Here is a 56460-nt window from a genome sequence, read left to right as displayed (position 1 = left end):
TGGCCACGTCGCGCTTGGCGGGCGGCAGCGCGTTGACGATGCGGCCGTCGATCTCGATCTCGCCGTCGCTCGCGTCTTCCAGCCCGGCGATGAGCCGCAGCAGCGTGGACTTGCCGCAGCCCGAAGGGCCGATGAAGACCACGAACTCGCCCGGCTCAATGCTCAGGTCGATGGCATGAAAGATGGAGACAGCGCCAAATCGCTTGGCGACGTTTCGGAGTTCGATGCGAGACATGAGGACGCGCTCCTTGCCAACTGGCTTTGTGAGACCAAGTGGCCGAAAAAGGTGGTGCGGTGGCAGCAGGATGACTTGCGGCTCGTGCCTGCCGATGGAGCCGTGGCCGTCGACGGGGATCTCCGCGGAACCGGCGGGCAGCTTGTAGCGGGCGGGCAGTGGCGAGAGAGTGGGTGGGTGGGTCGGGGGAAGTGTTTTCAGCCCTTGACCGCGCCTGCGGTAAGGCCGGCGACGATGAGCCGCTGGAAGTACATGACGAGCAGGATCAGCGGGAGCGTGACCATCACCGAGGCGGCCATGATTGGGCCCCAGGGCAGCTCGTGGCCGCCGGCGCCGCTGATGAAGGCGATGGCCACCGGCACGGTGCGCTGCTCGGTGGAAATGGTGAAGGTGAGCGCGAACAGGAACTCGTTCCAGGCCGCGATGAAGGCCAGCAGCCCAGTGGAAACCAGCGCCGGCCAGAGCACCGGCAGGAAGATGCGGAAGATGGTGCCGATGGGGCCCACGCCGTCCATGATGGCGGCCTCTTCCAGCTCCTTGGGCAGCTGTTTCATGAAGGTCACCAGCACCCAGACGGTGAAGGGCAGCGTGAGCATCAGGTCGGCAAACAGCAGCGCGCCCAGGCTGTCGTACAGGCCGAACCAGCGCACCAGCTCGAACATGCCCGAGAGCACCGCGACCTGCGGGAACATCGAGGCCGACAGGATGCTCAGCAGCAAAAGCCCGCGGCCGCGGAATTCCACCCGGCCAAGCGCCCATGCCGCCGGCAGGCTGACCAGCATGGACAGCAGCACCACGCCGCCGGCCACCAGCAGCGAGTTCAGCAGGTTGTGGGCAAACGGCTGGTCGCGGAAGACGGTGACGTAGTTGAACAGCGTGGGCGCCAGCGGCACCAGCCGCGGCTCGAACATCTCGCTGCCGCGCTTGAGCGAGGTGGAGATGGCGTACAGGAACGGAAACACCGAATACACGGTGAACACCGCCGCCAGCAGCCAGTAGCCGACGGTGCCCAGGCTGATCTTGCCGAAGGGTCGCCGAGGCGTTTGCAATGCAGCGGTGTTCATCCCGAAACCTTTTCGACGCGGCTGCGCATGGCCACCGCATAGGTGATGGTGACGACCGCAATGGTGAAGAACAGCAGCATCGCGGCGGCCGAGCCGACGCCAACCTGCTGGAAGTCGATCAGCTGCTCGCGCACATAGACCGACATGCTCTTGGTCTCGCGGGCGTTGGAGGTCATCACGTAGATCACGTCGAACACGCGCAGCGCGTCCAGCATGCGGAAGATCATCGCCACGGCCAAGCCGGGCAGGATCAGCGGCAGCGTGATGTGCCAGAACACTGCCAGCGGCTTCACGCCGTCCACGCGCGCCGCCTCGTAGCAGTCGGACGGCACCATCTGCAGCGCGGCCAGCGTGAGCAGCGCCATGAACGGCGTGGTCTTCCACACGTCCACCAGCACGATGGCGAACAGCGAGAGGTTCGGGTCGGCCGTCCAGGCCAGCGGCACACTGAGAATGCCCAGCGCCACCATGTAGTGGTTCAGGATGCCGAACTGGTCGTGCAGCATCCAGCTCCACATCTTGGCCGAGACCACGGTGGGAATGGCCCAGGGCAGCAGCATCGCGGCGCGCAGCCCCGTGCGCAAGCGCGACGGGTGGTTGATCAGCAGCGCCACGCCGAGGCCCAGCACGGTCTCGATGGAGACCGACAGCAGCGCGAAGCGCAGCGTGGTCCAGACCGACTGCCACCAGCCAGCGTCGACCAGCACGCCGTATTCGCCGACGTAGTTGTCCAGCCCGATGAAGTGCCAGTCGCCCAGCTGCGAGAGCTGCGCGTCGGTCAGGCTGAACCACAGCGTGCGCGCCAGCGGCCAGCCGGCGATCACCAGCAGCAGCAAGAGCATGGGCGCCAGCAGCGCCCAGGCCCAGCGGCTGCGGTGGCGGGCGATGCCGCCGCCGCGCACGGCGGGCCGGGCGGCCGGCGCCGCAGTGGCGGCAGCTTGGGCTTTCACCGCGAGCTCCGTCACAGCATCAATTCCACTTGCCGCCGCGACTGGTGCGGCCCAGGCTGGTCTCCAGTTGCGGCAGCGCAGCCGTGGCCTTGGCTTGGCCGGCCAGCACCTCGTGCGCGCTGTTCCAGAAGGCGTTGCTGACCTGGTTGTAGTGCGAGGCGGTGACGGTGGCCGGGCGTGCGGCGGCGCTGGCGAAGGTGCCGTACAGCTCGCCCATGAAGGGGTTGGCCTTCAGCACCTCGGGGTCCTTGTAGAGCGCCGGCATGGTCGGGTTGAACGAGCCCTTGATGGCGCGTTCCTTCTGCACCTCGGCACTGGTCATGTACATCACCAGGTCCGCGGCAATCGCCGGGTTCTTGCTGTACTTCGAGACGGCGAGCTGGTGCCCGCCCAGCGTCGCGGCGCTGCGGCCGTTGGCGCCATTTCCCTTGGGCAGCACGGTGATGCCGACCTTGCCCTTGATCGTGCTGTCGGCCGCCTGCGAGAGCGCCCAGGCATACGGCCAGTTGCGCATGTAGACCGAGTTGCCGGCCTGGAACACACCGCGCGATTCTTCCTCGGCGTAGTTCAGCACGGCCGACGGCGAGATGGTGCCGACCCAGCTGGCGGCGGTCTGCAGCGCTTCGGCGGCCCGCGGGTTGTTGACGCTGATCTTGCCGCTGGGCTCGACCACGCTGCCGCCGCCGAAGCTGACCAGCCATTCCAGCGCATTGCAGCTCAGGCCTTCGTAGGCGCGGCCCTGGAACACGTAGCCCCACATCCGGTCGTTGCCGGCCTTGCGCTCGCCTTCCTGGATCAGCTTGGCGGATTTGGCCAGGTCGTCCCAGGTGGCGGGCAGCGGCTGCTTGTATTTCTCCAGCAGGTCCTTGCGGTAGTACAGCAGGCCGGCGTCGGTGAACCAGGGCATGGCGACCAGCTTGCCGCCCACGGTGTTGTTGGCGACGATGCTCTCGAAGTGCTGCGACTGCGTGCCCTTGGCATACGGCGTCAGGTCGATCATGTGCGTGCCCAGCAGGCCGGGCCAGACCACGTCGATCTGGAAGATGTCGATCTTGTCGGACTGCGAGCCGAGGATCTGCTGGTACAGCGCCAGGCGCTCGTTCGAGTCGGCCGGCGTGGCGACCACCTGCACCTCGTTGCCGGTCTTCTTGGCCCAGGCGTCGGCCGCGCTCTTGCAAAGCTCCAGCTCGTAGCCGATGGCACCGCAAGAAATCTTGACCGACGCGGCCTGTGCTTGCGCGGCGGCGAGGCTGGCGACGAGGGCGAAGGCGGCCAGGGCGGCCGCGCGGGGGATGGTGTTCATGTCAAGTCTCCTGTCGATGTGCGTCCTGCCGTGAAGGCAGTCGGGGCCGTGATCCGGCTCGGAGCGCATCAGACTCGCCGGACGTGACCGGCGAATTGCATTTGTTTCAGTGCAGCGCCGACGCGGTGTCGACAAGTAACGCGGCCAGCGCGCCGCGCTCGAACGGCTTGGGCGACAGGCCCACTTCCTCGGGTGCGTCGAGGCGCGGCAGCACGGCTTCGAAGGCCAGGCCGGACATCAGGCACAGGCGCAGCGCGGGGTGGCGGCGGCGCAGTGCGTTGGCGACCTGCACGCCGTCCATGCTGCCGCCCAGGCAGACGTCGGTCAGCACCACGTCGGGCAACGCTGACTCATCCGCGGCGCGCAGCGCGGCCGGCCCGTCGGCCACGGCCTGCACCCGCGCGCCGGCGCTGCGCAGCAGGTCAACCACGGTTTCGCGGAAGGCCGCGTCGTCGTCCACCACCAGCACCGAAAGGCCTTGCAGTTCGCCGCCGCCGGGCGCATCGCCCGCCTGCGCGGCGCCTGGCAACAGCGCCTGGCCATGGCCGGCGGCGCACGGGAAGCGCAGCGTGAAGCAGGTGCCCTCGCCTGCCCGGCTGCTGACCTCGACCTCGCCGCCGGACTGGCGCACAAAACCGTAGACGATGCTCAGGCCGAGCCCACTGCCCTCGCCCGGCGCCTTGGTCGTGAAAAACGGCTCGAAGACCTTGCCCAGCAGGTGCTCGGCAATGCCGGTTCCGGTGTCGGTGACGCGGATCTGCAGCGTCTCGCTGCCACCTTCCTGGCCGGCCGGCAGGCGTTGCGTGGCAATCCACAGCTCGCCGCCCTCGGGCATGGCCGCGGCGCTGTTGAGCACCAGGTTCAGCATCGCGTTTTCGAGGTGGCCGCGGTCGACGAAGAGCTGCGCCTCCGGGGCCTGCAGGTCCAGCCGCAGCCGGGTCTGCGGGCCGGCGCTGAACTCGATCAGGTCGCGCATCTCGTCGACCATCGCGTCGATGGGCACCCATTCCGCGGCCAGCGGCTGGCGGCGCGCAAAGGCCAGCAGGCGGCGGGTCAAGCCGGCCGCACTGGCGGCTGCGCGCAGGGCCCGCTGCAGGCGCGGCCTGGCTTCGGCCGACAGCGTGGCCTCGGCCTCCAGCAGGTCCAGGTTGCCGATGATGGTGCCGAGGTAGTTGTTGAAGTCGTGCGCCACGCCGCCGGTCAGCTGGCCCAGCACTTCCAGGCGCTGGGTGTGCTGTTCCTGGCGTTGGATGGCGCAGCGCAGCGTCAGGTCGGTCACCAGCGTGACGGTGCCGCCGTCGGGCATGGCCTGGCTGCGCAGGTCGAACAGCCGGCCGTCGGGCAGCTGCAGTTCGATGTGGTGGGCCTGCAGCAGCCCGGAGGCCTCGCCGGGGTTGCCAGGCTGGCCGGGCACGCGCCAGACGGCGTCCGCCGGCAGTGCCTGCATCAGTTCGTGCGCGCGCTGGCCGGGGTGCAGCGTCACGCCGAAGGCGCTGAACAGCTCGGCCAGGCCGGCGTTCCACAGGCGCAGCTCGCCGCCGCGGCCAAAGACGGCCAGCGCGTCCGTCATGCTCTGGTGCACGGCGGCCAGCAGTGCGCTCTGCGCCCGCAGGTCGCGCACCAGCGTCTGCTTGGCCAGCAAGGCGTCGCGGAAGACCTCGAAACTGCGGGCCAGCGCGCCGAGTTCGTCGCGCCGCAAGGTGATGGCCGCGGTGCGCTTGGCCAGCGGCGCGGTGTCGCCGCCGACCAGGCGGGTCATGGCCTGGGTGATGGTTTCGACCTGCGAGACAAAGCGGCGCACGTGGCGCATTGCAAACGCGGCGATCAGCACGCTGCCCAGGGCCAGCAGCAGCAGCGCGGCCTCGCCGGAGCGGATGGCCTGCTGCACCTGGCCGCGGCGCTCGGCGGCCTGGCTGCGCAGGCTGTCCACGTAGTCGTCCACCTTGCTGCTGAGCTGGTCCGCGTTGCCACGCGTGAGCACCACCAGGTAGGCGATGCGACCTTCCAGCATCAGCTGGTAGCGGCGCAGCGCCAGCAGGTTCTGCGGGCCGAAGACCAGGTCCAGCAGGCTGCGTTCCAGCGCGGGCGGCAGCGGCTTCGCAAGGCCCGCGGCCTGCTCGCGGCGCGCGGCGATCCACAGCGCCTCAGCATCGGCCTGCAGCTTGCCGATCTTCGCGGCGTCGCCGCCACCGGCGCTGGTCACCATCGTGGCCCACAGCGCGATCACCGCGTTGGCACCCGCGGCGCCGGGGCCGTTGCCGGCCGCGGGCAGTTGCTCGCCCAGCCGGTCCAGCTCGGCCACCCGCAGCTTCAGCTGCGCCTCGACCTGCTGCCGCTGGCCGGTCAGCTCGGTGAGCTGGCCCATGTCGCGCGTCAGATCGGTCAACACGGTGCGCAGCGCGGGCCCCAGCGCGCCTTCGTTGCCCAGCGTGTCGACGCCGCGGCGCACCTCGGCCAGCAAGGCGTCCACCGCGGCGGAGTTTTCGGCGAGATTGGCCGCCGTGCGGGACTCGCCAACGTTCGGCGCGATCGCCGCCAGCCGGGCGGTGCGCTGGGCCAGTTCCAGCGCCTGTGTCACATTGGGCAGCAGTTCGCCCTGGAAGCCGACCAGCGCACGCTGCGCGCTGCGCATGCCGTACCAGCCCAGCGAGGCCAGCACGATGGCCGCGGCCAGCAGCGCGACCAGCGCCGCCAGCAGGCGGGTGCGCACCCGCTCGCCCAGCCGCGGCACCGCTTCGCTCACAGCAGCGTCACCGGCGCTTGAAAGAGGTAGCCCAATCCACGCTCGGTGCAGATGAACTGAGGGTGGCGCGGGTTGGGTTCGATCTTGCGGCGCAGGCGCAGGATCAGCACGTCGATGCTGCGGTCGTAGACCTCGGTGTCGGCGCTGCGGGTCTGCTCCAGCAGTTCATCGCGCGACCACAGGCGCTGCGGCTGGCGGGCCAGGGTTTCGAGCAGGCGGTATTCACCTTGCGTGAGCGCACACAGCACACCGGCGCGGCTGCGCAGCTCGCGCCGGCCCAGGTCCAGCACCCAGTCGCCAAAGGCCAGGCGCGGGCTGCTGGACGGCGCTTGAACCTGTGCCGGTGCTGCAACGGCCGGCGCGCCGGCCTGCTCGTAGCGGCGCAGCACCGCGCGTACCCGCGCCACCAGCTCGCGCATGCCAAAGGGCTTGATCAGGAAGTCGTCGGCCGCGAGTTCGAGCAGCAGCACGCGGTCGGTCTCGTCGCTGCTGCCGCTGATCATCACGATGGGCACACGCGAGACCTGGCGCAGCCGGTGCGCCAGCACCAGGCCGTCTTCGTTGCGCAGGCGCAGGTCCATCAGCACCAGGTCATGGCGATGGCGGGCCATGGCTTCGCGCATCTGCGCGGCCCCGTCCACGCAGTCGACCTCGAAGCCGCTGCGGTGCAACGCGTCGTCCAGCATCTGGCGCATGTCGGCGTCGTCGTCGACGACGAGCACGCGCGGCGGCGGCGTGGCGCCGAGCGACAGCGCGCCCGCGGGGAACTCGGCCAGCGCCGCAGTGGGCGGACTTGCCATCATCGTGTCGTCTCCTGCCGCGCACGGCGGGATGTCGTGCATGTCGATTCTGCATTCGCAAACGAAACATGCGAAGGACGGCAAAACACCCCGAAGCGGGCGCGGTGACCGGGTCCGCGGGTTTTCCACAACTCAGATGCGCCCAAGCTGATGGAAAGTGGGCGTACAGCGCACACTCATTCCTCGCCCAGACCGTCGCCGGTCCAGACTGCGGCGCATGGGACTCACCCTGCCGAACCGCCTCGCCGAACCTGCGCTGCTGCCCGCCCCTGGGCTGGCCAGCGTTCGGCCGTTGACGGAGCCCGGCATGACATTGCCTCCCACCGAATCTCGCGGCGCTGCCGACATCGTCACCAGCCTGCAGCAGGGCCTGCGCGTGATCGAGGTGTTCGACCAGGACCGGCCGCAGCTGACGATTGCCGAGGTCGCGCGCCGGGCCGGCCTGAGCCGCGCCGCCGCCCGCCGCTACCTGCTGACGCTGGCCGAGATGGGCTATGTGAAGCACGACGGCAAGACCTTCGCGCTGAGCGTCAAGGTGCTGCGCCTGGCACAGTCGTTCATGCACTCGTCGCGTCTGCCACGGCTGCTGCAGCCGCAGCTGCAGGCGATTGCCGCAGCGCTGCAGGAGTCTTCTTCGGCGGGCGTGCTGGACGGCGACGATGTGATCTCGGTCGCCGCCGCCAGTTCGGGCCGGCTGACCTCCAGCACGCTGCAGCCCGGCACCCGTGTGCCGGCCTATTGCACGGCCAACGGCAGGGTGCTGCTGGCGGCGCTGTCGCCCGAGGCGCTGGACGCCTGGCTGCGCCGCCAGACGCTGCCGGCGCGCACGCCGCACACCCTCGTGGACCACGACGCGCTGCGCGCCGAGGTGCAGCGGGTGCGGGCGCGCGGACACGCGCTGGTGGACCAGGAATTCGAGCTGGGGCTGCGCACCGTGGCGGTGCCGCTGCGCAACTTCAAGGGCGAGGTGGTCGCCTCGGCCAACCTCAGCGCGCATGCCTCGCGCATGCGCATGGACGAACTGGCCGAACGTGGCCTGCCCTTGCTGCTGCAACTGCAGGCGCAGCTCCAGTCACTGATGTGAGCCGACGACGGGCGCGGCGGGCGCTGTCGAACGCACGGCTTCTGTTGTCCCCGCCCACCTTGCCAGGAGCCTTGCCATGCCTTCCACCGCCCTCCCCACGCGCACCCAGGTCGCCATCATCGGCGCCGGCCCGGCCGGGCTGCTGCTGGGCCAGCTCCTGCACAAGGCCGGCATTGACGCGGTGATCCTGGAGCAGCGCAGCGGCGAGTACGTGCTGGGCCGCATCCGCGCCGGCGTGATCGAGCAGACCACGGTGGACTTGCTGGAGCGCGCCGGCGTGTCGGCCCGCATGCATGCTGAAGGGCTGCCGCACGACGGCTTCGAGCTGTGCATCGACGGCCAGCGCTCGCGCATCGACCTGCATGCGCGCACCGGCGGCAAGCGTGTGACGGTGTATGGCCAGACCGAGATCACGCGCGACCTGATGGTGGCGCGTGCCGAGGAAGGACTGACCACGGTCTACGAGGCCAACAACGTCGAGGTGCTGGACTTCGCCGGCGACACGCCGCGCGTGCGCTTCCAGCACCAGGGCCGGAACCATGAGCTGCGCTGCGACTTCATCGCCGGCTGCGACGGCTTCCACGGCGTGTGCCGCGCCAGCGTGCCGCAGGCTTCGCTGCGCACGTTCGAAAAGGTGTACCCCTTTGGCTGGCTGGGCATCCTGGCGGACGTGCCACCGGTGGCGCACGAGCTGATCTATGTGCGGCACGAGCGCGGCTTCGCGCTGTGCAGCATGCGCTCGGCCACGCGCAGCCGCTACTACCTGCAGTGTTCGCTGGACGACAAGGTTGCGCAGTGGAGCGACCAGGCGTTCTGGGATGAGCTGAAGCGGCGGGTGGACCCGGCAGCGGCGGCCGCGCTGGTCACCGGACCGTCGATCGAGAAGAGCATTGCGCCGCTGCGCAGCTTCGTCACCGAGCCGATGCGTTTCGGCCGGCTGTTCCTGGCCGGCGACGCGGCGCACATCGTACCGCCCACCGGGGCCAAGGGCCTGAACCTGGCCGCGTCAGACGTGCAGTTCCTCGCCGAGGCGCTGACCGAGCACTACCAGGAGAAAAGCGCCGCGGGACTGGACGGCTACTCGGCCCGCGCGCTGGCGCGCATCTGGAAGGCAGAGCGCTTCTCGTGGTGGTTCACGTCCTTGATGCACAAGTTCCCGGACAACGCCGGCTTTGGTGACCGCATGCAGCAGGCCGAGCTGGATTACCTGCTGCAGTCGGAGGCAGCGCAGACGGCAATGGCGGAAAACTACGTGGGGTTGCAGATGGTGCGTTGACCCGGCGAGGCGGGGGCCGAAGCCCCGGACATCATTGACTGCACGTGTCGGAGGCCGTGGCCAGCGAGAATTGATAGCTCTTCAGCCGCTCCAACACCGAGGTTCCGCTGGTGTAGTCCTCGTATTGCTGCAACACGGTGACCGGGGAAGACAGCGCAATGGACGGCGCCTCCAGACGGGGAAAGCCGAAGTTGTACTGGCCGCCGGTGTCGGCCGTCTTGACGTGCTGCAGCAGGTAAGTGCAGGCAAAAGAGGTCGAACCGGAGGACGTGGTACCACCCCGGTCGGCAGACTGGTAGACGCGGGCCATTTCGCCGAAGTTGGCCGTGAGCGCCACGTTCTTGTTGCCCAGCCAGGACATCTGCATGTAGGTGACGTTCTTGCCCGCCGCCACCGGTACCAGGTTCTGAGAAAGCTCCCAGACCTGCTTGCTGGCGTCGAACCGCTGGTACCAGAGACCACCGTTGTCGGTGAAGGCCAGGTGCAGGTAACCCTTGCCGTCGGCCACCACACTGAAGTGGCTGGACGCCGGCTCGTCATCCTCTGGGTACGGACTGCTGTACATCAGGCCCAGCTGCCACGGCACCGTGGCGTCGCCCTTGGTCGGCCGCGAAGCCCAGGTCATGTCGCCATGCACGGTGTAGATCATGCCGATGCCCGAGGGTGTCAGCACCAAGCGCGCGCTGCGCTTGATCTTTGGGGCGGACTTGGCATCCTTGTCACCGAAGGTCAGGCCGGTGTCGACCCACTTGGTGGTGCCAACTTTGCGCCGGTACAGACCAATCACGGCTTCCTGTGAGGTGTCGACCACTTTCACCATGGCGACCCAGGTGTTGCCCAGCGTGTCCGTCACGAAGGTCGGGTTCACGCCGCTGATGCCGGCGGTCTTCGGCAAGGTCTGCACCTTGGGACCGACACCAAAGGTGCGGGTCCCCGGGTCGTACGGGTAGGTGACGAAATTGATGTTGCCGTCACTGGTGTCATAGACCAGGGACAGGCTGCTGGTGGCGGTGTCGAAGTAGCCGTCCGACACGCTGGTCGGACCGGACTTGGACAGCACGATCTGGCTGGTCCAGTTGAGACCGCCATCGAAGCTGGAGTACAGCGACAGCGTGCCGCCAGACCTGGTGGCACCGCGGTTGGTCACCAGATGCAAGCCGCCATCGGCGGTCTGCCACATGTGTTCCTGGTGCCGATAGGAGACCATGTATGCCGTGGCGCTCTTGAGGTTGGTGTCCTTCGCCGGGACGCTCACCGCCATCGTCGGCGCGGCGACCACAAGGCACAGCGCGCCGACGGCAACACCGCGGGACACCGCCTGCGCCACGCGGCTCAATACGAAACGCGAACCGGAAACGGCCCGCAAAGACTTTGCACCACTGGGCATCACAAAAGCACCTTTGCCGACTTCATTGAGCTTAGATCGTGACACGATCTTAAGCAGCGCGCCAACCATTACCGTGAGGAGTTCTCACTTCGTGAGTGGATGCAAAGCAAGAGATACGCCCAGTGCGGTGGCGGACGATCTTGGCTGCTTTTGTCGAGCCGGAAATGCAAAAGGCCAGCGCGAATGCGCTGGCCTTTTTGTGTTGGTGCCCAGGAGAGGACTCGAACCTCCACGGAGTTACCCGCTAGTACCTGAAACTAGTGCGTCTACCAATTCCGCCACCTGGGCTTTGTCGAAAAGCATTTCTGCGTCTCGGCAAGCCTTGCACTATAGCATGTTTCAGCCAAAGTGAGAAAAATCCTGGTGCGGGACGATTTCACGGACCATGCTCGAATCGAACCCTGTCCCTGCCCGCATTGCGAGCACTGCACTTCAGAGGCCCAATGCCATGACCCCGTTGCATCCGCTCGCCGAAGCCCTGGTTGCCGCCCATCGCCACCACGCGCTGCTGTCACCCGCCGAATGGACAGCCCAGCCGGCAGGCCCCGAGGCGGCTTACGTCCTCCAGCAGCAGGTGGGCGACACGCTGGGCTGGTGGCCGGCGGGCAGCCTGCCGCGCTGCTGGAAAAGCGGCGGCCCGCGGCCGAATGCCTTGCGCCACGCGCCGCTGGGCGAGACCGGCGTGCTGCAGGCCGATGGCCCCACGCTGGATTGGCGCGCCCGCCCCTGGCCCGGCGCTGCACTGGAAGCCGAGATCGCATTGCGGCTGGGCGGGCCTGTCACGCCGGCCATGGCCGCCGAACTCGACGAGGCAAGCGCCTGGGACTTGCTGGACGGCCTGGCCGTGGCGGTGGAATTCGCAGCATCGCGCTGGGCCGGCGCTGCCAGCGCCGATCAGCAACTGGCCGACGGTCTGTCCCATGGCGGGCTGGGCCTGGGACCGTGGCAGCACCCCACACCGCGCGACTGGGCCGGACAAGCCTTGACTTTGACCCGCGCCGGCGAGCCCGCACAGTTGTTCACCGGCACGCATCCACTGGGCCATCCAGGCGCGGTGCTGCCGGGCCTGCTGCGCCACCTGACACGCCATGGCGCCAGCGTGCCCGCCGGCACGCTGGTCACGACAGGCAGCTGGAACGGCGCGCTGCAGGTGGCCCGCGGTCAGCAGGTCACGATTGCCTTTGGCGGCTTGCCACCGCTGACCGTGTTGCTCTGAGCCACCGCTGCTCGGCTCAAGGCTTGATGTAGGCGTAACCCTGGATCTGGAGTTTCGCCAGCCGCACCACGCCTGAGGGCGTGAAGTCGACTTCCTGGAGGAATTTGTCCTTGGACAGGCCGCGGTTCTTCAGCGTGATTTCGCAGACCTCGAAGCGCACGCCACGGTTGTGCAGTGCGGCCACCAGGCCCTCATAGCCCGCGCCAGTCTTGTCCTTGGCGCCTTCCATCAGGAAGTCGACGCCGGTGGCCAGCGTGACCACGGTGATTTGCGCCGTCGGGTCGGCGTCCAGGTGGTTGCGCACATTGCGCAGGGCCTGCAGCGCCTGGGCGTCACTGTCGCCCACGTGGTAGACGACCTTGTCGCCCGCCGGCACTGCCGCCGCCGCGGTGGCCGCAGGCGTGGCCGCCTCTGCCGCGCCCGATGGCAGCGGCATGCCTGCCGCGACGGCGAGCAGCAACGTGCTCAACCAGCGCGCGCGCCTGGACATGCCGCGCGCGGCAGACGGCTCATCGTCATGCAATTCGTGACCGATCGCTCGTGCAGACAGCTGTCGCATGGTGTCTCTGGAAGAAGTGGATCGAAAAGCCTAGGCGCTTGCCGAAATGACGTCAAGCCTGCGCGGCGGCTTCGCTGCCGCCACCCAGCAGCAAGCGCAGAACCGGCCGGCGCATCCCGGCAACGCCATGACCCAGGCCGCCCGGACCGTTTTGCTTGCCGCGGGGCAGCGGTAGGATGCTTGCAACTGGTGACGCGCTGTTGGCCGCCCGCCCCCCGGCCTGCCGGCTGTTTACGGAGCTTCGATTTGTTCCGCGTCCTGCGACTGCTGCTCCGCCCTTCGCACGACCTGCAAGACCTGCTGGCTTGGCGCACCCGCGTGCTGGACACGCTGCTGACCGTGCTGCTGCTGCTCGGCACCTTGATCGCGCTGCCCAGCGCCTGGCTGGCCTGGCGAGACGGGCTGTGGCCGGTGCCGGTGATGGACGCAAGCTTGCTGGGCCTGCTCGCGCTGCTGCGTTGGCGCAGCAACTGGCCACTGACAGGCCGGGCCTACTTGTTGATGGGCCTGGTGTTCGTGTTGGGCATGGGCCTGGTCGCCCTGGTCGGGCCGGTCAACCTGATCTACCTGATGGTGGTGCCAGCGCTGGCGGTGCTCTTGTGCGGCCTCCGCACGGCGGTGCTGGCCTTGCTGTTGAACGTGCTGGGCCTGGTGACGTTGGGCGTACTGGCCCAATGGCTGCCGCTGCCGGGCCTGAGCACGCTGGACTTCGTCACCTGGCTGGTGATGATCGCCAACTTCTGCCTGGCAGACGGCACCCTGGTGCTGGCGATCGCCGCACTGCTGGCCGGGCTGGAGTCGGCGCTGGCAAGCCAACTCGACGCGCTGCGCGCGACGCGCGACAGCCAGGCACAGCTCAAGGCTGCCGCCGAGGCGCACCGCGTCAACGAAGAGAGCTTCCGGCGCGTGGCTGCGCAGATGCCGGGCGTGGTCTACCAGCTGCGGATTCGGTCCGATGGCAGCTACCGCTTCCTCTATGTCAGCCCGGGCGTGCGCGAGCTGTACGGCATCGAGCCTGAGGAGGCAATGCTCGACAGCCAGGCCCTGGCCCGCTTTCGCCACCCGGACGACCGGGACAGGGTCCAGGCGCAGATTCAAGCCTCACAGTCGGCTGGGCAGGACGTCGAACTGGAGTACCGCATCGTGCTGGCCGACGGGACCGAGAAGTGGATCCACCTCCAGACCTCCAGCGCCCAGCAGGACGTGCACGGCATGATGCGCTACGGCCTGATCGTCGACATCACCGAGCGCAAGCGCGCCGAGGCGCGCCTGCGCGAGAACGAAGAGCGCTGGAAGCTGGCCCTGGAAAGCACCGGCGACGGCGTCTGGGACTGGTACCTGCACAGTGGCGTGGAGATCTTCTCGCGGCGCTTTCGCGAAATGTATGGCTACAGCGAAGCCGAGCTGCCCAACCTGGCCAACGCGATGGACGGCCGCACCCACCCGGATGACCTGGCCTCGATGGAGCGCGCCCGCGCGGACCATTTTGCGGGCCGCACAGCGAGCTATGTGCACGAGCACCGGGTGCGCTGCAAGGATGGCAGCTGGAAGTGGGTGATGAGCCGCGGCATGGTGATCGCCCGCGATGAACAAGGCCAGCCGCTGCGCATGATTGGCACGCACACGGACATCACGCGCTGGAAGGCCTCGGAGGCGCTGATCTGGCAGCAAGCCCACTTCGATGCACTGACCGGGCTGCCGAACCGCCGCATGCTGCGCGACCGACTCGAGCAGGCGCTGGATCGCGCCGCCGAGGGCGGCCACACGCTGGCCCTGATGTTCATCGACCTGGACCACTTCAAGGAAGTCAACGACACGCTGGGCCATGCACAGGGCGACCAGTTGCTGCTGGAAGCCGCACGCCGCATCGGTGCCTGCCTGGGGCCGGAGGACACGGTGGCCCGCATGGGGGGCGACGAATTCACCGTCGTGCTGCCCGCCATGCTGGACGATGCCCGCGCCGAGCAGGTGGCGCAAGCCCTGATCCACAGCCTGAGCATGCCCTTCCAGCTGGGGCATGAACGCGCCTTCGTTTCGGCCAGCATCGGCATTGCCTGCTACCCGGCCGACGCCCAGGTCATCGACGAGTTGCTCAAGCATGCCGACCAGGCTCTCTACGCCGCCAAGGACGGCGGGCGCAACCGCTTCAGCCACTTCACGCCGGCGCTGCACGAAGCGGCGCAGACCCGCATGCGGCTGGCGACCGACTTGCGCAGCGCGCTGGCCGAAGCGCAGTTCCGGGTGCATTACCAGCCCATCGTCGACCTGGCCACTGGCGAGGTGCACAAGGCCGAGGCACTGGTGCGCTGGCAGCATCCGCAGCGCGGGCTGGTCAGCCCTGGCCTGTTCGTGCCCATCGCCGAGGCCAGCGGCGTGATCGTGGAGCTGGGCGACTGGGTGTTCCGCCAGGCCGTGCAGCAGGTGGCCGCCTGGCGCGCGTCACACGACCCGCGGTTCCAGATCAGCGTCAACAAGTCGCCAGTGCAGTTCCGCAGCGCCGCCGGCACCGCGCAAGCCTGGGCCCGGCACCTGGCCAGCCAGGGCTTGCCGGGCGAGTGTGTGGTGGTGGAGATCACCGAAGGCCTGCTGCTGGAGGCCGACAGCCATGTCTCGGAGCAACTGGCCCACCTGAAGCAGGCCGGCATGCCGGTGTCGCTGGACGACTTTGGCACCGGCTACTCGTCGCTGTCCTACCTGCAGAAATTCGACATCGACTTCCTGAAGATCGACCAGGTGTTTGTGCGCGGGCTGTCGGCCACGTCCAAGAACATCGCGCTGTGCAAGGCCATCATCGGCATGGCCCACGAGCTGGGCATGAAGGTGGTGGCCGAAGGCGTGGAGACCGAAGCCCAGCGGCAGCTGCTGCAGGCCGCCGGCTGCGACTACGGCCAGGGCTACCTCTTCGCCAGGCCGATGGACGGCGAGGCATTGTCGTGCTGGCTGGCCGACCTGAAACGCGCCTGCTCGGCCAAGTGAAGGCAGGCACTCACTTCAACGTCACGTTGTCGCAACTACGCGGCCAGGTCCGGGCAGGTCCAGCGCAACAGCTCGGCCAGGCGCTGCACCACCCAGGCGCCCTCGCCTGGCTGCAAGCCCGAAGCCGGCTGCTGCAGCGCCTGCAGGCAGCGAAGCAGCACGTCTTCTTCGGCCAAGCCGTCGTCATGATGAAGGGCTTGCGCACTGCCAACCAGGTGGCCCGCCAAGTCCTCGCAGAGTTCGTAGCGAGCACGCACTTCGTCCATGGGCTGCATCAGCCGACGTGCACGGTGCGAGGACGCGCCACCATAGAGGGCAAGAAAGCTGTCTGGCAGCGGGGTCAGTTGATCTTCGGACACGGTGGCGTGATGGGCAGCAAAAGCAGGGGCCACTGTCGCACGAGATGCCCCGGGGCAGGCCACCGCCCTGCCGCATTCCTGGGCACCGGAACAAAGTACCAATGAAATCAAGGGCTTGGCGCCGCCCTCCCGGGTTTGTCCACAGGCTTGCGCACGTCAGACGGGGACAAAGCCCCCGCGGGCCGGCAGCGCGGCGCTTCAGCCGGCGTCGCCCAACTCGGCCGCCACCTGCAGCAGTTGCTGCGGTGTCGGCTGGTCCCAGTTGTCACCCAGGCTGCCTTGGGCGAAATAGCGCAACATTTCCGGCAAGACCAGCGGATGCTGCCAGCCGCTGGTCTGCAGTCGCTTGCGAATGGACGGATGCACCTGGCGTGCCTCCATGTCGACCAGCAGGTCTGCCGCCAACTCGGCCTGGGCTTCGGCGGACAGCGCGGCAATGTCGGCCGCCACCTGTTCGCGCCGGCGGCGTATCCATTCTTCGGCCCAGCGCGACTGCCGCCTGGCCTGCAGTTCACGGCCTTCGCTGCCGCGCGGCTCGGCGCGCGACGCGCCCTCCCCTTCACGGTTTGCCTCGCGCGCAGGTTCGCGAAGCACCGCCTGTCCCGCCACCAGCCTGGCCTTGCCCTCTTCCTGGGCTTTTTGCGCCTCGGCGACGGCAGTGGCCCGCGCCACTTCGCTGGGCATCAAGGACCGCAGGTAGCGGTAAGGGTCGCGCAGGGGCCCGGGGAATTCCGAGCCTGCACGCTGGGCCAGCAGGCCCAGGCCGCCGCGCATGGCCTCCGCACCGTGCTGGAGCAGCAACTCCTCGGCCTTGTCCTCGTCCACCCCCAGCTCGCGCGCACGAACCACCAGGCTGAGGTCGACGGCATCCGGTGGATGGCGCAGCGGCAAGGCCGACTGCAGCTTCTGGCGGATCAGGAACTGGATCTCGCTGATGAAGCGCCCTTCCTTGTGCTCGACCAGCTCGACCTCCAGGTCGGTGATGCTGCTGACTTCGGCAATCGCCAGCTTCAAGGTGTCGCGCTTGAAGATGCGGTATTCCAGCTTGGCCGTGCGCTCTGACTCAGGCTGGCCGCTCAGCACCGGTCGCCACCAGCGCCAGTGCTGGCGCGAGGTCCGGCCCACGTCCTTGTAGCGGGTGCAGATCTCGTACAGCGCAATGCCGGCGTGAGAGCGCAACTGGCTGATCACTTCCAGCTTCAGCCTGGCAAAGACAGTGGGCTCCAGCAGTTCCTGCTTCAGGTTCACCGCATACGACCATTCCACCCAGACCTGGCCGCGCTCCTTGGCCAGGCGCGCATGCGCCAGCAAGCCCGAAACATTCCAGGCGGTGCCTTCGCCGGTGGTGGGTGACTGCCACTCCACGGTGGTCGAGACCATGGCGCGCAGGTGCTTCTTGATCAGCGCATGATCGTTGGAATCGAAATCCACGCCGCGCACCACACGTTCGAGCGGGATGCGGAACACGTCCTTGTCCAGGCCCTGCTCCTGCGCTTCGTACAGCAGCACGTTGTAGGCCTTGCGGCCCAGCGAGGTGATGCGGGCAGACTTGGGCACGATGGCCAGCGTGTTGACCGGCTTGCGAAGCGGCGGAGCACCGACCACCTCGGCTGCCACCCCGCGCATGGCCAACCCCTGACCCACGGTCGCCCGCCGACGCGCCGGCTTCGGCACAGGTGCATGGGCCGTTTCCGGATCCGGCGGAGGGGCAGGGCGGTCGCGCGCACTCATGTGGGCACTGTACCGTAGATGTTAGTCGCACTTTCACATGAGCAATTGCCACGTTTCGCGGCTCCAACATCCCGGGTTGCGGGAGGTGAGGCGGGCATTCACATCAATCCTGAAAACCCTCACCTCGGCGACACAAGTGCAAACATCGGGCGCGGCGAACGCAGGCCGGCACCATGCCAGTTCGGCCTGCGACAGCGCCGCTGCATCAACGCTGCCGCGGTGCCGGGATGGAGGATTTTCAGGACCGGAGGCGGAAAACCGACTCCCGAAAAATCTCACCTCAATGCCGCAAACTCACCTGCACCGGGTGGGGCGCAGTGCTGGCGCCGATTTGAGCCCACTTTCAAGCCCGGAACACCGCCAGACAGCCCATGAAGCCGCGGTTCACGGGGGCCGCAGCGCCAACCGCAAGGTGCCCGGAACACCCGAACGCTTGGTGAGAGCCAAATCTCCCGAAAACCTGCACCTGGGATCGCCTGCTTCGACCCGGCGGCAGTGCACGTCAAACCCTTTCAGGGCTCAAACCGGCCGAGACCCAAGCCGTTCAGCGAGGTGCAAGGCTTTCCCGCATGCACGCATGCTGGTTCCCGATGTATCTCCGCCAAGTCCCGTGCACACTCCATTTGCCCCCGAAAACCCGCCGACCCATCCCGTATCCACACACCTGAAGTTGGCTAAGTCTTTGATCCTAAAAGATAATTCTGCCCCTAAAGGTATTGAAGAGCATAAAGGATCTGAACTTCCTTAAAGAACCCGGGAGCTCAGAAAGACCCACAGAAGGTGTTGAACGGTTCAACAGCGGCGTCCGGACAGGCTGCGGAAAGAGAAAGCTTTCCCAGAAGGCGATAAATTGACAAAATGCGGGCCATTCAACGATTCAGCGTCAAGGCTTCGAATCGTCAACCGTTGGGAGCCCTACGTTGGACAGAATCACATTCAAAGCACCGCGCAGCATTTCGCTGGCAGACATCGCGGACCAAGCGGAACGCGCGGTTGCCATGATGGTGCAGATCCGCTCGGCCATGCTGGCGCCGACGGCACGCAAGTCACCGCCAATCTTCAACCTCAGCCAGTTGGCCGCGCAATGCGGCATTGAGAAGGGCTCGCTGAGCCATCGCCTGAGCAAGGGCGATCTGCCAGCAGGGCAGTTGAATGCTTCGGGCAGCCGACGCGAGTTCAGCTTGGCCGAGGCTCGCACCTGGATTCGCGAATACCGGAAGGACGGGCTCAGGCCGGAAGGTGCAGAAGCTGTCACGCTGAGCATCGGTAACTTCAAGGGTGGTGTCAGCAAGACCACCACGGCGGTTACCTTGGCGCAGGGCCTGTCGCTGCTCGGGCACAAGGTCTTGGTCATCGACACCGACCCGCAAGGCTCACTGACGACCTTGTTTGGCATCCTGCCAGACACCGAGGTCGAAGAAGAAGACACCATCCTGCCGCTGGCCATGGGTTCCGAGACCTCCATCCGCTATGCCATCCGGCCCACCTACTGGGACGGCATTGACCTGGTCGCGGCGGCGCCCGTGCTGTTCGGCGCCGAATTTGCGCTGCCGGCCCGCCAGACACAGGAGCCCGGCTTCGAGTTCTGGCGAGTGCTGGACCTCGGCATTGACGATGTGCGTGACGAGTACGACGTGATCATCATCGACACGCCGCCCGCACTGTCGTACACCACCATCAATGCGTTCATGGCGTCCAACGGCATCATCATGCCGCTGCCGCCCAATGCGCTCGACTTTGCCTCTGCCTCGCAGTTCTGGAGCCTGTTCTCGGACCTCACCAGTGAGTTGTTGACCAAGCGTGGTCTGACGAAGGAATTCGATTTCATCCACATCTTGCTGTCGCGTGTGGACTCGACCGACTCGGCCAGCAACATCGTCCGGCAGTGGATTGGCCAGACCTATGCCGAGAAGGTCTTGCCGGTCGAGATTCCGAAGACCGCGGTGATTGGCGTGACGGCGGCGGAGTTTGGAACGGTCTACGACGTGGCCAGGTACGACGGTTCGGCGCGCACCTTCAAGCGAGCCAGGGATGCCTATGACTCTTTTGTCGGCTACATCAATGGTTCGGTCCATTCCGTTTGGCAGAAACAGTTGGAGGCCAGGGTGCCGCAAAAGACACCAGCAGGGCAGGGCACTGGCGGGGTGTTGAACCGTTCAACGGCGGCTGCGGCGACTGCTGCGAAACAAGGAGCTAAGCGATGAGCAAGAAGCTCGCGGCCAAGGCCGGGCTGATCCAGACCCTGGATCTGCCAGCAGCCGGCACACCTCGCCCGGAGCTTGTGCAGGACGCCAATCGGCCCAAGACAGCGCCCGGCTCGATGCTACATTTCATGTCCAGCCAAAGCGCCGCCATCAAGGAAGCCGATGATTTGCGCGAGCGGCTGAAGTCGTTCGATGGTGCCTCTCCGGTGCGGCTGATCGATCCCGCGCTGATTCGTGCGTCACGTTGGGCCAATCGACACGATGCTTCGTTTGCCTCGGCCGACTTTGCGGAGCTGCGTGACGAGATCGAATCAGCTGGCGGCAACGTACAGCCGATTCGTGTGCGACCGCTTGCAGCCAGTGAGCTGTTGAACGGTTCAACAGAAGCCGGGGCAGGGCAGGGTGCTTTGTACGAACTGGTGTTTGGTCACCGAAGGCACCGGGCCTGTCTCGAACTGGGTCTGCCTGTTCGCGCAATGGTGGAGCCCGCGACCGATCAGGAGCTGTTCGAAGCCATGGAGCGTGAGAACCGTGGCCGCAAGAACCTCAGCGCCTGGGAGCAGGGTTGCATGTACCGCAAGGCGCTGGACGAAGGGCTCTACCCATCGCTCCGCAAACTGGCCGAAGCCGTGAGGGTCGATGTCTCGCTGGTCTCGAAGAGCGTGTCTCTTGCCCGCCTGCCGGACGCAGTGGTCGCCGCCTTCCCGTCGCCACTGGACATCCAGTTCCGCTGGGCCCAGCCTTTGTCCGAGGCCTTGCAAAAGGATCCCGATGGCACCTTGGCCCGTGCGCGTGCCTTGCGCGAAGAGGGGGCGGTGGCTGGGTCAGCTGTGCAGGTCTTCGAGACGTTGATCAAACCGGCCGCTGCGGTCGCAGTGGCAGCGGACGAGCCCTACCGCATTCTGCGAAGAGGCAAGGCGTTGGCGACCGTCAGTCGTGACGCCAAAGGCCGGGTGACAGTCAAGCTGGAGGCCGGTGCTGTGCCGGCAGCTAGGCAAGCGGAACTGATGGCCTTGTTGGAGAACTTCCTCAAGGCTTGAGCCAGCTGTTGAACGGTTCAACGGCTCGCCGGGTGCGGCAACTCGGCAGGTGCACCGCCAGCATCGGCTTGGCCCAGATCACCTTGACCAGGCAGGCGACCAGTCGGCTCACGTGCCGCCAAAGGCCTCATCCATTTCGGCTTGCAGGCGCTCCAACTGGGCCTTGGCGTAACGCATTGTCGTGCGCGGGTCTGCATGGCCAAGCTGCCGCTGCACGACTTCCAGCGGCGCCTCGCGCTCTAACGCACGCGTGCCGAATGTGTGTCGCAGCCAGTGCGGTGACGCCTTCGTCGCGACCGCCAGTTCCGACGGTGGCAGCGAGCTCTGGCGCAGCGCCAAGGCCAGCCAGCGTTTGACGGTCTGGTACAGCGCCTGGTAACCGATGGGCGCGAGCGGATCGCCTGTGCTGGCCAGCACAGGCAGTTCTGGTGAAGCAAGCAAAACCGAAGGCAAGCCGCGCTGCGCGAGGTAGGTCTGAAGCGCCTGCTCGGCCTGCCCGGGTACCGCAATCACTCGATTGCGTGCACCTTTGCCTTGCACCTGCAACGCCAGGCGGCCCTTGTGTGAGCGGAAGGCGCCCAGTTTTGCACTCAGCAATTCAGCTGCGCGAAGGCCGGTGGCCTCAACGAAGTTCAGCACGAACAACATGCGGTCCCGGGAAGGGGAGGGCGCTTGAGCCTGGATGCATTGCAGGATGGATGCCCATGCCTCGGGCGTGAAGGCACGGGAGTCGAGTTCATGCCGCGACGCATCGTCGCCCGTGCGGCGGTTCACCAGCATCCACGGGTTGCGCGCGGCGAGGTAACCGACATCGACTAACCAGCGGAAAAAACTGCCCAGCACGACCACCGCCTGCCGCCTGCTCGCAACGCTGAGTGGCCCGCGGAAGGGCGCCCACCCTTCGCCCATCACGCCACTGTGTCGGCGCGAGATCCAGTCGGGCGGCAGGTTTTCGAGGAAGGCCATGTAGGCCAGGCAATCCTCCACGCCGGCTTCGCGGAAGCCTTTCCGCCGCACGTCGTTGAGCCACAACAACAACCGCAAGGCTTCGCGCCGGTAGCTGGTAGCGGTGGCGGTCGCACCGGCACGCGCGGCAACCCAGGCCTGTATGGCCTCAAGATCGTTGCGGGCGGTGATCAACGCGCCGGGCACCGAAGGCGCCGAGCTTTCAGGGGCACCCAAAACGCTCGAAAAACCCAAAGGCTCAGCAAGGCCGCCAGAACCCGCCATAGGCAAAAAAACAGGTATCAAGCCACCGGAGGGCTGGGGTGGTCGGAAAAGCGGCCCCTGCGGCGTTCTGTCAGCTCTCTTTTCCTCGGTAGAGCGTCCGGCAAACGGCGCAAAAGGCGCTTGGGGCGCCGCAAATCCGGCTGCCGAGTGCATCCCTGTGCCGACGCCATCGGCGGCGGCTGCGGGCTGTACATTCAGTCCGAGTCCAAATCTGCGGTTCGCGACGCCGAGGGCAGTGGAGGGCGGTAGCAGGCTGCTCAGATGCTGAGCCAGCCGCTGAGCCTTGAGTTCGCCGATCGAGGGCAGGCCGCGCCACCAACGGCCGCCTTGGGCGATTCGCGTTGCCAGGTCGCCCAGCGTCATCAGGCCGACGCCGCGCAGGCGCTTGGCCATCTGCGGCTCCAGCCAGGCATCTAGGGGATCTGCCGGAAGAGGAGTTTCGCCAGCCGCCAACTCCAGCTCGCGCAGCAGTTGCAACTGACGTTCGCGCAGGCGCTGCCGCCGATCCGCGCGGCTGTCCTCCGGATATGCCTCGGCGTATAGCAGCAGCACCTCGGCCTCGGACCAATCGTCCAGGTCGCGCTCAGCGACAAAGTCCTCCAGCGAGGGCCGTCCAGCGTGATCGCGAAGGCGGATCGTCAGCCCGACCAGCCGCCAGGCCTTGTCGCCGCGCCGGCGCGCCACGCTGCGCAGATGGTCCACGACCTGTCGATGCGCGGTGACCGCCTGGTTGCCGTGCTCGATGCCCAGATAACGCTGCGCCGACGCGGAAATCGACAAACCTTCCGCCACCGCACGCAAGTGAGCGAAATGGTGGGCGCCGATCCGGAGCGCGTAAGTACTTGATTTCACAAGGCTTATTGTGGGACGGCTGATTGAATGCCGAATTGCCACATGTTTCTGACACTGAGATTATTACGCTAATCTTTAGGCCATTTGCTGCCAAGATGGCAGAAGAGGGTGAGTTACAAGATCAAAATTGGGCCACGGCGGCGGCTCGGGAACCGGCGGCTCTGCAGCGTGTGGTGGCGCCCAGTAGCGGGCGGCCGAACTTGTCCAGGCGCTCGCGCTCGACCACGATGCCGGTAGGCGGGCCAGCAAAGGTCTTCACATAGGCGACCGGGAATTTCATTTCTTCCAGCCTCGCTGCCTTCAGCGGCTTGAAGCTGAATCCATCCAGCCCAAGCTGCTGGAGGAGAGCGCCGGTGCGCCGCTGCTGGAGCGCCAGGGGCGCGGCATCCGCTTGAATGCGGCGGGTGAGGTGATAGCCGACTACGCGGCGCGCATCCTCGACCTGTGGCGCGAAGCCGGCGACGAGATGGCGGCGCAGCGCGGCGTGTTCTCGGGCACGCTGCGCATGGGCGGTGACAACGGCCGAGTTCCGGCACACGCACGACGCTGGAGCGCTTGTACAAGGACGCCGGCGTGCCGCTGTGCATCGGCTCGGAGATGTCAAGCAACGAAGCCATCAAGCAGATGTGCGCGGCCGGTTTCGGTGCGGCATTCCTGTCGCTGCACACCTGCGGCCTCGAGTTGCAGGCCGGCATGCTTGTGCTGATTCCCAAGGCTGGCAACCCGCTGCAGCGCGAGTGACATGTCATGCACTTGGCTACGCGACGCCTGCCGCAGATGGCCTCGGCATTCAGGCAATTCCTCGCCGAGGACGCTCAGCGTCTCATCCTTGAGGCGTGAAAACACCTGCGCCGCGTGTCAGAACGGCGCAGGCACGCAATGTGCGGAAGAAGGGGCATGAACCTCCAGCCCAGCACGAAAACCCTGGCCTTGCCCCGCGAACTGCCACAGCGCCAGCGCTTGGCCGACGAATTGCACGCGCGCCCCTTCGAGACCGTTGCCAGCCCAGGGCGTGTGCTGTCGGTCGCCACGCTGCGCACAAGCGCTGCCCAGGACGCACAGTGCATGTCCCACCTCGCTGAGCTCGATCCAGCGGCCGCAGCTGCGGGCGGCGCCACACACCTGCGTCTGCAATGGGGCGGCTTGCGAATCAAGTGGGAGCGGCACACCGAGTTCTTCAGCCTGAGCCTTTTCAGCGAGGTCGACAAGGACGGGCAAGTCGAAGCGGGCGGAGCCTTCGATACCCGCTGGCTTGATGTCCTGCCCGAGGGCTGGCTGGCGAGGTTGCCGGGCGAGATGGTATCGGCCACTCTGGTGGCTTTGCTGCCTTGCCCCGGCGAACCGCCACATGTGCGCGAGGTGGCGCCGCTGTTCGGCATTGAGCCCGTCGTGGCCAACCGCATCGCCGAGGGTGCTGCCACGGTCGTGACGGACCTGCGAACCGTGGACGGCGTGACCCGCTTTCTGGTGTTCGACCACGCGCTCAACCGTCGGCGCGCTGGCCGCACCGCACAGCGTCTCGTCGAGATCGACACCTATCGCATGATGGCCCTGCTGAGCCTGCCGCTGGCCGCTCGTCGCATGGGCGAGCTGGGCGCAGAGGAGGCTGAGCTGGCCTCGCTGATGGAGCGCTTTCGTGGCGCCGCCGAGGGCGACGAGGCCTTGCTGGCTGAGTTGGTGGCGCTGGCGGCGCGCGTGGAGCATGCGCTGGCTGACCACGGCGCGCGCTTTTCGGCGACTCAGGCCTACGGCGGCATCGTGGATCGCCGCATGACAGAACTCCGCGAGACGGTGGTGCCTGGGCTGCAGCCGCTTTCAGAGTTCCTGGACCGGCGCTTCCGGCCAGCCCTGGAGAGCTGCGCGGCGACGGCGGCGCGGCAGGCGGAGCTCTCCAAGCGTATCGCCCGCGCGGCGCAATTGCTGCAGACGCGCTCCGAGGTGGAGCGCGAGCGGCAGAACCAGTCGCTGCTCGCGTCTCTGGATCGCCGCCAGGGCATGCAGCTGCGCCTGCAGGAGATGGTGGAGGGGCTGTCGGTCATCGCGATGACCTACTACGGTGTGGGTCTGGCGGGCTATGCCCTCAAGCCCCTGGCCAAGGCGGTCGGGGCCAACGAGGCCTGGCTGCTCGGCGCGGCGGTGCCTTGTGTGGCGCTGATGGTGATGGTGAACCTGCGGCGGCTGCGGACTCACCTCGCGTCTGCACAGTGATGCAGCTGGAAGCCGACCTTCCGGTTGGTGCGCCACAACGGCACAACGCTGACCATCTCGGCTTGGCGTACCGCAGTTCGCGGCGAGGTTTTTGTCCGGACTCGGTTGCTGGCAACCCTGGGCCATAGGTGCTGGCCTGTTGGGTATGGTGACCTCTGGCGCTATCGCCGTCTACTTCCAGGGTCGCATCTTGCGGCCACTGCGCGCCTCCTGTGACGTCGCCACGGCGATTGCCGGGGCGATATCCATCGCCAATTCGACGACAGCGTGCAGGCCGGCGAGCTGCGCGACCTGAACCGCGCGCTGAACCAACTTGTCGCCAAGATGGGGGCCGTGTTGTGCGACGCTCACGACCACTCGGTGAAGGTGGGCGAGCAGGTAGCCGGCTTGGCTGACGGCGCCGAGCGCTTGGCAGAGCGCTCGGCCGAGCAGTCGGCAGACGTGGGCGACGTGGCCCGGCATACCGCCGCCATCGACGGCCTGAGCATGGGCACGGCTGAGTCGGCTCGTCTTGCCCACGAGGCTTCGCAACTCGCCACGGCCCAGGCCGACGAGGCCTGCGAGATCGCGCGCACCCTGCAGGTGTCCATCAAGGACATTGCCGCATTCGGCGAGCGAATCGGCGAGATCAGCGACCGCATCGACGCGATCTCTGTGCAGACCGGCATCCTGGCGTTGAACGCGGCAGCCGCTGCGAGCCGCGACAGGGAACTTGGCCGCACCTTCGCCGTGGTGGCTGCTGAAGTTCGCGCGCTGGCGCGCGGCAGTGGTGAAGCGGCGCAGCGCATTCGCGCACTGGGAAAGCAGGTGGCGCAGATCCGCCAGTCCGCCCAGTCCCAGTCCGAAGGCGTGCAGCAGATCAACGTCCGTCTGCGCGCGCTGGATGGCTCCACCCGGCTCAACGCGACGCTGGCGCGCGACAGCGTCGACGCAAGCGCCGCGGCGCGCCAGGGAACGGCACGTCTGCAGGCGGCTGTCGGCGTCTGGCACCTCGGATGAGCAGGTCTGCAAGCAGCGCTTCCGGTGTGTTTTCGCTATCGGAAGCGCTGCTTGCAGCGAGGCACTGAACGTTCGCCCAGCCTGTTTTTTTTATTGAGGCAGATCAAGGGCTTGCGTGGGCCGTTCGGTGTTTTCCCTGGACGCCGCAGAACTGGCGCGCGACTTGTAAGAAGAAGCTCACCCGCCGAGGATCGGCCCAACGACAAGGCCAGCACAGGCCAGGAGACAGCCCAGATGGAAACCTTCTATGAGGTCATGCGCCGGCAAGGCATCTCTCGCCGCAGCCTGCTGAAGTACTGCTCGCTCACCGCCACATCGTTGGGCCTCGGCCCGGCTTTCGTGCCGCAGATCGCCCACGCGATGGAAACCAAGCCGCGCACGCCGGTGCTGTGGCTTCATGGCCTGGAGTGCACCTGCTGCTCCGAGTCCTTCATCCGCTCCGCGCATCCGCTCGCCAAGGACGTGGTGCTTTCGATGATCTCGCTGGACTACGACGACACGCTGATGGCTGCCGCTGGCCACCAGGCAGAGGCCATCCTCGAAGAGATCATGACCAAGTACAAGGGCAACTACATCCTGGCCGTGGAGGGCAACCCGCCGCTCAACCAGGACGGGATGAGCTGCATCATCGGCGGCAAGCCCTTCATCGACCAGTTGAAGCACGTGGCAAAGGACGCCAAGGCCATCATCAGCTGGGGCAGCTGCGCGAGCTGGGGCTGCGTGCAGGCAGCCAAACCGAACCCGACGCAGGCCACGCCGGTGCACAAGGTCATCTTCGACAAGCCCATCATCAAGGTGCCAGGCTGCCCGCCGATTGCGGAGGTCATGACCGGCGTCATCACCTACATGCTGACCTTCGACCGCATCCCCGAGCTGGACCGCCAGGGCCGCCCGAAAATGTTCTACAGCCAGCGCATCCACGACAAGTGCTACCGCCGACCGCACTTCGATGCCGGCCAATTCGTCGAGGCCTTCGACGACGAGTCCGCGCGCAAGGGCTACTGCCTCTACAAAGTGGGCTGCAAGGGCCCGACGACCTACAACGCCTGCTCCACGGTGCAGTGGAACGAAGGTACGAGCTTCCCGATCAAGGCAGGCCATGGCTGTATCGGCTGCTCTGAGGACGGCTTCTGGGACAAGGGCTCGTTCTACAACCGGCTCACCGACATCCACCAGTTTGGCATCGAGGCCAATGCCGACAAGGTGGGTGGCACGACAGCGGGCGTCGTGGGCGCTGCTGCGGTGGCGCACGCCGCCGCCTCGGCCATCAAGCGCGCTTCACAGAAGCACGAGCAGAACAACGACACGACCACCAAGGTCTGAGAGCGAGACAAGACATGGGTGCTTACGAAACTCAAGGCTTCAAGATGGACAACTCCGGGCGGCGCATCGTCGTCGACCCGGTGACGCGCATCGAAGGCCACATGCGCTGCGAAGTCAACGTCGACAGCAACAACGTCATCCGCAACGCCGTCTCCACCGGCACGATGTGGCGCGGACTGGAGGTCATCCTCAAGGGCCGCGACCCCCGCGATGCGTGGGCGTTCGTCGAGCGCATTTGCGGCGTGTGCACTGGCTGCCACGCGCTGGCCTCAGTGCGAGCGGTGGAAGATGCACTGGGCATCACCATTCCCAAGAACGCCTACCTGATCCGCGAGATCATGGCCAAGACGCTGCAGGTGCACGACCACGCGGTGCACTTCTACCACCTGCATGCGCTGGACTGGGTGGACGTGGTGTCAGCCCTCAAGGCCGATCCGAAGAAGACCAGCGAATTGCAGCAGACGGTGTCGCCCTCGCACCCGATGTCGTCGCCAGGCTATTTCCGCGACATCCAGAACCGGCTCAAAAAGTTCGTCGAGAGCGGCCAACTCGGCCCGTTCATGAACGGCTACTGGGGCAGCAAGGCCTATGTGCTGCCGCCCGAGGCCAACCTGATGGCTGTGACCCACTACCTGGAAGCGCTGGACCTGCAGAAGGAATGGGTCAAGGTGCACACCATCTTCGGCGGCAAGAACCCCCATCCCAACTACCTGGTGGGTGGCATGCCTTGCGCGATCAACATCGACGGCAACGGCGCCGCCGGTGCGCCCATCAACATGGAGCGCCTGAACTTCATCGAGGCCCGCATCCGGGAAATGATCGAGTTCAACAACAACGTCTACGTTCCGGACGTGCTGGCCATCGGCACCATCTACAAGCAGGCGGGCTGGCTGCATGGCGGCGGCCTGTCGGCCACCAACGTGATGGACTACGGCACCTACGACAAGATCATTGGCCATCGCGACACCCAGCAGTTGCCCGGCGGTGCCATCCTGAATGGCAATTGGGACGAGATCCATCCGGTCGACCCTCGCGACCCCGAGCAGGTGCAGGAGTTCGTGCCGCACAGCTGGTACAAGTACGCCGACGAGTCGCGCGGCTTGCACCCCTGGGAAGGCGTCACAGAGCCCAACTATGTGCTGGGCGACAAGACCAAGGGGACGCGCACCGATATCAAGGAGCTGGACGAGAGCGCCAAGTACTCCTGGATCAAGTCGCCCCGCTGGCGCGGCCATGCGATGGAGGTCGGTCCGCTGTCGCGCTACATCCTCGGTTACGCGCATGCGCTCAAGGGTCACAAATACTCGCAGCGTGTGAAGGAGCAGGTCGAGAGTTCGGCCCGCATCATCAACACCGACTTCCCCAAGGCCCTGGGCATGCCGACGACGGACTACACCGCAAAGCAGCTACTGCCCACCACCATTGGTCGCACGCTCGCCCGGGCGCTGGAGTCCCAGTATTGCGCCGAGATGATGCTGGACGACTACAAGGAGCTGGTCGCCAACATCAAGGCCGGTGACCTTGCCACTGCCAACGTCGAGAAGTGGGACCCGTCAACCTGGCCCAAGGAGGCCAAGGGCGTGGGCACGGTGGCGGCGCCGCGCGGCGCTTTGGGCCACTGGATCCGCATCAAAGACGGCCGCATCGAGAACTACCAGTGCGTCGTGCCCACCACCTGGAACGGCTCGCCTCGCGATACCAAGGGTCAGATCGGCGCCTTCGAGGCCAGCCTGATGAACACGCCCATGGTCAACCCGGAGCAGCCTGTGGAGATCCTGCGCACGCTCCACTCCTTTGATCCCTGCCTGGCCTGCTCCACACATGTCATGAGCCCGGACGGCCAGGAACTCACCACCGTCAAGGTGCGTTGAACACCAAAAGACAGGAGACAAACAAATGCACAAGCTCAAGACCCTTGTTCGCCATGGTGGCCTCGCGGCTCTGGCGCTGTTCGCTACGGGGGCCGCCCAAGCCCACCCGGGGCATGACACGCTCAGCCTTGTCGATGGCCTCACCCACCCCTTGGCCGGCTTGGACCACCTTCTGGCCATGGTGGCCGTGGGCCTGTGGTCGGCGGCCGCGCTGCCCCCCGGTCGGCGCCTGGCCGGCCCCGCCGTCTTCCTTGCGATGCTGCTGGTCGGCGCGGCGTTGCCGCAGTTCGGCCTGGTGTTGCCGGGGCTCGAGGCTGGTGTGGCCGTCAGCGTGGCGGCTTTGGGTGCGCTGATGATCGCGGCCTGCTCGAAGCAAACAATCTTGCCGACGCCCGCGGGTTTGGCCGTCATTGGCCTGGCCGCGGTGCTGCACGGGATGGCACATGGCGCCGAGCTGAGTCCGGGACAGTCCTTCGCGGGCTACGCTGTGGGCTTCATGGCGGCCTCGGCCGTCTTGCACGGCGCCGGCCTCGCGGTCGGCGGCTGGCTGCTTGCCGGCCGCCGCTGGGCCTGGCGTGTCCTGGCGGGGGGAGTTGGCCTGAGTGGCCTGTTGATGTTGGCGGGGCGGCTCTGAGCCGGCCGCCTCAGGAGGCCACCACCATGTCCAACTCCACTACCCAGGGCCGCGGTCTGGAGGCCGTCGACGACGAGCACGAAGTCGCCGCGGCACGCTCAATCAAGTCCGTCTACGTTTACGAAGCACCTGTGCGCATCTGGCACTGGATCAACGCTGCAGCGATCACCGTGCTGGCGTTGACGGGCTACTTCATCGGCTCGCCGCTGCCCACTCAGCCGGGTGAGGCCAGCGCCAACTTCCTGATGGGCTACATCCGTTTCGCCCACTTCGCTGCGGGGTATGTGCTGGCGGTGGGGATCATCGGCCGCACCTACTGGGCCGTGGTGGGAAATCACCATGCCCGCGAGCTTTTCTGGGTGCCGCTGTTTCAGCGTGCCTACTGGGCCGAGATGTGGGGCATGGTGAAGTGGTATGCCTTTGTCAGCGCACGACCGGGTCGCTACGTGGGTCACAACCCGCTGGCGCGCTTCGCGATGTTCTTCGGCTTTCTCATGCTGACGCTGTTCATGATCGTCACCGGCTTTGCGCTGTACGCCGAGGGCTCGCAGGCGGGTTCGTGGCAGGACGAGTTGTTCGGCTGGGTCATCCCGCTGTTCGGCCAGTCGCAGGACGTGCATACGTGGCACCACGTGGGCATGTGGGCGCTGATCTGCTTCATCATCCTGCACGTCTACGCCGCCATCCGCGAGGACATCATGGGCCGCTCCAGCGTGGTCAGCACCATGATCTCCGGCCACCGGACCTTCAAGGACTGAGGCGGCATGAGCCTTGTGCAGGACACCGGCCGACACCGGCGGCACCCGCCCGCGGGCGTGCCAGTGCGCCTGCCTGCGCATCCCGGGCGTTTCCTGCAGCGCCACTATCTGGCGCCGCTGGCCATGACCCAGAGCGACGCGGCCCGCCGCCTTGGCATGTCGCGCCGACGGTTGCACGAACTGGTGCACGGCCAACGGGCAGTGTCACCGGACACCGCGCTGCGATGTGCGCTGGTGTTCGGCAGCGACGCGGCCTTCCTGCTGGCCATGCAGTCGGCCTGGGACAGCTTCCACGCCTGGAAGTTGATGCGCGCCCAGTCGCGCCGTTCCCTCCAACCCTGAATTGTTTCGTCATGAACCCGACCAGCCCCAATTCGCCTGAATCTGCCTGTCACCCCAGTGGTGACAGCGCCGAGACCGTTTGCGTGCTCGGCATCGGCAACGTGTTGTGGGCCGACGAGGGCTTTGGCGTGCGCTGCATCGAGACGCTGCAGCAGCGTTACGAGTTCGCACCACATGTGCAGCTCATCGACGGCGGCACCCAGGGCCTGTACCTCGTACAGCACGTGCAGCAGGCCGACCGCCTGCTGATCTTCGACGCCGTCGACTACGGCCTGGCCGCCGGCGAGCTCAAGCTCGTGCGCGATGAGGACGTGCCTCGCTTCATGGGTGCCAAGAAGATGAGCCTGCACCAGACCGGCTTCCAGGAGGTGCTGATGCTGGCGCTGCTGACCGAGAAGTACCCGCGGGAGGTACTGCTGATCGGCTGCCAACCCGAGGAGATCGACGACTACGGCGGCAGCCTGCGGCCGGTCGTCAAGCAGGCGCTCGAAGATGCGCTGGCCTTGGGACTGGACGCATTGCGCGCCTGGGGCGCGCAGCCTTGCCCGCGCTGGCGGCCGCTGAGCGACGTCGAGACGGTGACGTTTTCCGAGCTGGCGCTGGGTCCCTACGAATCCCAGCGCCCGCCGGAGGACGTCGCCTGCCGAATCGGCGACGAGCGCTTCATGCCGACGCGCGAAGGAGCCTGAGCATGTGCATCGGCATCCCCATGCAAGTGGCCGATCTGGAGCCTGGCCATGCGATATGCGTCGGGCGCGGCGAGCGCCGCCGCGTGAACACGGCGCTGGTTGGCGATCTGCAGCTGGGCGACTGGCTGCTCGTCTTCCTGGACAGCGCCCAGGAGCGCATCTCGGCCACGCGGGCCGACGAGGTCAACGCCACGCTGGACCTGCTGGCTGCCGTGCAGACAGGCGAGGGCGGCGGTGCAGCCGCTGGGTTCCCGTTGCCCTCGCAACTCAGCGCCGCCGACCTGCTGGTCCTGACCGGCACAGACAACACGATGGAGACCCCGACATGAGCACCGAATCCCTGCTGAGCCTGCCCGTTCAGGCGCCTAAATCACTTCCCGACACGTCACCCCTGATCAGTCGCCTGGTCGAATCCTTCGGTGCCAGCTGGGTCGACGCCGACACCATCGACGCCTGGGGCGCCCAGGGCGGCGACCGCGTCGTGCTCTTCGCCGGGGATGCGGTGCGCTTTCCCGAGGGCCAGGACGTGGCCGTCGTGCTGCCGGAACTTCATCGCAGCTTGCTGGGCCGCTTCGAGATCGGCGTCGTGCGTCGGCACGAGGAGGAGGCACTGGCTCGCCGTTTCGGCTCGCAGCGCTGGCCGACGTTGCTCTTCCTTCGTGATGGCCAATACGTCACCACGCTATCGGGCATGCACGACTGGGAGGATTTCCTGCGCAAGGCGGAGGAGGCGCTGGCCGCCCCAGCCTCGCGCGCACCTGGTATTGGCATCCCGCTCGTCAGCGCCGCGGGCAATGACAGCAGCTGCCACTGAACTCCTCACCGGAATCCTCATGAAAGACTTTCCCATCCCCGTGCGCAGCATCGGCCCCGGCAGCCAGGTCGAGGACGAGACGCTGGACTACATGCCCATGCCCCAAGGCATGGAAACCTTCCGCGCGCCGTTGCTGCCCGAACCCGAGCAGATGGCCGGCCGCCACCGGGCCCATGCGGCGCTGCGCGACGCGCTGGCCCAGCTCGAAGCCGTGTGCCAGAGCGGCGGCAACCGCCATGTCGACCTGCGCCACCTGGACGCAGACGACCTGGCCCTGGTCAACCAGGTGCTGGGCGAGGGGGAGGTCAGCGCCGTCGTCCATGCTGTGGTCGACGCGCAGCACGCCGTGCAGGTGCAGGAGGCTGTGTTCGCGGGCGTCTGGCGCGTGGTGACGACGGTCCAGGACCGCGTGGTATCTGACATCATCGAGCTGGGGCACGTGCCCGAGGTGCTCAAGTCCACCGCGCGTGAGGACGTCGACCCCGTCGTGCCGCCCTGGCAGGGCGCACTGCCGCCCAACGTGCAGAACGCGCCTGCACTTCTGGCCGAGATCCAGGACCACTGGCGCCTCTGGCGCCAGGGCCAGCCGGCCCATGTCGTCAATCTGACGCTGCTGCCGATGTCGGTGGAGGACATCGGCTTTCTCGACCACCACCTGGGCACCGGCCGCGTGCTCATCCTGTCGCGCGGCTACGGCAACTGCCGCATCACCAACACGCACCGGCCGAACACCTGGCGGGTCGTCTACTACAACTCGCAAGACGTGGTGATCCTGAACACCGTCGAGGTCAGCGAATTGCCAGAGGTGGCGAAGGCAGCCATTGAGGACCTGGAGGACTCTCGGGATCGGTTGAAGGAAGTGCTGGCCTGGGTGGAGCAGGCATGAGCTTTGAAGGTTCGTACCTGGGCGATACGGCGCGGCTGCCGGCACAGGCGCGGCTGGAGTGCAAGATCTGCTGGTGGGTTTACGACCCGGCGCTCGGCGATGAGGTCTGGCAGGTGGCACCCGGCACCGCCTTCACCAATCTGCCGGCCTATTGGCGCTGTCCGCAGTGCGACGGCGATGCCGATCAATTCATGGTACTGGCGCAATGAACGAGCTGACCGACCGTGTGCAGGCGCTGGAGGAGCTGTTCCGTCACGTCGAGTGCACCCGTATGGCGGGCGTGCCGGTACTGAATGCTGCACTGCGGGTCGAGGCCGTGGGGTTCGAGCTGGTGGCTGTCGATCCGGGCGAGGCCCCGGCGGCGGTCGGTGTGCTGGTGACGCCCTGGTTCATGAACCTTCTCAGGCTTCCCCTTCGGCCCGAGGGCGGCGCAGACCGTGTCGGGCGGGTGAGGGCACTCAGCGTGGGCAGCACGAGCTTCGAATTCATCGCCGCGCATGAGCCCGGCCTGGGTGTCTACGAGGCCTGCTCGCTGGCATCGCCCATGTTCGAGTTCCCCGACCAAGCCACCGCCCTCGCAACCGCGTGGGCAGTCCTTGCGGAACTGCGACCATCTGCACCGCCGGTCTCGAATGCGCGCCGCGGCTTCCTGTTCGGCCGCTCGGCCGGGGAGGCGCGCCCATGAACGCCCTGGATGCGTTGGCCGGCGTGCTGCGCCTGCGGCCGGGCGAGGCCCGACCCGGCGGCGTGGTCAACCACCGGCCGGACTGGGCAGGAACTTTGGCGCGTGGCAAGTCGCCAACCGAGATGCCGGCGCTGCTGGGCAGCCTCCACAACCTGTGCGGCCATGCTCACCGCCTGTGCTCTCAGATGGCATTGCGAGCTGCCGAACATGGCAACGTGCAGGCCGACGCCGGCGCCGCCCGCGCGCTGCAAGGGGAGACTCTGCGCGAGCACGCGCGCCGCATCTTGCTGGACTGGCCCGGTGCACTCTGGGCTGCCACCACCGGCGATGCCACCCTGTCCCTGCGGTGCTGTCCGGCGCTGCGTTCTCGTGACACCGATCCGCTCGACACCCGCCTCTGGTTGCAACGCCATCTCCTCGGCATGCCGGCGGCGGACTGGCTGCGCGGCTGGGACACCGAGATCGATTGGTTGGCCGAGTGGAGCGAAACCGCCCACGGCTGGCTGCCGGTCCTGGTACGCGAAGCGCGCGCCGCCGCCGACTGGCCCGTGGCTGCCGCCAAGCCGCTGCATGTGCATTCCGGCGCCGTGTCGTTGCGCCAGCTGGCCACCTGCCTGCGCGAGGCGCCCGGCGACACGCGCCAGCCGCGCTGGCTGGACGCCTGCGCCGAAACCGGCAGCTGGACTCGCCTGCACGGGGCCGCCCGCGCCATGCCTGCCACACCGTGGCAGCGGCTGGGCGCGCGCTTGGCGGAGCTGGTTCGGATGAACCTGCCCGACGAGCCCGGCCGAACCGGCGACGGCTGGCTGGCCTTCGGCGCACTGCAGATTGCACCTGGCGAGGCACTGGGCTGGGTGGAGATGGCTCGCGGCCTGCTCGTGCACCACGTCATGCTCGACGGCGCGGCCGTTCCGCGGGTGGCGAGCTACCGCGTGCTCGCGCCTACAGACTGGAATTTTCACGCTGACGGCGCCGTGGCCGCCGCCCTCGAATACCTGCGCCCAGCGGAGACGGCCCGCATTGCGGCGCTGATGGCCGCGTACGATCCCTGCGTGCGCTTCGAGGTGGAAACGCAGGCCGTGGAAGAGGAGGGCGCCCATGCATGAAGCCAGCTTGGCCGGGGGCATTCTGAAGCTGGTGGAAGACGCCGCGCGACGCGAGCGCTTTCGACGCGTGTCGGCGCTGCGCCTGGAAGCTGGCCAACTGGCCGGTGTGGAAGTGCGTGCGCTGCGCTTCGCGCTGGAAGCCATCGCTCCGGGCACGGTGTTGCAGGGCGCCAGCATCGCCATCGACGAGCCCGATGGCCAGGCCTGGTGCCTGCAATGCGCTGCCACCGTGCTGCTGTCGCGGCGCGGCGACCCCTGCCCCCAATGTTCTGGCCATCAGCTGCAGCCCACCGGTGGGACCGAACTGCGCGTGGTGGACCTGCTGGTTGACGACGAATAAGGAGATGACGATGTGTGTGTTGTGCGGATGCGCCGAGCGCGGCGACGGAGCGACGAAGGTGGTAGCTCATGTCCACGGACATGACGACGACCAGGGCCACGTGCAGGTGGACCCCGAGCATGGAGACCTGCATTTCGGCACCGGTGCAGCGCGTGTGTCGGTGCCGGGCATGAGCCAGGCGCGCACCGTCAAGCTCGAGGCGGACATCCTTGGCGAGAACCGCCGCATTGCCCAGCAGAACCGTCGCCATTTCGAGGCCCATGGCGTGACCGCACTCAACCTCTTGTCCAGTCCCGGCTCGGGCAAGACGACACTGCTGTGCGCCACCATCGCGGCGCTGAAGCTGCGCGCTCCTGGCGTGGAGGTCGCCGTCATCGAGGGGGATCAGCAAACCAGCTTCGACGCCGACCGCATCCGCGCCACCGGTGCGCCCGCCATCCAGGTCAACACCGGAAAGGGCTGTCATCTGGACGCGCCCATGGTCGCCGAAGCCTTTGGCCAACTGCACAGCCACGACCACCATCACCATCACCATCATGATGAAGCCCCGGGCAGCCTGCTTTTCATCGAGAACGTCGGCAACCTTGTCTGCCCGGCGATGTGGGACCTGGGCGAGGCTGCCAAGGTGGTCGTGCTGTCGGTGACGGAGGGCGAGGACAAGCCACTGAAATACCCCGACATGTTCGCCGCGTCCGAGCTGATGGTGCTGAACAAGGTGGACCTGCTGCCGCACCTGCGTTTCGACGTGCAGCGCTGCATCGACATGGCCCGCCGCGTCAACCCGACGCTTGAGATCATCCAGCTTTCCGCCACGACGGGCGAGGGCATGGACGCCTGGCTGGGTTGGCTGCTCAAGCGTGCCGCCCCTGAAGGCGACGGTCAGACTGCACTGCGTGCCCGCGTGGCGGCACTGGAAGCCGAACTGGCCCAGGCCCGTGCGGCGCTGGACGGCTGATGTCTACCGTGCTGGCCTTCGGCGCCTGGCTCAAGAACGCGGGCTGCCTGGTGGTCGACGGCCGTGCGCAGTGGTCACTCGTGCATGGCGACCTCGGCGACCCCGAGGCCTGCCGGGCGCTGGAGGCCTCGGCGCGCCAGCTCGCCGCGCAGTCGCCCCGGCCGGTCGCGGCTGTGGCGCATGACCTGCACCCCGACTTTTTCAGCACCCGCCTTGCCCGGCAACTCGCCGCCGCGTGGGGAGTGCCCGCCATCGCCGTGCAGCACCACCACGCCCACATCGGTGTCGTCATGGCCGACCACGGTGTCGACGAGCCCGTCATCGGTCTGGCGCTGGACGGCGTGGGCCTGGGCACGGACGGCACAGCTTGGGGCGGCGAGCTGCTGTGGGTTGCACCCACTGAATGGCGTCGCGTCGGCAGCCTGTGGCCGCTGCGGCTCCCCGGCGGCGATGTGGCCGCGCGCGAGCCCTGGCGCATGGCCGCCGCCGTGCTACACGCGCTCGGTCGCACGGAGCAGATCGATGCCCGTTTCGAGCCGGTGGTGGGCCAAACCGCCGCGAGGGGCGTGCAACGCATGCTCGCTGTGGGCCTGAACTGCCCCGTCACCAGCAGCGCCGGTCGATGGTTCGACGCCGCCGCCGGCGCGCTGGGCCTGAGTGTCCGGCAGAACCACGAAGCTGAGGCCGCCATCGCGCTGGAGAGACTGGCCGCCGAGCACCTGGCGCATGCGACCGTGCAGCCGCTTGGCGATCTGGTCGATCCTCAAGCGCTGCAACACCTGGACTTGCGCCCGCTGCTGGCCCGCCTGCTCGAATCGCCCGAGCCGGCCGAGGCCGCCGCCTGGTTCCATGTGTCGCTGGCCCTGGCGCTGGCGGACTGGGCCGCTGCCGCCGCGCGCGCGACCGGCACCCGTACCGTCTGCCTGGGCGGCGGTTGCTTCTTCAACGCGGTGCTGACCGATTACGTCGTGTGTCGGCTGGCGTCGCACGGCTTGCGCGTGCTCCGCACCCGCTCCACCCAATGCGGCGACGCCGGCCTCGCCCTGGGCCAAGCCTGGGTGGCCGCGCATCAACTGGCAACCCTCACCGAGACTTCCTCATGTGCCTAGCCATCCCTACCCGACTCATCGAAATCCGCCCCGGTGCGCAGGCCCTGGTTGAACTGGGCGGCATTCGCAAGGAAATCTCGATTGCCCTCGTGCCGGAGGCTGTCGTGGGTGACTACGTGATCGTCCACGTCGGTCATGCCATCGGCCAGATCGATCCTGAAGAGGCCGAGCGCACGCTGCGCATGTTCGGCGAACTCGCGTCGCAGGAAGCGAACTGACATGAAATACATCGACGAATTCCGCGACGGCGACATCGCCCGCAAGATCGCCGACCGGCTGCTGGCCGAGGCCCAGCCCGGGCGGCAGTACAGCTTCATGGAGTTCTGCGGCGGCCATACCCATGCGATCTCGCGCTACGGCGTGGCCGAACTCCTGCCGGCCAATGTGCGCATGGTGCATGGTCCGGGCTGCCCGGTCTGTGTGCTGCCCATCGGCCGCATTGACCTCGCCATCCAGCTTGCGCTGGAGCGCGGCGCCATCGTCTGCACCTATGGCGACACGATGCGTGTGCCGGCGTCCGACGGGCTGTCGCTGGTGAAGGCCAAGGCGCGCGGCGGCGATATCCGCATGGTGTATTCGGCGGCCGACGCGCTGCAGATCGCACGACAGAACCCGCGGCGCGAAGTCGTGTTCTTCGCCATCGGCTTCGAGACGACCACGCCGCCGACCGCGCTGGCGATTCGCACGGCCGAGCGTGAGGGCCTGGCCAACTTCAGCGTGCTTTGCTGCCATGTGCTGACCCCCTCGGCCATCACCCACATCCTCGAAAGCCCCGAGGTGCGCCAGTACGGCACGGTGCCCATCGACGGCTTTGTCGGCCCCGCCCATGTCAGCATCGTCATCGGATCGGCGCCCTACGACCACTTCGCCGAGGAATACCGCAAGCCCGTCGTCATCGCCGGCTTCGAGCCGTTGGACGTCATGCAGGCCGTGCTGATGCTGGTGCGCCAGGTCAACGAAGGGCGGGCCGAGGTCGAGAACGAGTTCACCCGCGCCGTCACGCCGGAGGGCAACCTCACCGCCCAGGCCCTGGTGTCGGAGGTGTTCGAACTGCGCCCCAGCTTCGAGTGGCGCGGCCTGGGCGAGGTGCCCTACAGCGCGCTGAAGATCCGGCCCGGCTTCGCCGCCTTCGATGCCGAGCGCCGGTTCGGGCTGGGCTACCGGCCGGTGGCCGACAACAAGGCCTGTGAGTGCGGTGCCATCCTGCGCGGCGTCAAGAAGCCGACCGACTGCAAGATCTTCGGCACCGTCTGCACGCCGGAAAACCCGGTCGGATCCTGCATGGTGTCGTCTGAAGGCGCCTGCGCGGCGCACTACTCCTATGGGCGATTCCGCGACATTCCGGTCCGTGTGGAGGTGGCGGCATGACGACGATCCGCAAGGACTACACACGGCCGCTGGACATCCGCCACGGCTGCGTCGACATGGGCCATGGCGCGGGCGGCCGTGCCGCGGCGCAGCTGATCGAGGAGTTGTTCATCAAGGCCTTCGACAACGCATATCTGCGCCAGGGCAACGACGGCGCCGCGCTGGAGATCCCGGCCGGCCACCGCCTCGTGCTGGCGACCGACGCTCACGTCGTGTCGCCGCTGTTCTTCCCGGGCGGCGACGTTGGTGCCTTGAGCGTGCACGGCACCATCAATGACGTGGCCATGTGCGGCGCGCGCCCGCTCTACCTGACCGCCAGCTTCATTCTCGAGGAGGGGTTCCCGCTCGCCGAGCTGAAGCGCATCGTCGACTCGATGGCAGCGGCCGCGCGCGGGGCCGGCGTGCCGGTCGTCACGGGCGACACCAAGGTCGTCGAGAAAGGAAAGGGCGATGGCGTCTTCATCAGCACGACCGGCCTTGGTGTCGTGCCGCAGGGGATCGACGTCAGCGGGGCCAATGCGCGGCCGGGGGATGTGCTGCTGCTGTCCGGCACCATCGGCGACCACGGCGTGGCGGTGCTGTCCAAGCGGGAGTCGTTGGATTTCGAGACCACCATCGCCTCCGACTCCGCGGCGCTGCACACGCTCGTGGCAGCCATGCTGGAGGCGGCGCCTGGTGGCGTGCGCGTGCTGCGCGACCCGACGCGCGGTGGGCTGGCGACAACGCTGAACGAAATCGCACGCCAGTCCGGCGTCGGCATGCTGCTGGACGAGGCGGCCATCCCGGTGCTGCCCCAGGTCGACGCGGCCTGCGAGCTGCTCGGCCTGGATCCGCTCTATGTCGCCAACGAGGGCAAGCTGGTCGCCGTCTGCGCGCCCGAGGCGGCGCAGGCAGTGCTGGCGGCGATGTGCGCGCATCCGCTTGGCGCGGCGGCGGTGCGCATCGGCAGCGTCACCGAGGACGCGCACCACTTCGTGCAGATGGCGACCCGCTTCGGCGGGCGCCGCGTCGTCGACTGGCTCAGCGGCGAGCAGTTGCCGCGCATCTGCTGAACAAGCCTCCCTCGGCATGGACCGGACTGACGACATCGTCTATCGCAAGACCGCACTTGGCGCCCCGGCGGCGTGCGCGCCTGCTCCAGCGGCTGCGGCAGTGCCGGCCCCAGGGCCAGTGGTAAATGCCGATGCGCGCCTGGCCTCACTGAAGCGAACGGCCCTCGTCCGGCTCACCCCGCATTTCGGCCCCGATGTCGACGTGGTCTGCCGGCCGCTGCTGGCCGCGGTCACGGACGACGCCTATGGCGCGGCGTTGGCCGCCATCGAGGCCAAGCTGGCCATCTATCTCGGCCGCAAGGGTGCCAACAGGCTGCTTGTCGACCTGCGCCCCGGGAGCCATGCGCCATGACGTCCGCCTTGCGCGTTCTGCTGCTGTGTCACAGCTTCAACAGCCTGACGCAGCGGCTGTATGTCGAACTGCGCGCGCTTGGACACACGTTGTCCGTCGAGTTGGACATCGCCGAACGTGTCACCGAGGACGCGATTGAGCTTTTCCAGCCGCAGCTCGTCATCGCGCCGTTCCTGAAGCGACGCATCCCCGAATCGGTGTGGTCGCGGCTGCCCTGCCTCGTCGTCCACCCCGGTCCACCCGGCGATCGTGGGCCCTCGGCGTTGGACTGGGCGGTGCTTGACGAGCGGGCGGACTGGGGCGTCACGGTGTTGCAGGCCAATGCCGAGTTCGATGCCGGCCCGATCTGGGACCATGACCTTGTGGCCATGCGCCCGGCCTCGAAAGGCAGCCTCTACCGCCGTGAGGTGGCCGAGGCTGCCGTTCAGGCCGTGCTGCGTGCGGTGGCGCGCCTCGCCGAAGGAGGCGCGATCGCGCCGGTTGCGGCGGCAGCGACGGCCCAGACGTGGCGGCCGTCGATGCCGCAGTCGGCACGGTGCATTTCCTGGCAGCGGGACGACACGGCCCGCGTGCTTGCCAAACTGCGCAGCGCCGACGGCCAGCCCGGCGTCGCCGACAATCTGTTTGGTCATGCCTGCCACCTGAGCGACGGCCATGCGGCCAGCGCGGCCCTGCTGGTCACGTTGCCGCCGGGTGCGCCGGGCGAGCTGCTGGCCCGGCGCGATGGCGCGCTGCTGCGTCGCACGGTCGACGGCGCCGTCTGGATAGGCCAGGCGCGCGCCGCGTCAGCCTGCGGCGAGGGCAAGCCCTTCAAGCTGCCCGCCGCGCTGGCCTTCGCGGCCGAAGCGCAACGCCTGCCCGAGCTGCCTGCCTCGCTGGAGCGTCCCGACGACGAATGGGGCGAGCTGCGCTACCGTGAGTCCGGCCCGCCGGGTGCGCGGCTCGGCTGCCTGTCCTTCGACTTCCACAACGGCGCGATGTCCACCGGGCAGTGCGAACAGCTGCTGGCGGCCCTGCGCGAGGTCAAGCGCCGGGATACGCAGGTGTTGATGCTTCTGGGCGGTGACGACTTCTTCAGCAACGGCATCCACCTGAACTGCATCGAGGCCGCTGCGTACCGCACGGGCGACAGTGCCGCCGACGAGTCCTGGCGCAACATCAACGCGATGGATGACGTGGCCCTTGAACTGATCATGACGACGGACCGCCTAACGGTGGCCGTGCTCCGGGGCAATGCCGGCGCTGGCGGCGCTTTCCTCGCGCTGGCTGCCGACGAGGTGTGGGCCCACCGCGGCGTGGTGCTGAACGCCCACTACAAGAACATGGGGAACCTCTACGGCTCGGAATACTGGACCTACCTGCTGCCGCGCCGCCTTGGCTCGGATGACGCGCGGGCGCTGATGCAGCGGCGCCTGCCGCTCGGCGCGACCGAAGCCAAGCGCATCGGTTTGATCGACCGCTGCGTCGATGCAGAGACTGGCGCCAAAGCGGCGGACTTCGAGTCCGGTGCCATCGCCAACGGGCTGGCCCTGGCGCTGTCGCACAATCTAGCGCAGCGGATCGCCGCCAAGCATCAGGCGCGCGCAGCCGACGAGGCTTGCCGTCCGCTCGCCGCCTACCGCCAGGACGAACTCTCCCGCATGCACCGCAATTTCTACGGTTTCGATCCTAGCTATCACGTGGCGCGTTACCACTTCGTCCACAAGCTGCCGCAGGCGTGGACGCCGCGCCACCTCGCTGTCCATCGCGAGCGCGGCACCGCAGCCTGACATGAGCCCGGCGCTGTCCCTTCCCCTGGTGTTGGTGGTCGACGACGAGGTGCGCTCGCAGGACGCGATGCGCCGCACGCTGGACGAGGACTTCACCGTGCTGACGGCCAGCGGCGCCGACGAGGCCCGGGCGCACCTTGAGCGCCAGGATGTCAGTGCCATCCTGTGCGACCAGCGCATGCCCGGCCTGACCGGCGTGGCCTTCCTGAAGGAGGTGCGTGAGCGCTGGCCCGATACTGTGCGGATCATCATCTCGGGCTACACCGACTCCGAGGACATCATTGCCGGCATCAATGACGCCGGCATCTACCAGTACATCCTCAAGCCCTGGATACCCGAGCACCTGCTGGAAACGGTGCGCAATGCTGCCGAGGCGCGGACACTGCAGCGCGACATGCACCGGATGGACCTGGAGCTGCGCACGAGCACCCCCGTGCTTCGCCAGCGCGCGGAGCGCAAACTGGAGCGCGCCCGGGCCACCTTTGACTTTGATCGCATCGAGCGGCTACCTGGCAGCCCTATGGATGGCGTCTGCGCGCTGGCCGAGCGCATGGCGCGGGTGGACTTGAGCGTGCTTGTCCAGGGTGAGTCCGGCACAGGCAAGGAGCTGCTTGCGCGCGCCATGCATTACGCCAGCCCGCGTGCGGCCGGTGCCTTCGTTGTGGAGAACTGCGCCGCGCTGACCGATACGTTGCTCGAGTCCGAACTCTTCGGACACAAGCGTGGTGCGTTCACTGGCGCTTTCGAGGACCACATCGGTTTGTTCCAACGCGCTGATGGCGGCACCATCTTCCTCGACGAACTTGGAGAGACTTCGCCGGCCTTCCAGCTTCGCCTGCTGCGGGTGCTGCAGGAAGGCGAGGTGAGACCGGTCGGCGCCACGCGCGTGGTGCCGGTGGATGTGCGCGTGATCGCCGCCACGCATCGCGACCTGGAGCAACGCGTGCGCGACGGACACTTTCGCGAAGACCTCTACTTCCGTATCGCCTGCGTCACGCTGACGGTGCCACCTTTGCGCGAGCGCAGCGGCGACATCGGCGTCATCGCTCGGCGGTTGCTCGCCGATGTCGCACCGGCACTCGGCCGCCCTCATGCAAATTTGGGCGACGAAGGCCTGGCCGCACTGCTGGCCTACCCTTGGCCTGGCAATGTCCGCGAACTTCGCAACGAGATCTCTCGTGCCGTCGCGTTGAGCGACGGTGACGAGATTGGCGCCGCTGCCTTCTCGTCGCGCGTTCTGCAGGGCCAGGCAGGGCGGAGCGCGCAGGTCCAGTCCGCAGCTTTGCCTTTGAGCGGTACGCTGGTTGAACGGCTGGACGCCGTGGAGGCCATGCTGCTGCGCGAGACCCTGCTGCGCCACCGCTGGAACAAGACGCGGGCGGCGCTGGAGCTGGGCCTTTCTCGTGTGGGCCTGCGCGGCAAGATGAAGCGCTTCGGCCTGGAGGATTGAGCATGCCTGTTCGACAACCTTTCAACGTGCTGTGGCTGCAGTCCGGCGGCTGTGGCGGATGCAGCATGTCGCTGCTGTGCGCCGACACGACCGACTTTCACGGACAACTGCGTGACGCGGGCATCGACTTGCTGTGGCACCCGTCCCTGTCGCTGGAGACCGGCGGCAGCGTCGTCAAGCTGTTGAACGATGTGCTGGACGGTCATGTGCGCCTGGACGCGCTTTGCGTCGAGGGGGCGCTGCTGCGCGGCCCCAACGGTACGGGACGTTTCCATGTACTGGCGGGTACCGGTCTGCCCATGATTCACTGGGTGCAGCGGCTGGCCGAGCAGGCCGGCGTTGTCGCCGCCATCGGCAGCTGCGCGGCCTGGGGCGGCATCACGGCTGGCGGCACCAATCCGACGGATGCTTGTGGCCTGCAATATGAAGACGACCGCATCGGCGGCCTGCTGGGCGCGGGCTTTCGCTCAAAGCAGGGACTGCCGGTCGTCAACGTAGCCGGCTGCCCGACGCACCCGGGCTGGGTCATGGACACGTTGATGGCCATGGCCGCGGGCGAGCTGCAGGCCGACGCGCTGGACGCGCTGGGCCGACCGCGCCTGTATGCCGACCAGCTCGTGCATCATGGCTGCACGCGCAACGAGTTCTACGAGTTCAAGGCCAGCGCCGAGAAACCCTCGGACCTCGGCTGCATGATGGAACACATGGGCTGCAAGGGCACCCAGGTGCATGCCGACTGCAATACTCGGCTGTGGAACGGCGAGGGCTCCTGCACGCGCGGCGGTTATGCCTGCATTGCCTGCACCGAACCTGGCTTCCAGGAGCCCGGGCATTCCTTTCACGAGACACCCAAGATCGCGGGTATCCCCATTGGCTTGCCCACTGACATGCCCAAGGCCTGGTTCGTCGCGCTGGCGTCGCTGTCCAAGTCGGCCACACCCAAGCGCGTGAAGCTCAACGCCACCGCCGATCACCGCGTCGTCACGCCCGCCATTCGCAAGACGAGGCTGAAGTGAAGCGATGAAGCGCCTGCTCGTCGGCCCCTTCAACCGCGTCGAAGGTGACCTGGAGGTCACCCTGGACGTCGCCGATGGCCGCGTGCGCGCAGCCCGCGTGAACGCACCGATGTACCGCGGCTTCGAGCAGATCCTGCAGGGCAAGGCGCCGCACGATGCGCTGGTGTTCGTGCCTCGCATCTGCGGCATCTGCTCGGTATCGCAGTCTGTGGCGGCGGCGCATGCGCTGGCGGACCTGGCCGGCGTGGTGATGCCTGCGAACGGGCGCCACGTTACCAACACCATCCTGGCCGTCGAGAACCTGGCGGATCACCTGACGCACTTCTATCTCTTCTTCATGCCCGACTTTGCCCGCGCTGCCTACGCCGGCCGGCCTTGGCATTCTGACGCGGTGGAGCGATTCCTGCCCGACCGCGGCGAGCAGACGCGCAAGGCCATTGCCGCGCGCCAGCGCTGGTTCGAGCTGCTGGGCACGCTGGCCGGCAAGTGGCCGCACACGCAAAGCCTGGAGCCGGGCGGCTCGTCGCGCGCCGTCGAGCCCGCCGAGCGCACGCGACTGCTGGCTCGCGTGCGGGAGTTCCGTGGCTTCCTGGAGCGCGAACTGTTCGGTGGCACGCCGCTGGAAGCATTTGATGCGTTGCCGGATGAAGACGCGCTCTGGGCCTGGCACGCGCTGCATCCGAGGCGCGGCGACTTCCGCGTATTCCTCAGTGCCATGCTCGACCCGGCGCTTGCTGCGCTGGGTCCCGGCCCGGGGCGCTATCTGAGCTTTGGTGCCTACCCCCAGCCAGAGGGCGGCCACTTCTTCGCGGCGGGCGAGTGGGATGCCGCAGGCGCCTGCCTGCGGCCGCTGGATACGGCCGTCATCACCGAGGACGCGACGCACGCCTGGCTGCAAGATGTCGGCGGCCCTCGTCACCCGCGTGACGGCCTGACCGAGCCCGAGGCCGACAAGCCCGGCGCCTATACCTGGAACAAGGCACCGCGCCTGGCCGGACGGGTGGTGGAGACTGGCGCCATCGCCCGCCAGCTTGCTGCCGGCCACTCGCTGGTACACGACGCCGTGTGCCGCCACGGCGGCACGGTTTTCACGCGCGTGCTGGCGCGCGCGCTGGAGCTGGCGCGCGTCGTGCCCCAGATCGAAGCCTGGCTGCGGGCGCTGCAGCCCCAGCAGCCCTACTGCCAGCCTGCGACGCTGCCGAAGGACGGCGAGGGCATGGGCCTGAACGAGGCCGCGCGCGGCGCGCTGGGGCACTGGGTGGAGGTACGCGGCGGGCGCATCACCAATTACCAGATCGTGGCGCCGACGAGCTGGAACTTCTCACCCCGCGACACGGCTGGCACGCCCGGTGCGCTGGAGCAGGCCCTCGTCGACGCCCCGGTGCAAGACGGCGAAGATACGCCAGTGGCTGTGCAGCACATCGTGCGTTCGTTCGACCCCTGCATGGTCTGCACAGTGCACTAAGGCCATGCCACCCCGCCGCCGCGTCGATACCCAGCCACCACCTGTGCCGCCCCACGGAATGGACGACGCTGCCTGGGTGGACGTCATCCAGAAGATGGACGAGGTTTACTCCCAGCTCGTCACGGACGAGATCGAGCTGGAGAAGAAGAACGCCGAGCTTGAGCAGTCGCAGCAGTTCATCTTCAGCGTGCTGTCGGCGATGTCGGACGTGCTGGTGGTCTGCGACGCCCAAGGCTTGATCGAGGAGACCAACACTGCGTTGTGCGAACTTGTGGGCCGCACGGATCAGCAGCTTCGCGGCACTTCGCTCTATGACCTGTTGGCCGACGACACCAGTGTGGCTGCCGCCCGCGGCGTGATGGCCAACCGCAGCCCGACGCGACGGGGCGAGTCCATCGAGCTGAAACTGCGCGGCACAGACGGCGAAAGCGTGCCGGTGGACGCCAACTGCACGCCTCGGTTCTCGGTCACGCGGCGCCGCGTGGGCACGGTGTTCGTGGCTCGCCCTACGGCTGAGATCCGCCGCGCGTACCAGGAACTGCGCGCTGCCCACGAGGCTCTCAAGCGTACCCAGCAGCAGTTGCTGCACTCAGAGAAGATGGCGTCGCTGGGCCGCCTCGTGGCGGGCGTGGCGCACGAATTGAACAACCCAATCAGCTTTGTGCTGGGCAACGTGCACGCGCTCGGTCGCTACAGCGAGCGGCTGCGCGAGTACCTGCACGCGGTTCACGAGGGCCAGACGCCGGCCCAGCTGCAGGCGCTGCGCATCAAGCTGCGGGTGCCGCACATCCTGGACGATTTACCCTCGCTTTTGGAAGGTACTTTGGAGGGCGCGCAGCGCACGGCCGACATCGTCAACGGGCTGAAGCGGTTCTCGGTGGTCGACGCCGAGACGCGGCAGGAAGTCGATCTCAACCAGGTGGTGGACCGCTCGGTGCTGTGGATCAGCAAGGGCGCTCCGGCGCACCTGAAGTTGTGTTGGCAGCCCGGTATGCCGCGACTGGTCAAGGGGAACGCCGGGCAGCTTCAGCAAGTCGTCATGAACCTGCTGCAGAACGCGCTTGATGCCACAGCTGAGCGCTCGACCCAGGATCCGGAAGTGCGGATCAGCATCGAAGAGTCGGCTACGCACTTTCATCTGCGCGTCGAGGACAACGGTCCCGGCATATCTTCGGGCGATTTGTCCCGGGTCTTTGAACCCTTCTTCACGACGAAGCCCGTTGGGAAAGGCACTGGTCTCGGCTTGTCGATCAGCTACGGCATCGTCGAGCAGCACGCGGGAGTACTCCGAGCGAATAACCTTGCCGAGGGCGGTGCCCAGTTTGAGGTAGTGCTTCAGAAGCTCAACAAGTCGAGTCGCATCTCATAGCGAACTACAGCTGACTTCGGCCGGGTTGAACCGCCCCGGGACGGGGTCCAACTACCGTGCCTGTCGGTGTTGGCGGCTCCTTGGCATCGAATCAATGCAGGCGACGTGCGTCTTCAGTCAGCGCGTCAGCCGCATGATGCAATCATCGGGTTTTCCCGATCTTTCTGCCGCAGACTGAGCGGCGAAAGAAGGGCCCTGCGTCAAAGGGCGATTGAAGTGTTGTCCTGTCGGTCTGGACCTTTCTCCTGGGAGGTTCTCGCCGCTCATGATGACCATTGCTCGCCTGGTACTTTGACCGATGGTTTCGACCACTCAGGAAGCAAGCCGTTTGTGTCGTACGACGGGAAAGGGTGACTTTCCGAAGATCGGCCGGGTCGGGCATTTCTGTCGCACTTTCCCCCGAATCGTCAAAGACATTCATGTCGCCGGACTGTAGGGACCAGAGCACCAAATGTGGCATGTGTAATTTTACATAACGAACATTGTCACGGAACAGTTGCGGCTGTCAGGATGGCAGACGCGACGCCGCACGGGTATTTGCGCCTAAGACGGCGTTAGGAGTTGGCATGACGGGTGGCCTTGCCGGACGAACTGGCCCAGACGATCGCGTTGAAGCGCGACGGGCTACCTCGCCGAAGTCCAATACCGCTTCAATCGTCGCTTCGACCTCCCGGCAATCCTCGCGAGCCTCGTGCAGGCCTCAACCTTCGTGATCGAGCCGGCGAAGATTCGATCGACCAGGTCTGCGCTTCCTGGTGATTGAGGACACGAGGGTTTCGCGATGGTCTTGCGGGGACCTTTCGCAAAAGACGGGTTTTGGCCGCATGGTTGCGCCATCTGTCACTGACGGGCGGCGATGGCGCACAAGTACAGACCGAGCGCCATCCTGCTTGACATGAATCCGCCGGACCGCGCTATCGCTGATCTTGGTGTGGGCGCGCCCTAATGGGTGTCGACCTCACCGCACAGCGGCGCGCCGCGCTGTGCGGTCGGATCTGCTGAACCAAGCCAAAGTGCCTGCCGCTTAAAATGAACTAACGGCAATTATTTTTCTAAAGCAGTAGTCCGCTCATTTACAACCACCGAGTCCCGCTGTTAGTTCATTTATGGAGTGCCATGTCGATGCCTGTTTCTCCGGTACCGCTTTTCGATGGCCAGCCCCCGGAGTCCGAAACGGATGCCGCGTGGACACACTGGACGGCTTACGTCCAAAGCCGTGGCCTGCTTTCCAAACCCGCCTCGCTGGCGGTCTACACCCACATGTGGCAATCCTTTGCCACATGGCTGCAAGCGCAACGCATTGGCCTGCCCGACCTGAATGTTGCGCAACTGTCGCGATTCCTGGACGAGCGCAGCCGTGAATCCGAGCTCAGCCCGAGGCATGCCTGGCGGCTGGTCAGGCTGATCGACCGGGTGATCCAGTTCGAGGCGATGCGGCTTGCATATCCTCCCAGCAATGCTTGCGCAGAATTGCTGGCGCGCCGCCCAGACATTCAATATGCCAATGCCAGCCAGCAGGACGGACTGCCGGAGGCGCTGAGCGCCCACGAGGCCGCCACCTTGCTGCGCTGGCTGTCACCCGGCGAGCCCGCGACCGACGCCCGTTCTTCCGCGGCCTGGAAAGAAGTTCGCATCCGGGCAGCGATCGGCCTGCAGCTCGGCGCCGGCCTCACGCCGGGCGAAATCCGGGCACTGGAACTGCGCCATGTGCAGCGTGCTGCCGCAGGTTTGGCGGTGCCGCAACGGCCTGCTGCGCTGACCTTGCCCGCCCACGGCAATTCACCGGCGCACACCGTGCAGTTGAACGGCTGGCCGGCCAGGCTGCTGGACGAATGGCTCACGCTGCGCGGCGAGCTGGAGTTTCCCGGAAGCATGGTTTTTCCGTCGACGCGCTCAGCCGGTGCTGCATGGGGCAAGGTGGCGCACTACGAGGCGGTTCGCAAGGCACTGGCGGCCGCGGGCCTTGGCCAGACCGATGGTGGCTCCTACCGTTTGCGCCATACCTACGCCTTGCGGCAATTGCGCCGGGGCGTCACGCCAGCCGAGCTGTCAAGGCGACTCGGCGTAACGGACCCCGATGTGATGGACCGCTACCAGCGCCTGCTGGCCAAACGTGAGGAAAGCCAGGTGGAGGAATTCGAAAACTCTTACAATGCCCGCCTCGACGCATGGTGAAGCGGAGGCACGACCCGCAGCACCATCCGGCGCGCTGGTCATCCAGGCATCGCGCTGACGCCGCCCCGTGTTCACGGCCGGTCTGATTCGAAGAACCGCCGAATCGACCCCAGTGGCCCCCGACGACGTGCAGCAACGTGGCCCGCTGCCCTCACCTGCAGCCGCCCGTCACCGACCGGCCCTCAGCCGTTTCCGGTCACCCAGCCTGTTTGCCCCCGCTGGCGCCGTCGGGGCCGCGCGTTCAGCTCGCCGCTTTTGCCGGTGTGCAGGCCGCAAATGGTCTTTCGCGTTGCGCTGCAAGGCGCCATGCGTTTCCTGCCCTCGCGGCTCGTGCGCCGAAGCTGTTGCCGTTGTCCTTGAGTCGAGGCTTGGCCAGCACACCTTTTGTCATCAGGAGTCCCTTTGGCCAAAGAAGAACTGATCGAGATGCGTGGCGTCGTCAATGAAGTGCTGCCCGACTCACGTTTCCGCGTGACGCTGGAAAACGGCCACCAGCTGGTGGCCTACACCGCGGGCAAGGTCAAGAAGAACCACATTCGCATCCTCGCGGGTGATGCCGTCTCGCTTGAACTTTCGCCTTATGACCTGAACAAGGGGCGCATCACTTTCCGGCACATCGAGCGCACGGGTTCCCCCATGGGCGGCAACTCGCAGCGTCGCCGCTGAGCCATCTGCCCGCCGCCGTTGTGGGCCTGATCGGGGCCAGAGCGAAACAGCCGTCGCTGAGCAGGGTGCTGGCCGGTCCTGTGGCCTGCTTCGTCGTAGACAGCCGCGGCTCATGCCCTTCGCGCGACGTTTCGTCGCCTGCCCGTCGCGAGCTGCGCCGCCGCTCCCTAGAGTCCAGCCTGTCCAACGCCCCGATGTGCGCGTTGACCACTGGAACCGGAGCCCTGCCATGCCGCTTGCCCAACCCCCGCTTTTCCTGTCCCGACTGACCGGCCTCGGCCTGGCGCTCGGCATCACGACCGCCATCCTCTGGTCACTGGGATCGGAAGCCAGCCATCGGCAAGAGGAACTGTCATCGGCCCAGTCCCAGCACAACACGCAGGTGGCCCAGAGTTGCCGCCTGCAGCCTTCGCGCGGCCTGCGCAGCTGAACCGGGAGCCGACATGCCCTTGCTGATCGCCTTCCTGCTGTGGTGCCTGTTGTGGCTGCTGTGCTGGCCGGTCGCGCTGGCCCTGCTGCTGCTTGCCCCCCTGCTGTGGCTGTTGAGCCTGCCGTTCCGGTTGCTGGGTGTGATCGTCGGCGCCATGTTTGCGCTGCTGCGCGCCCTGCTCTACCTGCCGGCGCGACTGCTGGGCCACAAGCCTTGACCCTGCCCGCGCCACCGGGAAAACACGCCGGCTCCAGAGGTTGACTTGCGCTTCGGGCCGCAGGCTGCTTGTGCTACCGTGGCAACACACCCCTTGAGCGACGCTTGGCCTGAGAAAGGCCGGCGCGCGGCACGGGCATGCTTCAAATGCCACTGTGACCGAGCTGTCTATCGCCATCGCAGCCATTGCCGGCGCCTTGCTCGGCATCTTGCTGACGCTGGTCGTGCTGTGGGCATGGCGAGGCCGGCGCCGGCATGCCATGCGGGACCGCCACGGCGCACGCCGCCGCCAGCAAATCGCCCAGTTGCGCGAAACCGCCCTGGTTGCAGCCATCGCCCAGGGCTCTTCCGATCTGATCTTCGCCAAGGACCTGAACGGCCGGTACCTGCTGTTCAATCCGGGCGCCGGGCGCAGCTTTGCACGCAAGCCGGAAGACGTGATCGGTCGCAACGACCTCGAACTCTACGGCCCGGAGCGCGCAGCCGAACTGGCCGTGCAGGACGCGCAAGTGCTGCAGGAACGGCGCGCCATCGAATTTGAACGCGACTGGCCGGACAACCGCTTCTTCAGCGTCATCAAGGGCCCGCTGCATGATGACCAAGGCCGGTTGATCGGCTTGTTCGGCGTGCTGCGCGACCTGACCGAAAAGCGCCAGTTGCAGCACCTCGCTGAACAGGAGGCCGAACTGCGTCGCGCACTGCTGGAGCAGACGCAAGACGGAGTGGTCGTGTTGACGCCCGAAGGCGGTGTGTTCCAGGCCAATGAAAGCTTTGCGCGCATGCTCGGGCGCTCGCTGGACGATGTGGCCAAACTGCACCTGTGGGACTGGGACGTGGACTGGACACACGAAAGAGCCCTGGCCTCACTGGGTGACTGGTTGCCATCACAAGCGCTGATCGAGAGCCGCTGGCGGCGTGCGGATGGTCAGCTGCTGGACGTCGAGATCAGTGCCAGCCCGACCCACACCGGCTCGCACTCGCTGGTGCTCTGCACGTGCCGCGACATCACCGAACGCAAGCGCCTGGCCCAGGCGCTGGACCAGCAGCGCCACGACCTGGAGCAATTGGTCACCGAACGCGGCGTGGCGCTGGAACATGCGGTGCACGCCCGGCTGGAAAGCAACCAGTTCCTGCAGACCATGACCGACAACATGCCCGGTGCCGTCAGTTACTGGGATCGCGAGTCGCGCTGCCGCTTCGCGAACAAGGCTTATGCCCAGTGGATGCAGAGCACGCCGGCACAGCTGATAGGCCGGCATGCCGACGACTTGCTTGGCGAGCAGATCGCCGGTGAAACCGACCCCTGCCTGCAAGCCGCGCTGCAGGGCGAGGCGCGCCAGATCGAACGCGCGCTGGTGGGTGTCGACGGCCAGATCATGCAGACCTGGACCACCTTCACGCCGGACGTGCACGACGGTGAGGTCCACGGCGTGTTCGTCGCCTTCCATGACGTGACCCGGCTCAAGCGCACCGAGCGGCAGCTGCAGCAGCTCAATCGCGAACTGCAGCAGGCACGCGACCGCGCCGAAGCCGCGAGCCAGGCCAAGAGCGCCTTCCTGGCCAACATGAGCCACGAGATCCGCACGCCGATGAACGCCATCATCGGCATGACCTACCTGATGCGCCAGGGCCAGCGAGACCCGGACCTGCTGCTGCGGCTGGACCAGGTCAACCATGCCGCCCAGCACCTGCTGGCCGTCATCAGCGACATCCTGGACCTGTCCAAGATCGAAGCCGGCAAGCTGGTGCTGGAGGAAACCGACTTCTCGCTCAGCGCGATGCTGGAGCGCACCGCCACATTGGTCGCTGAACACGTGCGCGCCAAGGGCATCAGGCTGAAGCTGGAAGTCGAAGGCCTGCCAGACGGCTTGCGCGGCGACCCGACGCGGCTTTCGCAGGCCGTGCTGAACCTGCTCAACAACGCCAGCAAATTCACCGAGCGCGGCAGCATCACGCTGCGCTGCAGCAGCCTGCCGCTGCCACCCGGCATCGCCAGCCTGGCAGCGAACAGCCGGCAGCCGCCGCTGATGGCCTGCTTCGAGGTCTGCGACACCGGCATCGGCATTGCGCAAGACAAGCTGGCCAACCTGTTCCAGGCCTTTGAACAAGCCGACGCCTCGACCACCCGCCGCTACGGCGGCACCGGCCTGGGGCTGGCCATCACCCGCCGGCTGGCCGAACTGATGGGCGGCGAGGCAGGTGTGGACAGCGAACTCGGCGTGGGCAGCCGTTTCTGGTTCACCGCACAACTGCAGGCCGGCATGCCCAAGGCCGGTGGCCGACAGGAGCTGGCCCGCGAAATCCTCGCCGAAGATCCGGCGCAGTCAGCAGAAGTGGCTGCCGCCACCGAGGCGCTACTCAGCAGCCTGCAAGACCAGCCGGCCACAGCCGCGGCGCCGGTCGACACAGCGCAGGACACGCCGGACAAGCAACTGCGCCAGCGCTTCAGTGGCACGCGCGTGCTGCTGGCCGAAGACAACCCGGTCAACCGGCTGGTGGCAACCGAGTTGCTGAGCGCCGCCGGCCTTGTCGTCGACAGCGCCTGCGACGGTGTCGAGGCGGTGCAGCGGGCCGCCGAACAGGACTATGCGCTGGTGCTGATGGACGTGCAAATGCCCAGGCTGGACGGGCTGGAGGCGACCCGCCAGATCCGCCAGCTCCCGGGCCGCACACACTGGCCCATTGTGGCGATGACAGCCGGCGCCTTTGCCGAAGACCGCGCCGCCTGCCTGGCCGCCGGCATGGACGATCATGTCGCCAAGCCGGTGCAGGCGCAGCTGCTTTACGAGACGCTGCTGCGCTGGCTGGGCCTGGCTGCCGTGGCCTGAACAGCCGGCCAGCCAGTCAGTTCGCCGGCTTGGTGCCCGCCATGCCGAACTGCCACAGCAGGAAGCTGTAGATGTCGGCCTGCTTGCTGTAACCCTGCGCCGCCGTGCTGCCAACGCCGTGCCCGGCCTGGCCGTCCAGGCGCAGCAGGATGGGCTTGCCACTGGTGCTCGCGGCCTGCAGGCGCGCGGCGGCCTTGGCGCTGTGCCACACGTCCACGCGCGGGTCGTTCAAGCCATGGATGAACATCACTGCCGGGTAGGCCGTGCCGTCCTTCACCTGGTGGTAGGTGCTCATCTCCAGCAGGGCCGGGAACTCGGCCGGATTCTTCGCGGAGCCAAACTCGGAAATGTTGGTCACACCGTTGGCCGATTCCTCGGCCCGCACCGCGTCCATGACGCCCACGTCGAAGATCGCAGCCGCGAACAGGTCGGGCGCACTGGTCACCGCACGGCCGACGAAGATGCCCCCGGCGCTGGTGCCCCAGATGCCAAGCGCCTTGTTCGACGTGTAGCCCTGGTTGATCAGGTAGCGAGCCGCGGCCACACCGTCCTTCCAGGTGTTCGGCTTGGTGGCCTTGAAGCCGGCGCGGTACCAAGGGTCACCAAAGGCGCCGCTGCCGCGCACGTTGACCATCGCCAGCACGCCGCCGCGCTCGAACCACGCATAGGCGCGCGGGTCGTACCCGGCCTCGAACGAAAAACCGTAAGCGCCGTAGCCGACCAGCAGCGTCGGATTGCTGCCGTTCAGCATCAGGCCCTTGCGATGCAGGATGGCCAGCGGCACCTTCACGCCGTCATGGCTGGGCACCATCACTTCGGACACCACCAGCTCGGGCACGCCGGCCGGTTTCTGCGACTCGCGCAGGCCCGTGTTGCGCACCTTGCCGTGGCCATCGGCCAGCAGGATGGTCGCAGGCTCGGTCCAGCTGCTGGTGGTCAGCAACATGTCGCTGTACGCATGCGCAGGGTCGCCGCCCAGGAAGGTCGAGCCGGCCAGGCCGAGGGCCAGGTCGGTGGTCTTGCCACCCGCGTGGCGCAGCGTGCGCAAGGTGAAGCCTTGGCGCTCTTCGGTGTAGATCGCGTCGCGGCCCAGCGCAAAAGACTCCAGCACGCCGGTGGCCGGCTCAGCGACCACCGTGTGGGCATTCGCCAGTACCGGCTTGGCCAGTTCCAGTGCCAGCACGCGGCCCCGCGGCGCGCCCTCGTAAGTGCGCAGAAACAGTTGCTTGCCGCGCAGCTGCACGTCAGTGATCTTGTCGTCGAAACCGGAGACCTGTTGCCACGGTACGCGCTTGCCGTTCAGCGAGGCCACCGGCGCAACGAAAACCTTGCCCTCGGGCACCGTGGTGTCGGTCGTGCGCGCCACCATGTAGGGGCTGCCGGGGCTGAAGAAGACCGAGGCCACGTCCAGCCGGTCCAGCTTCAGGTCGGTGTTGACCAGCGGGCCGAACAGCGGCCTCGCGGCGCTCACCGGGTCGCCCACCTTCAGCAGGAACACCGTGCTGTCCATGTAGGCCTCGGCCTCCGGGGCGCCGGCTGGCAGTTCGCGAATCTGGTTGTAGGTCAGCGCCTTGCTGTCCGGCAACCAGTGCACGGCGGCCTCGTGCACCCGCGGCACCGGCTCGCCCACCGGCTTGCCGCTGCGCAAGTCCATCACGCAGAGCGAAGCATCTTCAGAGCCACCGGCCGAAATGCCGTAGGCCAGGTAGCGGCCGTCCCAGGAGGGCACGAAATAGTTGATCGCATGCGGCACGCCGCCGGCCGCCTTGGTCAGCGCTTCCGGGTCCACCAGCACCTGCTCGGCACCGCCCAACCCCTTGCGCAGCACCAGCTTCAACTGGTTCTCACCGGCCTTGCGCTTGAGGTAGTAGTAGCGCTCGCCCGGCATGCGGGCAACGCCGCGCACCAGGTCCCCGGTGGCCTTGGCCAGCGTCTCGATGCGCTGCTGGATCTCGTCGCGCACGGGGATCGCCGCCAGTTGCTCGGCAGCGTAGGCGCCTTGCGCCTTCAGCCAGGCCTGCGTCTCCGGCAACTTCAGGTTTTCGAGGTTGCGATATGGGTCCGCCACAGCCACGCCGTGCAGCGTCTCGGTGACCGGTTGGCTGGGGGCGGCAGGCGGGGTGGCCGCTACCGCTGCCAGGTCCAGGGAAAACAGGCAGGCGGCCAGGATCAGCTGGCGCCGCCGTGAAACATGAATCGACATGCACCGGCTCCATGGCGCGGATGCGCCAAAACAAAGCGGCGATGTTACGACCGGGCTTCAGCGCCTCCGCTTGGGTCCGTGCGGAATCCCTGCCCCTAGAACCGGAACGCGGCCTGTGCTACTGCCCGAGGCAGCAAGAAAGGCTGGCGTCGCGCCAGCCTCGCCATCTCAGTGGATGACGGCGATCTGCTCGCGGGCCTCGCCCTTGTAGGTGTACAGCGTCAGGGCGCCGTTCTTGATGTCGCCCTTCTCGTCGAAGGCGATGGTGCCGGTCACACCCTTGTAGCCGCTGGTCTTGGCCAGCACCGGCAGGTACTTGGCCGGTTCTGCCGAGCCGGCCTTGACCATCGCGTCGACCATCACCATCGTCGCG

Annotated in this window: 52 protein-coding genes, 1 tRNA gene and 2 pseudogenes (1 of these 55 only partly in view); 39 read left to right on the top strand and 16 right to left on the bottom strand. The window is 67.1% G+C overall.

The window, feature by feature from the left end; genetic code table 11:
- From ACAH41_RS09820 to ACAH41_RS09795, 6 genes are all read right to left on the bottom strand, one after another.
- Nucleotides 1-235, bottom strand: the 5' portion of a protein-coding gene (locus ACAH41_RS09820) for a sn-glycerol-3-phosphate ABC transporter ATP-binding protein UgpC (RefSeq protein ID WP_325652713.1). 908 nt of this gene lie to the left of the window's left edge; only the first 235 of its 1143 coding nucleotides appear in the window; it begins with the start codon at nt 233-235; its stop codon lies beyond the left edge, outside the window.
- 197 nt (nt 236-432) lie between these two features.
- Nucleotides 433-1299, bottom strand: a complete 867-nt coding sequence (locus ACAH41_RS09815; RefSeq protein ID WP_325652711.1) for a carbohydrate ABC transporter permease — start codon at nt 1297-1299, stop codon at nt 433-435.
- A complete protein-coding gene (locus tag ACAH41_RS09810; protein WP_325652709.1) occupies nt 1296-2249 on the bottom strand; it encodes a sugar ABC transporter permease in 954 nt (317 codons plus the stop codon). Before ACAH41_RS09810 ends, ACAH41_RS09815 begins: the two co-directional genes overlap by 4 nt.
- A 19-nt stretch (nt 2250-2268) precedes the next feature.
- Nucleotides 2269-3552, bottom strand: a complete 1284-nt coding sequence (locus ACAH41_RS09805) for an ABC transporter substrate-binding protein (RefSeq protein WP_325652707.1) — start codon at nt 3550-3552, stop codon at nt 2269-2271.
- A 106-nt stretch (nt 3553-3658) separates the two neighbouring features.
- On the bottom strand, nt 3659-6295 hold the full coding sequence (locus ACAH41_RS09800; RefSeq protein WP_325652705.1) for an ATP-binding protein: 2637 nt from the start codon (nt 6293-6295) through the stop codon (nt 3659-3661).
- Nucleotides 6292-7098 (bottom strand): response regulator, encoded by an 807-nt coding sequence (locus ACAH41_RS09795; protein ID WP_370538274.1) that lies wholly within the window; start codon nt 7096-7098, stop codon nt 6292-6294. Before ACAH41_RS09795 ends, ACAH41_RS09800 begins: the two co-directional genes overlap by 4 nt.
- A 304-nt stretch (nt 7099-7402) precedes the next feature.
- Between ACAH41_RS09795 and ACAH41_RS09790 the strand changes: the two genes are divergently transcribed.
- Together ACAH41_RS09790 and pobA are read left to right on the top strand one after the other, a co-directional pair.
- Nucleotides 7403-8179, top strand: coding sequence for an IclR family transcriptional regulator C-terminal domain-containing protein (locus ACAH41_RS09790; protein WP_325652701.1), 777 nt, complete (start codon nt 7403-7405; stop codon nt 8177-8179).
- A 76-nt stretch (nt 8180-8255) separates the two neighbouring features.
- Nucleotides 8256-9455 (top strand): 4-hydroxybenzoate 3-monooxygenase, encoded by a 1200-nt coding sequence (pobA, locus tag ACAH41_RS09785; protein ID WP_325652699.1) that lies wholly within the window; start codon nt 8256-8258, stop codon nt 9453-9455.
- 31 nt (nt 9456-9486) lie between these two features.
- On the opposite strand, the gene ACAH41_RS09780 is transcribed toward pobA, so the two are convergent.
- On the bottom strand, nt 9487-10842 hold the full coding sequence (locus tag ACAH41_RS09780) for a hypothetical protein (RefSeq protein ID WP_325652697.1): 1356 nt from the start codon (nt 10840-10842) through the stop codon (nt 9487-9489).
- Between the two features lie 203 nt (nt 10843-11045).
- A tRNA-Leu gene (locus ACAH41_RS09775) sits at nt 11046-11130 on the bottom strand.
- Between the two features lie 160 nt (nt 11131-11290).
- Here ACAH41_RS09775 and ACAH41_RS09770 point away from each other — a divergent pair.
- Complete coding sequence (locus tag ACAH41_RS09770) at nt 11291-12058, top strand: fumarylacetoacetate hydrolase family protein (protein ID WP_325652695.1); 768 nt, start codon at nt 11291-11293, stop codon at nt 12056-12058.
- 16 nt (nt 12059-12074) lie between these two features.
- On the opposite strand, the gene ACAH41_RS09765 is transcribed toward ACAH41_RS09770, so the two are convergent.
- Nucleotides 12075-12617, bottom strand: a complete 543-nt coding sequence (locus ACAH41_RS09765) for a DsrE family protein (protein WP_325652694.1) — start codon at nt 12615-12617, stop codon at nt 12075-12077.
- A gap of 46 nt (nt 12618-12663) precedes the next feature.
- Here ACAH41_RS09765 and ACAH41_RS09760 point away from each other — a divergent pair, with 46 nt between their 5' ends.
- Both ACAH41_RS09760 and ACAH41_RS09755 read left to right on the top strand, forming a co-directional pair.
- Entirely contained in the window at nt 12664-12792 is a 129-nt protein-coding gene (locus ACAH41_RS09760; protein ID WP_370538273.1) for a hypothetical protein, read from the top strand.
- A gap of 71 nt (nt 12793-12863) precedes the next feature.
- On the top strand, nt 12864-15593 hold the full coding sequence (locus ACAH41_RS09755; RefSeq protein ID WP_325652692.1) for an EAL domain-containing protein: 2730 nt from the start codon (nt 12864-12866) through the stop codon (nt 15591-15593).
- 35 nt (nt 15594-15628) lie between these two features.
- Here ACAH41_RS09755 and ACAH41_RS09750 read toward each other — a convergent pair whose 3' ends face one another.
- Both ACAH41_RS09750 and ACAH41_RS09745 read right to left on the bottom strand, forming a co-directional pair.
- Nucleotides 15629-15952 carry a hypothetical protein gene (locus tag ACAH41_RS09750; protein WP_325652690.1) on the bottom strand — a complete coding sequence of 108 codons (324 nt, stop codon included), beginning with the start codon at nt 15950-15952 and terminating at the stop codon, nt 15629-15631.
- 198 nt (nt 15953-16150) lie between these two features.
- Entirely contained in the window at nt 16151-17578 is a 1428-nt protein-coding gene (locus tag ACAH41_RS09745) for a replication initiation protein (RefSeq protein WP_325652688.1), read from the bottom strand.
- A gap of 1103 nt (nt 17579-18681) precedes the next feature.
- Here ACAH41_RS09745 and ACAH41_RS09740 point away from each other — a divergent pair.
- Both ACAH41_RS09740 and ACAH41_RS09735 read left to right on the top strand, forming a co-directional pair.
- Nucleotides 18682-19887, top strand: a complete 1206-nt coding sequence (locus ACAH41_RS09740; protein ID WP_325652687.1) for an AAA family ATPase — start codon at nt 18682-18684, stop codon at nt 19885-19887.
- A complete protein-coding gene (locus tag ACAH41_RS09735; protein WP_325652685.1) occupies nt 19884-20927 on the top strand; it encodes a ParB/RepB/Spo0J family partition protein in 1044 nt (347 codons plus the stop codon). The genes ACAH41_RS09740 and ACAH41_RS09735 overlap by 4 nt, the downstream gene beginning before the upstream one ends.
- On the opposite strand, the gene ACAH41_RS09730 is transcribed toward ACAH41_RS09735, so the two are convergent.
- The 3 genes and pseudogenes from ACAH41_RS09730 to rbcL form a co-directional block, all read right to left on the bottom strand.
- A complete protein-coding gene (locus ACAH41_RS09730; RefSeq protein ID WP_325652683.1) occupies nt 20917-21039 on the bottom strand; it encodes a hypothetical protein in 123 nt (40 codons plus the stop codon). The two genes, ACAH41_RS09735 and ACAH41_RS09730, sit on opposite strands and share 11 nt — an antisense overlap.
- Nucleotides 21036-22937, bottom strand: coding sequence for a tyrosine-type recombinase/integrase (locus ACAH41_RS09725; RefSeq protein ID WP_370538272.1), 1902 nt, complete (start codon nt 22935-22937; stop codon nt 21036-21038). The genes ACAH41_RS09730 and ACAH41_RS09725 overlap by 4 nt, the downstream gene beginning before the upstream one ends.
- Nucleotides 22938-23175: 238 nt before the next feature.
- Nucleotides 23176-23328: pseudogene (gene rbcL, locus ACAH41_RS09720) on the bottom strand (ribulose-bisphosphate carboxylase large subunit); the annotation flags it as partial.
- A 236-nt stretch (nt 23329-23564) separates the two neighbouring features.
- Between rbcL and ACAH41_RS09715 the strand changes: the two are divergent.
- The 32 genes from ACAH41_RS09715 (at nt 23565) to ACAH41_RS09560 (ending at nt 53884) form a co-directional block, all read left to right on the top strand.
- Nucleotides 23565-23750 carry a LysR substrate-binding domain-containing protein gene (locus tag ACAH41_RS09715; protein ID WP_370538271.1) on the top strand — a complete coding sequence of 62 codons (186 nt, stop codon included), beginning with the start codon at nt 23565-23567 and terminating at the stop codon, nt 23748-23750.
- Nucleotides 23751-23906: 156 nt separating this feature from the next.
- A complete protein-coding gene (locus ACAH41_RS09710) occupies nt 23907-25217 on the top strand; it encodes a DUF3422 domain-containing protein (RefSeq protein ID WP_325652682.1) in 1311 nt (436 codons plus the stop codon).
- A gap of 267 nt (nt 25218-25484) precedes the next feature.
- A complete protein-coding gene (locus tag ACAH41_RS09705) occupies nt 25485-26216 on the top strand; it encodes a methyl-accepting chemotaxis protein (protein WP_325652681.1) in 732 nt (243 codons plus the stop codon).
- A gap of 234 nt (nt 26217-26450) precedes the next feature.
- Nucleotides 26451-27539, top strand: coding sequence for a hydrogenase small subunit (locus ACAH41_RS09700; protein WP_325652679.1), 1089 nt, complete (start codon nt 26451-26453; stop codon nt 27537-27539).
- Between the two features lie 14 nt (nt 27540-27553).
- Nucleotides 27554-29410 carry a nickel-dependent hydrogenase large subunit gene (locus tag ACAH41_RS09695; protein ID WP_325652677.1) on the top strand — a complete coding sequence of 619 codons (1857 nt, stop codon included), beginning with the start codon at nt 27554-27556 and terminating at the stop codon, nt 29408-29410.
- A 25-nt stretch (nt 29411-29435) separates the two neighbouring features.
- Nucleotides 29436-30044 (top strand): HupE/UreJ family protein, encoded by a 609-nt coding sequence (locus ACAH41_RS09690; RefSeq protein WP_325652675.1) that lies wholly within the window; start codon nt 29436-29438, stop codon nt 30042-30044.
- Nucleotides 30045-30070: 26 nt separating this feature from the next.
- On the top strand, nt 30071-30802 hold the full coding sequence (gene cybH / locus ACAH41_RS09685) for a Ni/Fe-hydrogenase, b-type cytochrome subunit (RefSeq protein WP_325652673.1): 732 nt from the start codon (nt 30071-30073) through the stop codon (nt 30800-30802).
- A gap of 6 nt (nt 30803-30808) precedes the next feature.
- Nucleotides 30809-31144, top strand: a complete 336-nt coding sequence (locus ACAH41_RS09680) for a HigA family addiction module antitoxin (protein WP_325652671.1) — start codon at nt 30809-30811, stop codon at nt 31142-31144.
- 11 nt (nt 31145-31155) lie between these two features.
- Nucleotides 31156-31833, top strand: coding sequence for a HyaD/HybD family hydrogenase maturation endopeptidase (locus tag ACAH41_RS09675; protein WP_325652669.1), 678 nt, complete (start codon nt 31156-31158; stop codon nt 31831-31833).
- A gap of 2 nt (nt 31834-31835) precedes the next feature.
- On the top strand, nt 31836-32162 hold the full coding sequence (locus ACAH41_RS09670; RefSeq protein WP_325652668.1) for a HypC/HybG/HupF family hydrogenase formation chaperone: 327 nt from the start codon (nt 31836-31838) through the stop codon (nt 32160-32162).
- Nucleotides 32159-32647: a hydrogenase gene (locus ACAH41_RS09665; protein WP_325652666.1), complete on the top strand. Its 489-nt coding sequence runs from the start codon at nt 32159-32161 to the stop codon at nt 32645-32647. Before ACAH41_RS09670 ends, ACAH41_RS09665 begins: the two co-directional genes overlap by 4 nt.
- A 19-nt stretch (nt 32648-32666) precedes the next feature.
- Nucleotides 32667-33533, top strand: a complete 867-nt coding sequence (locus tag ACAH41_RS09660; RefSeq protein WP_325652664.1) for a hydrogenase expression/formation protein — start codon at nt 32667-32669, stop codon at nt 33531-33533.
- A complete protein-coding gene (locus tag ACAH41_RS09655; RefSeq protein ID WP_325652663.1) occupies nt 33530-33742 on the top strand; it encodes a rubredoxin in 213 nt (70 codons plus the stop codon). Before ACAH41_RS09660 ends, ACAH41_RS09655 begins: the two co-directional genes overlap by 4 nt.
- Nucleotides 33739-34218, top strand: coding sequence for a [NiFe]-hydrogenase assembly chaperone HybE (hybE, locus tag ACAH41_RS09650; RefSeq protein ID WP_325652662.1), 480 nt, complete (start codon nt 33739-33741; stop codon nt 34216-34218). The genes ACAH41_RS09655 and hybE overlap by 4 nt, the downstream gene beginning before the upstream one ends.
- Entirely contained in the window at nt 34215-35324 is a 1110-nt protein-coding gene (locus ACAH41_RS09645; RefSeq protein ID WP_325652661.1) for a hydrogenase maturation factor HoxV/HupK, read from the top strand. Before hybE ends, ACAH41_RS09645 begins: the two co-directional genes overlap by 4 nt.
- A complete protein-coding gene (locus ACAH41_RS09640) occupies nt 35317-35664 on the top strand; it encodes a hydrogenase maturation nickel metallochaperone HypA (RefSeq protein WP_325652660.1) in 348 nt (115 codons plus the stop codon). The genes ACAH41_RS09645 and ACAH41_RS09640 overlap by 8 nt, the downstream gene beginning before the upstream one ends.
- Before the next feature lie 10 nt (nt 35665-35674).
- On the top strand, nt 35675-36619 hold the full coding sequence (gene hypB / locus ACAH41_RS09635; RefSeq protein ID WP_325652658.1) for a hydrogenase nickel incorporation protein HypB: 945 nt from the start codon (nt 35675-35677) through the stop codon (nt 36617-36619).
- Complete coding sequence (locus tag ACAH41_RS09630; RefSeq protein ID WP_325652657.1) at nt 36619-37728, top strand: carbamoyltransferase HypF; 1110 nt, start codon at nt 36619-36621, stop codon at nt 37726-37728. The genes hypB and ACAH41_RS09630 overlap by 1 nt, the downstream gene beginning before the upstream one ends.
- Entirely contained in the window at nt 37719-37946 is a 228-nt protein-coding gene (locus ACAH41_RS09625) for a HypC/HybG/HupF family hydrogenase formation chaperone (protein WP_325652655.1), read from the top strand. Before ACAH41_RS09630 ends, ACAH41_RS09625 begins: the two co-directional genes overlap by 10 nt.
- A 1-nt stretch (nt 37947) precedes the next feature.
- Nucleotides 37948-39096 (top strand): hydrogenase formation protein HypD, encoded by a 1149-nt coding sequence (gene hypD, locus ACAH41_RS09620; protein WP_325652653.1) that lies wholly within the window; start codon nt 37948-37950, stop codon nt 39094-39096.
- Nucleotides 39093-40148 carry a hydrogenase expression/formation protein HypE gene (hypE, locus tag ACAH41_RS09615; protein ID WP_325652651.1) on the top strand — a complete coding sequence of 352 codons (1056 nt, stop codon included), beginning with the start codon at nt 39093-39095 and terminating at the stop codon, nt 40146-40148. Before hypD ends, hypE begins: the two co-directional genes overlap by 4 nt.
- A gap of 16 nt (nt 40149-40164) precedes the next feature.
- Complete coding sequence (locus tag ACAH41_RS09610; RefSeq protein ID WP_325652649.1) at nt 40165-40500, top strand: hypothetical protein; 336 nt, start codon at nt 40165-40167, stop codon at nt 40498-40500.
- The gene (locus ACAH41_RS09605) at nt 40497-42269 is read left to right on the top strand and encodes an enoyl-CoA hydratase-related protein (RefSeq protein WP_325652647.1); all 1773 of its coding nucleotides are present in this window, start codon (nt 40497-40499) and stop codon (nt 42267-42269) included. Before ACAH41_RS09610 ends, ACAH41_RS09605 begins: the two co-directional genes overlap by 4 nt.
- Before the next feature lies 1 nt (nt 42270).
- On the top strand, nt 42271-43719 hold the full coding sequence (locus ACAH41_RS09600; protein ID WP_325652645.1) for a sigma-54 dependent transcriptional regulator: 1449 nt from the start codon (nt 42271-42273) through the stop codon (nt 43717-43719).
- A gap of 2 nt (nt 43720-43721) precedes the next feature.
- Entirely contained in the window at nt 43722-44735 is a 1014-nt protein-coding gene (locus tag ACAH41_RS09595) for a HupU protein (protein WP_325652643.1), read from the top strand.
- 4 nt (nt 44736-44739) lie between these two features.
- A complete protein-coding gene (locus ACAH41_RS09590; protein WP_325652641.1) occupies nt 44740-46200 on the top strand; it encodes a nickel-dependent hydrogenase large subunit in 1461 nt (486 codons plus the stop codon).
- 58 nt (nt 46201-46258) lie between these two features.
- Complete coding sequence (locus ACAH41_RS09585) at nt 46259-47569, top strand: ATP-binding protein (RefSeq protein WP_325652639.1); 1311 nt, start codon at nt 46259-46261, stop codon at nt 47567-47569.
- Between the two features lie 1116 nt (nt 47570-48685).
- Nucleotides 48686-49744 carry a site-specific integrase gene (locus tag ACAH41_RS09580; RefSeq protein WP_325652638.1) on the top strand — a complete coding sequence of 353 codons (1059 nt, stop codon included), beginning with the start codon at nt 48686-48688 and terminating at the stop codon, nt 49742-49744.
- Nucleotides 49745-50146: 402 nt separating this feature from the next.
- A complete protein-coding gene (gene infA / locus ACAH41_RS09575; RefSeq protein WP_325652637.1) occupies nt 50147-50410 on the top strand; it encodes a translation initiation factor IF-1 in 264 nt (87 codons plus the stop codon).
- Between the two features lie 229 nt (nt 50411-50639).
- Nucleotides 50640-50840 (top strand): hypothetical protein, encoded by a 201-nt coding sequence (locus ACAH41_RS09570; protein ID WP_325652636.1) that lies wholly within the window; start codon nt 50640-50642, stop codon nt 50838-50840.
- A 13-nt stretch (nt 50841-50853) separates the two neighbouring features.
- Entirely contained in the window at nt 50854-51057 is a 204-nt protein-coding gene (locus tag ACAH41_RS09565) for a hypothetical protein (RefSeq protein WP_325652635.1), read from the top strand.
- Nucleotides 51058-51211: 154 nt separating this feature from the next.
- Entirely contained in the window at nt 51212-53884 is a 2673-nt protein-coding gene (locus tag ACAH41_RS09560; RefSeq protein ID WP_325652634.1) for a PAS domain-containing protein, read from the top strand.
- Nucleotides 53885-53900: 16 nt separating this feature from the next.
- Here ACAH41_RS09560 and ACAH41_RS09555 read toward each other — a convergent pair whose 3' ends face one another.
- Nucleotides 53901-56087 (bottom strand): prolyl oligopeptidase family serine peptidase, encoded by a 2187-nt coding sequence (locus ACAH41_RS09555; protein ID WP_325652633.1) that lies wholly within the window; start codon nt 56085-56087, stop codon nt 53901-53903.
- 168 nt (nt 56088-56255) lie between these two features.
- Nucleotides 56256-56460, bottom strand: a pseudogene (locus ACAH41_RS09550) (branched-chain amino acid ABC transporter substrate-binding protein); the annotation flags it as partial.

The sequence above is a fragment of the Ideonella sp. genome, assembly GCF_041287625.1.
Taxonomy (GTDB): domain Bacteria; phylum Pseudomonadota; class Gammaproteobacteria; order Burkholderiales; family Burkholderiaceae_C; genus Ideonella.
The sequence above is the reverse complement of the archived record's forward strand: the minus strand, read 5'-3'. Positions and strand labels throughout refer to the sequence as shown.

What these genes read in the sequence shown, in the direction of transcription:
- ACAH41_RS09815 (WP_325652711.1), bottom strand. Translation starts at nt 1,299, where the DNA reads ATGAACACCGCTGCATTGCAAACGCCTCGGCGACCCTTCGGCAAGATC.
- ACAH41_RS09805 (WP_325652707.1), bottom strand. Translation starts at nt 3,552, where the DNA reads ATGAACACCATCCCCCGCGCGGCCGCCCTGGCCGCCTTCGCCCTCGTC.
- ACAH41_RS09795 (WP_370538274.1), bottom strand. Translation starts at nt 7,098, where the DNA reads ATGATGGCAAGTCCGCCCACTGCGGCGCTGGCCGAGTTCCCCGCGGGC.
- ACAH41_RS09790 (WP_325652701.1), top strand. Translation starts at nt 7,403, where the DNA reads ATGACATTGCCTCCCACCGAATCTCGCGGCGCTGCCGACATCGTCACC.
- pobA (WP_325652699.1), top strand. Translation starts at nt 8,256, where the DNA reads ATGCCTTCCACCGCCCTCCCCACGCGCACCCAGGTCGCCATCATCGGC.
- ACAH41_RS09780 (WP_325652697.1), bottom strand. Translation starts at nt 10,842, where the DNA reads ATGCCCAGTGGTGCAAAGTCTTTGCGGGCCGTTTCCGGTTCGCGTTTC.
- ACAH41_RS09770 (WP_325652695.1), top strand. Translation starts at nt 11,291, where the DNA reads ATGACCCCGTTGCATCCGCTCGCCGAAGCCCTGGTTGCCGCCCATCGC.
- ACAH41_RS09765 (WP_325652694.1), bottom strand. Translation starts at nt 12,617, where the DNA reads ATGCGACAGCTGTCTGCACGAGCGATCGGTCACGAATTGCATGACGAT.
- ACAH41_RS09760 (WP_370538273.1), top strand. Translation starts at nt 12,664, where the DNA reads ATGACGTCAAGCCTGCGCGGCGGCTTCGCTGCCGCCACCCAGCAGCAA.
- ACAH41_RS09745 (WP_325652688.1), bottom strand. Translation starts at nt 17,578, where the DNA reads ATGCGCGGGGTGGCAGCCGAGGTGGTCGGTGCTCCGCCGCTTCGCAAG.
- ACAH41_RS09740 (WP_325652687.1), top strand. Translation starts at nt 18,682, where the DNA reads ATGATGGTGCAGATCCGCTCGGCCATGCTGGCGCCGACGGCACGCAAG.
- ACAH41_RS09735 (WP_325652685.1), top strand. Translation starts at nt 19,884, where the DNA reads ATGAGCAAGAAGCTCGCGGCCAAGGCCGGGCTGATCCAGACCCTGGAT.
- ACAH41_RS09710 (WP_325652682.1), top strand. Translation starts at nt 23,907, where the DNA reads ATGAACCTCCAGCCCAGCACGAAAACCCTGGCCTTGCCCCGCGAACTG.
- ACAH41_RS09700 (WP_325652679.1), top strand. Translation starts at nt 26,451, where the DNA reads ATGGAAACCTTCTATGAGGTCATGCGCCGGCAAGGCATCTCTCGCCGC.
- ACAH41_RS09695 (WP_325652677.1), top strand. Translation starts at nt 27,554, where the DNA reads ATGGGTGCTTACGAAACTCAAGGCTTCAAGATGGACAACTCCGGGCGG.
- ACAH41_RS09690 (WP_325652675.1), top strand. Translation starts at nt 29,436, where the DNA reads ATGCACAAGCTCAAGACCCTTGTTCGCCATGGTGGCCTCGCGGCTCTG.
- cybH (WP_325652673.1), top strand. Translation starts at nt 30,071, where the DNA reads ATGTCCAACTCCACTACCCAGGGCCGCGGTCTGGAGGCCGTCGACGAC.
- ACAH41_RS09680 (WP_325652671.1), top strand. Translation starts at nt 30,809, where the DNA reads ATGAGCCTTGTGCAGGACACCGGCCGACACCGGCGGCACCCGCCCGCG.
- ACAH41_RS09675 (WP_325652669.1), top strand. Translation starts at nt 31,156, where the DNA reads ATGAACCCGACCAGCCCCAATTCGCCTGAATCTGCCTGTCACCCCAGT.
- ACAH41_RS09670 (WP_325652668.1), top strand. Translation starts at nt 31,836, where the DNA reads ATGTGCATCGGCATCCCCATGCAAGTGGCCGATCTGGAGCCTGGCCAT.
- ACAH41_RS09665 (WP_325652666.1), top strand. Translation starts at nt 32,159, where the DNA reads ATGAGCACCGAATCCCTGCTGAGCCTGCCCGTTCAGGCGCCTAAATCA.
- ACAH41_RS09660 (WP_325652664.1), top strand. Translation starts at nt 32,667, where the DNA reads ATGAAAGACTTTCCCATCCCCGTGCGCAGCATCGGCCCCGGCAGCCAG.
- ACAH41_RS09655 (WP_325652663.1), top strand. Translation starts at nt 33,530, where the DNA reads ATGAGCTTTGAAGGTTCGTACCTGGGCGATACGGCGCGGCTGCCGGCA.
- hybE (WP_325652662.1), top strand. Translation starts at nt 33,739, where the DNA reads ATGAACGAGCTGACCGACCGTGTGCAGGCGCTGGAGGAGCTGTTCCGT.
- ACAH41_RS09645 (WP_325652661.1), top strand. Translation starts at nt 34,215, where the DNA reads ATGAACGCCCTGGATGCGTTGGCCGGCGTGCTGCGCCTGCGGCCGGGC.
- ACAH41_RS09640 (WP_325652660.1), top strand. Translation starts at nt 35,317, where the DNA reads ATGCATGAAGCCAGCTTGGCCGGGGGCATTCTGAAGCTGGTGGAAGAC.
- hypB (WP_325652658.1), top strand. Translation starts at nt 35,675, where the DNA reads ATGTGTGTGTTGTGCGGATGCGCCGAGCGCGGCGACGGAGCGACGAAG.
- ACAH41_RS09630 (WP_325652657.1), top strand. Translation starts at nt 36,619, where the DNA reads ATGTCTACCGTGCTGGCCTTCGGCGCCTGGCTCAAGAACGCGGGCTGC.
- ACAH41_RS09625 (WP_325652655.1), top strand. Translation starts at nt 37,719, where the DNA reads ATGTGCCTAGCCATCCCTACCCGACTCATCGAAATCCGCCCCGGTGCG.
- hypD (WP_325652653.1), top strand. Translation starts at nt 37,948, where the DNA reads ATGAAATACATCGACGAATTCCGCGACGGCGACATCGCCCGCAAGATC.
- hypE (WP_325652651.1), top strand. Translation starts at nt 39,093, where the DNA reads ATGACGACGATCCGCAAGGACTACACACGGCCGCTGGACATCCGCCAC.
- ACAH41_RS09610 (WP_325652649.1), top strand. Translation starts at nt 40,165, where the DNA reads ATGGACCGGACTGACGACATCGTCTATCGCAAGACCGCACTTGGCGCC.
- ACAH41_RS09605 (WP_325652647.1), top strand. Translation starts at nt 40,497, where the DNA reads ATGACGTCCGCCTTGCGCGTTCTGCTGCTGTGTCACAGCTTCAACAGC.
- ACAH41_RS09600 (WP_325652645.1), top strand. Translation starts at nt 42,271, where the DNA reads ATGAGCCCGGCGCTGTCCCTTCCCCTGGTGTTGGTGGTCGACGACGAG.
- ACAH41_RS09595 (WP_325652643.1), top strand. Translation starts at nt 43,722, where the DNA reads ATGCCTGTTCGACAACCTTTCAACGTGCTGTGGCTGCAGTCCGGCGGC.
- ACAH41_RS09590 (WP_325652641.1), top strand. Translation starts at nt 44,740, where the DNA reads ATGAAGCGCCTGCTCGTCGGCCCCTTCAACCGCGTCGAAGGTGACCTG.
- ACAH41_RS09585 (WP_325652639.1), top strand. Translation starts at nt 46,259, where the DNA reads ATGGACGACGCTGCCTGGGTGGACGTCATCCAGAAGATGGACGAGGTT.
- ACAH41_RS09580 (WP_325652638.1), top strand. Translation starts at nt 48,686, where the DNA reads ATGTCGATGCCTGTTTCTCCGGTACCGCTTTTCGATGGCCAGCCCCCG.
- ACAH41_RS09570 (WP_325652636.1), top strand. Translation starts at nt 50,640, where the DNA reads ATGCCGCTTGCCCAACCCCCGCTTTTCCTGTCCCGACTGACCGGCCTC.
- ACAH41_RS09565 (WP_325652635.1), top strand. Translation starts at nt 50,854, where the DNA reads ATGCCCTTGCTGATCGCCTTCCTGCTGTGGTGCCTGTTGTGGCTGCTG.
- ACAH41_RS09555 (WP_325652633.1), bottom strand. Translation starts at nt 56,087, where the DNA reads ATGTCGATTCATGTTTCACGGCGGCGCCAGCTGATCCTGGCCGCCTGC.